The organism is Gilliamella sp. W8128, from assembly GCF_016100545.1.
GTDB classification, from domain to species: Bacteria; Pseudomonadota; Gammaproteobacteria; order Enterobacterales; family Orbaceae; genus Gilliamella; species Gilliamella apis.
This window is the reverse complement of record NZ_JACFSE010000008.1, coordinates 1-57,671: the sequence shown is the minus strand read 5'-3', so window position 1 is coordinate 57,671 and position 57,671 is coordinate 1. Positions and strand designations below refer to the sequence as shown.

General features: G+C 34.3%; 50 protein-coding genes, 1 pseudogene and 1 riboswitch (1 of these 52 running past the window's edge). Of the genes and pseudogenes, 16 read left to right on the top strand and 35 right to left on the bottom strand.

Annotated elements, in window-relative coordinates; genetic code table 11:
- The 6 genes and pseudogenes from ribB to eco all read right to left on the bottom strand — a co-directional run.
- Positions 1 to 488: the 5' portion of a 3,4-dihydroxy-2-butanone-4-phosphate synthase gene (gene ribB / locus H3U97_RS09380; RefSeq protein WP_065613188.1), read on the bottom strand. 151 nt of this gene lie to the left of the window's left edge; 488 of the gene's 639 nt are visible here — the first part of the coding sequence; its start codon is at positions 486 to 488; its stop codon lies beyond the left edge, outside the window.
- A gap of 146 nt (positions 489 to 634) precedes the next feature.
- Positions 635 to 773: riboswitch (FMN riboswitch) on the bottom strand.
- 106 nt (positions 774 to 879) lie between these two features.
- A complete protein-coding gene (locus H3U97_RS09375) occupies positions 880 to 1,638 on the bottom strand; it encodes an ABC transporter permease subunit (RefSeq protein WP_082205211.1) in 759 nt (252 codons plus the stop codon).
- A 243-nt stretch (positions 1,639 to 1,881) separates the two neighbouring features.
- A pseudogene (gene potH / locus H3U97_RS09370) lies at positions 1,882 to 2,754 on the bottom strand (putrescine ABC transporter permease PotH); the annotation flags it as partial.
- A 324-nt stretch (positions 2,755 to 3,078) separates the two neighbouring features.
- Positions 3,079 to 4,215, bottom strand: coding sequence for a putrescine ABC transporter ATP-binding subunit PotG (potG, locus tag H3U97_RS09365; RefSeq protein ID WP_217332017.1), 1,137 nt, complete (start codon positions 4,213 to 4,215; stop codon positions 3,079 to 3,081).
- Positions 4,216 to 4,316: 101 nt separating this feature from the next.
- On the bottom strand, positions 4,317 to 5,426 hold the full coding sequence (locus tag H3U97_RS09360; protein ID WP_034902512.1) for an extracellular solute-binding protein: 1,110 nt from the start codon (positions 5,424 to 5,426) through the stop codon (positions 4,317 to 4,319).
- Between the two features lie 312 nt (positions 5,427 to 5,738).
- On the bottom strand, positions 5,739 to 6,233 hold the full coding sequence (eco, locus tag H3U97_RS09355) for a serine protease inhibitor ecotin (protein ID WP_198198785.1): 495 nt from the start codon (positions 6,231 to 6,233) through the stop codon (positions 5,739 to 5,741).
- Positions 6,234 to 6,337: 104 nt separating this feature from the next.
- Here eco and ydiK point away from each other — a divergent pair, with 104 nt between their 5' ends.
- Positions 6,338 to 7,390 carry an AI-2E family transporter YdiK gene (gene ydiK / locus H3U97_RS09350; RefSeq protein ID WP_065579181.1) on the top strand — a complete coding sequence of 351 codons (1,053 nt, stop codon included), beginning with the start codon at positions 6,338 to 6,340 and terminating at the stop codon, positions 7,388 to 7,390.
- A gap of 136 nt (positions 7,391 to 7,526) precedes the next feature.
- Entirely contained in the window at positions 7,527 to 8,882 is a 1,356-nt protein-coding gene (pssA, locus tag H3U97_RS09345) for a CDP-diacylglycerol--serine O-phosphatidyltransferase (RefSeq protein ID WP_198198784.1), read from the top strand.
- Positions 8,883 to 8,946: 64 nt separating this feature from the next.
- Here the strand turns inward: pssA and H3U97_RS09340 are convergent, their stop codons facing one another.
- The 3 genes from H3U97_RS09340 to H3U97_RS09330 form a co-directional block, all read right to left on the bottom strand.
- A complete protein-coding gene (locus tag H3U97_RS09340; protein ID WP_086320520.1) occupies positions 8,947 to 9,918 on the bottom strand; it encodes a sugar-binding transcriptional regulator in 972 nt (323 codons plus the stop codon).
- Between the two features lie 281 nt (positions 9,919 to 10,199).
- The gene (locus tag H3U97_RS09335; RefSeq protein WP_198198783.1) at positions 10,200 to 10,550 is read right to left on the bottom strand and encodes a hypothetical protein; all 351 of its coding nucleotides are present in this window, start codon (positions 10,548 to 10,550) and stop codon (positions 10,200 to 10,202) included.
- Positions 10,551 to 10,699: 149 nt separating this feature from the next.
- Positions 10,700 to 12,673, bottom strand: coding sequence for a TonB-dependent receptor domain-containing protein (locus H3U97_RS09330; RefSeq protein WP_198198782.1), 1,974 nt, complete (start codon positions 12,671 to 12,673; stop codon positions 10,700 to 10,702).
- Between the two features lie 170 nt (positions 12,674 to 12,843).
- Here H3U97_RS09330 and H3U97_RS09325 point away from each other — a divergent pair, with 170 nt between their 5' ends.
- The 3 genes from H3U97_RS09325 to H3U97_RS09315 all read left to right on the top strand — a co-directional run bounded on the left by H3U97_RS09325 (position 12,844) and on the right by H3U97_RS09315 (position 17,174).
- Entirely contained in the window at positions 12,844 to 13,764 is a 921-nt protein-coding gene (locus H3U97_RS09325; protein WP_198198781.1) for an ABC transporter substrate-binding protein, read from the top strand.
- Between the two features lie 689 nt (positions 13,765 to 14,453).
- A complete protein-coding gene (gene rimO / locus H3U97_RS09320) occupies positions 14,454 to 15,776 on the top strand; it encodes a 30S ribosomal protein S12 methylthiotransferase RimO (protein ID WP_198195416.1) in 1,323 nt (440 codons plus the stop codon).
- A 9-nt stretch (positions 15,777 to 15,785) separates the two neighbouring features.
- Positions 15,786 to 17,174 carry an MATE family efflux transporter gene (locus H3U97_RS09315; protein WP_198198780.1) on the top strand — a complete coding sequence of 463 codons (1,389 nt, stop codon included), beginning with the start codon at positions 15,786 to 15,788 and terminating at the stop codon, positions 17,172 to 17,174.
- 57 nt (positions 17,175 to 17,231) lie between these two features.
- Here the strand turns inward: H3U97_RS09315 and tkt are convergent, their stop codons facing one another.
- The 6 genes from tkt to H3U97_RS09285 all read right to left on the bottom strand — a co-directional run bounded on the left by tkt (position 17,232) and on the right by H3U97_RS09285 (position 24,334).
- Positions 17,232 to 19,238 carry a transketolase gene (gene tkt, locus H3U97_RS09310; RefSeq protein ID WP_198198779.1) on the bottom strand — a complete coding sequence of 669 codons (2,007 nt, stop codon included), beginning with the start codon at positions 19,236 to 19,238 and terminating at the stop codon, positions 17,232 to 17,234.
- A 117-nt stretch (positions 19,239 to 19,355) separates the two neighbouring features.
- Positions 19,356 to 20,306, bottom strand: a complete 951-nt coding sequence (gene tal / locus H3U97_RS09305; RefSeq protein WP_065613207.1) for a transaldolase — start codon at positions 20,304 to 20,306, stop codon at positions 19,356 to 19,358.
- 611 nt (positions 20,307 to 20,917) lie between these two features.
- Positions 20,918 to 21,154, bottom strand: a complete 237-nt coding sequence (locus tag H3U97_RS09300; RefSeq protein ID WP_086362236.1) for a FeoC-like transcriptional regulator — start codon at positions 21,152 to 21,154, stop codon at positions 20,918 to 20,920.
- 38 nt (positions 21,155 to 21,192) lie between these two features.
- The gene (gene feoB / locus H3U97_RS09295; RefSeq protein ID WP_198198778.1) at positions 21,193 to 23,520 is read right to left on the bottom strand and encodes a Fe(2+) transporter permease subunit FeoB; all 2,328 of its coding nucleotides are present in this window, start codon (positions 23,518 to 23,520) and stop codon (positions 21,193 to 21,195) included.
- Entirely contained in the window at positions 23,517 to 23,756 is a 240-nt protein-coding gene (locus H3U97_RS09290) for a FeoA family protein (RefSeq protein WP_198195419.1), read from the bottom strand. Before H3U97_RS09290 ends, feoB begins: the two co-directional genes overlap by 4 nt.
- A 236-nt stretch (positions 23,757 to 23,992) precedes the next feature.
- Positions 23,993 to 24,334, bottom strand: a complete 342-nt coding sequence (locus tag H3U97_RS09285; protein ID WP_065651887.1) for a nitrous oxide-stimulated promoter family protein — start codon at positions 24,332 to 24,334, stop codon at positions 23,993 to 23,995.
- A gap of 72 nt (positions 24,335 to 24,406) precedes the next feature.
- Here H3U97_RS09285 and H3U97_RS09280 point away from each other — a divergent pair, with 72 nt between their 5' ends.
- Positions 24,407 to 25,237, top strand: coding sequence for a shikimate 5-dehydrogenase (locus H3U97_RS09280; RefSeq protein ID WP_198198777.1), 831 nt, complete (start codon positions 24,407 to 24,409; stop codon positions 25,235 to 25,237).
- Between the two features lie 300 nt (positions 25,238 to 25,537).
- Here H3U97_RS09280 and H3U97_RS09275 read toward each other — a convergent pair whose 3' ends face one another.
- Positions 25,538 to 26,494: a carbohydrate kinase family protein gene (locus H3U97_RS09275; protein WP_198198776.1), complete on the bottom strand. Its 957-nt coding sequence runs from the start codon at positions 26,492 to 26,494 to the stop codon at positions 25,538 to 25,540.
- Between the two features lie 360 nt (positions 26,495 to 26,854).
- On the bottom strand, positions 26,855 to 28,618 hold the full coding sequence (ycaO, locus tag H3U97_RS09270) for a 30S ribosomal protein S12 methylthiotransferase accessory factor YcaO (protein WP_198198775.1): 1,764 nt from the start codon (positions 28,616 to 28,618) through the stop codon (positions 26,855 to 26,857).
- A 124-nt stretch (positions 28,619 to 28,742) separates the two neighbouring features.
- Here ycaO and H3U97_RS09265 point away from each other — a divergent pair, with 124 nt between their 5' ends.
- Positions 28,743 to 29,069, top strand: coding sequence for a DUF4282 domain-containing protein (locus tag H3U97_RS09265; RefSeq protein WP_065613220.1), 327 nt, complete (start codon positions 28,743 to 28,745; stop codon positions 29,067 to 29,069).
- A gap of 83 nt (positions 29,070 to 29,152) precedes the next feature.
- Here H3U97_RS09265 and tsaD read toward each other — a convergent pair whose 3' ends face one another.
- The 4 genes from tsaD to coaE are packed head-to-tail and all read right to left on the bottom strand — an operon-like array spanning position 29,153 to position 31,768.
- The gene (gene tsaD, locus H3U97_RS09260; protein WP_086320531.1) at positions 29,153 to 30,181 is read right to left on the bottom strand and encodes a tRNA (adenosine(37)-N6)-threonylcarbamoyltransferase complex transferase subunit TsaD; all 1,029 of its coding nucleotides are present in this window, start codon (positions 30,179 to 30,181) and stop codon (positions 29,153 to 29,155) included.
- Complete coding sequence (gene yacG, locus H3U97_RS09255; protein WP_065579200.1) at positions 30,181 to 30,399, bottom strand: DNA gyrase inhibitor YacG; 219 nt, start codon at positions 30,397 to 30,399, stop codon at positions 30,181 to 30,183. The genes tsaD and yacG overlap by 1 nt, the downstream gene beginning before the upstream one ends.
- A 24-nt stretch (positions 30,400 to 30,423) precedes the next feature.
- Complete coding sequence (gene zapD, locus H3U97_RS09250; RefSeq protein ID WP_065651882.1) at positions 30,424 to 31,161, bottom strand: cell division protein ZapD; 738 nt, start codon at positions 31,159 to 31,161, stop codon at positions 30,424 to 30,426.
- A complete protein-coding gene (gene coaE, locus H3U97_RS09245; RefSeq protein WP_198198774.1) occupies positions 31,154 to 31,768 on the bottom strand; it encodes a dephospho-CoA kinase in 615 nt (204 codons plus the stop codon). The genes zapD and coaE overlap by 8 nt, the downstream gene beginning before the upstream one ends.
- 327 nt (positions 31,769 to 32,095) lie before the next feature.
- On the opposite strand from coaE, the gene lexA reads away from it, so the two are divergent.
- Together lexA and H3U97_RS09235 are read left to right on the top strand one after the other, a co-directional pair.
- Positions 32,096 to 32,722 (top strand): transcriptional repressor LexA, encoded by a 627-nt coding sequence (gene lexA, locus H3U97_RS09240; RefSeq protein WP_065579203.1) that lies wholly within the window; start codon positions 32,096 to 32,098, stop codon positions 32,720 to 32,722.
- Positions 32,723 to 32,772: 50 nt separating this feature from the next.
- Positions 32,773 to 33,147: a hypothetical protein gene (locus H3U97_RS09235; protein ID WP_065579204.1), complete on the top strand. Its 375-nt coding sequence runs from the start codon at positions 32,773 to 32,775 to the stop codon at positions 33,145 to 33,147.
- A 52-nt stretch (positions 33,148 to 33,199) separates the two neighbouring features.
- Here H3U97_RS09235 and hisM read toward each other — a convergent pair whose 3' ends face one another.
- From hisM to H3U97_RS09220, 3 genes are read right to left on the bottom strand one after another with little or no spacing between them, the layout of a single operon-like run.
- Positions 33,200 to 33,922, bottom strand: a complete 723-nt coding sequence (hisM, locus tag H3U97_RS09230; RefSeq protein WP_198198773.1) for a histidine ABC transporter permease HisM — start codon at positions 33,920 to 33,922, stop codon at positions 33,200 to 33,202.
- A 12-nt stretch (positions 33,923 to 33,934) separates the two neighbouring features.
- Positions 33,935 to 34,618 (bottom strand): ABC transporter permease, encoded by a 684-nt coding sequence (locus H3U97_RS09225; protein ID WP_198198772.1) that lies wholly within the window; start codon positions 34,616 to 34,618, stop codon positions 33,935 to 33,937.
- Positions 34,619 to 34,621: 3 nt separating this feature from the next.
- Positions 34,622 to 35,410, bottom strand: coding sequence for a lysine/arginine/ornithine ABC transporter substrate-binding protein (locus H3U97_RS09220; RefSeq protein ID WP_065579207.1), 789 nt, complete (start codon positions 35,408 to 35,410; stop codon positions 34,622 to 34,624).
- A 290-nt stretch (positions 35,411 to 35,700) separates the two neighbouring features.
- On the opposite strand from H3U97_RS09220, the gene yccS reads away from it, so the two are divergent.
- The gene (gene yccS / locus H3U97_RS09215; RefSeq protein WP_370545685.1) at positions 35,701 to 37,845 is read left to right on the top strand and encodes a YccS family putative transporter; all 2,145 of its coding nucleotides are present in this window, start codon (positions 35,701 to 35,703) and stop codon (positions 37,843 to 37,845) included.
- Between the two features lie 470 nt (positions 37,846 to 38,315).
- Here yccS and H3U97_RS09210 read toward each other — a convergent pair whose 3' ends face one another.
- The 3 genes from H3U97_RS09210 to yejK are packed head-to-tail and all read right to left on the bottom strand — an operon-like array spanning position 38,316 to position 41,110.
- A complete protein-coding gene (locus H3U97_RS09210; protein WP_198198770.1) occupies positions 38,316 to 39,242 on the bottom strand; it encodes a hypothetical protein in 927 nt (308 codons plus the stop codon).
- 4 nt (positions 39,243 to 39,246) lie between these two features.
- Positions 39,247 to 40,089, bottom strand: a complete 843-nt coding sequence (gene nfo, locus H3U97_RS09205; RefSeq protein ID WP_086362007.1) for a deoxyribonuclease IV — start codon at positions 40,087 to 40,089, stop codon at positions 39,247 to 39,249.
- Between the two features lie 13 nt (positions 40,090 to 40,102).
- A complete protein-coding gene (gene yejK / locus H3U97_RS09200; protein ID WP_065613239.1) occupies positions 40,103 to 41,110 on the bottom strand; it encodes a nucleoid-associated protein YejK in 1,008 nt (335 codons plus the stop codon).
- Positions 41,111 to 41,292: 182 nt separating this feature from the next.
- Between yejK and H3U97_RS09195 the strand changes: the two genes are divergently transcribed.
- Positions 41,293 to 42,672, top strand: coding sequence for an MATE family efflux transporter (locus tag H3U97_RS09195; RefSeq protein ID WP_198198769.1), 1,380 nt, complete (start codon positions 41,293 to 41,295; stop codon positions 42,670 to 42,672).
- Positions 42,673 to 42,818: 146 nt separating this feature from the next.
- Here the strand turns inward: H3U97_RS09195 and H3U97_RS09190 are convergent, their stop codons facing one another.
- Positions 42,819 to 43,505: a tetratricopeptide repeat protein gene (locus H3U97_RS09190; RefSeq protein WP_065651873.1), complete on the bottom strand. Its 687-nt coding sequence runs from the start codon at positions 43,503 to 43,505 to the stop codon at positions 42,819 to 42,821.
- A gap of 30 nt (positions 43,506 to 43,535) precedes the next feature.
- Here H3U97_RS09190 and H3U97_RS11440 point away from each other — a divergent pair, with 30 nt between their 5' ends.
- The gene (locus H3U97_RS11440; protein ID WP_232343791.1) at positions 43,536 to 43,691 is read left to right on the top strand and encodes a hypothetical protein; all 156 of its coding nucleotides are present in this window, start codon (positions 43,536 to 43,538) and stop codon (positions 43,689 to 43,691) included.
- Between the two features lie 28 nt (positions 43,692 to 43,719).
- Here the strand turns inward: H3U97_RS11440 and H3U97_RS09185 are convergent, their stop codons facing one another.
- From H3U97_RS09185 to H3U97_RS09175, 3 genes are all read right to left on the bottom strand, one after another.
- A complete protein-coding gene (locus H3U97_RS09185; RefSeq protein WP_198198768.1) occupies positions 43,720 to 44,625 on the bottom strand; it encodes a hypothetical protein in 906 nt (301 codons plus the stop codon).
- Positions 44,626 to 44,794: 169 nt separating this feature from the next.
- A complete protein-coding gene (locus H3U97_RS09180; RefSeq protein ID WP_198198767.1) occupies positions 44,795 to 45,688 on the bottom strand; it encodes a DMT family transporter in 894 nt (297 codons plus the stop codon).
- A gap of 11 nt (positions 45,689 to 45,699) precedes the next feature.
- The gene (locus H3U97_RS09175; protein ID WP_065579221.1) at positions 45,700 to 46,566 is read right to left on the bottom strand and encodes a YicC/YloC family endoribonuclease; all 867 of its coding nucleotides are present in this window, start codon (positions 46,564 to 46,566) and stop codon (positions 45,700 to 45,702) included.
- 163 nt (positions 46,567 to 46,729) lie between these two features.
- On the opposite strand from H3U97_RS09175, the gene rph reads away from it, so the two are divergent.
- Both rph and pyrE read left to right on the top strand, forming a co-directional pair.
- Positions 46,730 to 47,446: a ribonuclease PH gene (rph, locus tag H3U97_RS09170; protein WP_065579222.1), complete on the top strand. Its 717-nt coding sequence runs from the start codon at positions 46,730 to 46,732 to the stop codon at positions 47,444 to 47,446.
- 13 nt (positions 47,447 to 47,459) lie between these two features.
- Entirely contained in the window at positions 47,460 to 48,107 is a 648-nt protein-coding gene (pyrE, locus tag H3U97_RS09165) for an orotate phosphoribosyltransferase (RefSeq protein WP_065651870.1), read from the top strand.
- Positions 48,108 to 48,302: 195 nt separating this feature from the next.
- On the opposite strand, the gene H3U97_RS09160 is transcribed toward pyrE, so the two are convergent.
- Entirely contained in the window at positions 48,303 to 49,007 is a 705-nt protein-coding gene (locus tag H3U97_RS09160) for a GntR family transcriptional regulator (protein WP_065579224.1), read from the bottom strand.
- Between the two features lie 173 nt (positions 49,008 to 49,180).
- Here H3U97_RS09160 and H3U97_RS09155 point away from each other — a divergent pair, with 173 nt between their 5' ends.
- Both H3U97_RS09155 and H3U97_RS09150 read left to right on the top strand, forming a co-directional pair.
- The gene (locus H3U97_RS09155) at positions 49,181 to 51,052 is read left to right on the top strand and encodes a beta-glucoside-specific PTS transporter subunit IIABC (RefSeq protein WP_198198766.1); all 1,872 of its coding nucleotides are present in this window, start codon (positions 49,181 to 49,183) and stop codon (positions 51,050 to 51,052) included.
- Between the two features lie 13 nt (positions 51,053 to 51,065).
- Positions 51,066 to 52,502, top strand: a complete 1,437-nt coding sequence (locus H3U97_RS09150) for a 6-phospho-beta-glucosidase (RefSeq protein WP_198198765.1) — start codon at positions 51,066 to 51,068, stop codon at positions 52,500 to 52,502.
- Positions 52,503 to 52,631: 129 nt separating this feature from the next.
- Here H3U97_RS09150 and dinB read toward each other — a convergent pair whose 3' ends face one another.
- From dinB to H3U97_RS09135, 3 genes are all read right to left on the bottom strand, one after another.
- A complete protein-coding gene (gene dinB / locus H3U97_RS09145; RefSeq protein WP_065579227.1) occupies positions 52,632 to 53,687 on the bottom strand; it encodes a DNA polymerase IV in 1,056 nt (351 codons plus the stop codon).
- A gap of 79 nt (positions 53,688 to 53,766) precedes the next feature.
- Positions 53,767 to 55,473, bottom strand: coding sequence for a phosphoethanolamine transferase CptA (gene cptA / locus H3U97_RS09140; RefSeq protein ID WP_198198764.1), 1,707 nt, complete (start codon positions 55,471 to 55,473; stop codon positions 53,767 to 53,769).
- A 199-nt stretch (positions 55,474 to 55,672) separates the two neighbouring features.
- On the bottom strand, positions 55,673 to 57,118 hold the full coding sequence (locus H3U97_RS09135) for a hypothetical protein (protein ID WP_198198763.1): 1,446 nt from the start codon (positions 57,116 to 57,118) through the stop codon (positions 55,673 to 55,675).
- Between the last annotated feature and the right edge of the window lie 553 nt (positions 57,119 to 57,671).

Below are 57,671 nucleotides of genomic sequence, written 5' to 3'. Positions count from 1 at the left end.
AATGTTACTAAATCAACCGACGCCTCAGTGTGCCCTCGACGATTTAATACACCACCCTCTTTGGCAACTAGTGGGAAAACATGACCAGGATGATTTAAATCTGTTGGTTTTGCATCATCTGCTACCGCTGCTTTGATAGTCGTTACTCTATCAGCTGCTGATACTCCTGTCGTAACGCCTTTTGCCGCTTCGATAGAAATAGTAAAAGCAGTGTGATTTTTACTAGTATTATTTGCCACCATCATCGGCAATCCTAATTTATCACAATAAGATTGTGGCATACATAAACAAACTATACCGCTGCCATGACGAATAGTTAATGCCATTTGCTGAGTGGTAATAGTTTGCGCTGCCCAGATAATGTCACCTTCGTTTTCACGATCTTCATCATCCAAAACTAACACCCCAGATCCAGCTTTGATTGAAGCAATTGCTTTGTTTACTCGTTCGATTGATGTGCCAAATTCATTTAAATTAAACTGATTCATGGTAGATACCTATCCTGTTTTATTAAACTAATTATATTTATCCTTAATTATTATAAAGTTACTAAGTGATAAATATATTAAATACCAGAATCAGGGCAAGTGCTTGACCATAGTGATTTTGCTATAGCGCAAATATAGAAAAGATAAGCTACTCTCTTTCATCCAGACTTTAACTGTCGGCTTTGGAATCTCACCAAATCTGCTGTCCTTAATAAAATAGGATTTTACTAAGCGCTCGTGGGCTATACCACCGGTGGGGAATTGCGCCCCGCCCTGAGAATTTTGTCAGTAACCTGACTGCGCACACTATAATATAAAACGGCTAAAAAAACACGTATATTTTATAAGGATAAAAAAATTGCCGCAAAAGCGGCAATAATTAATAATCAGATTAACGCATGCGAATTTCTCTTAAATGTCGTTTTTCGGCGCGACGCATCCAAAGCCATGACATAAAACCGATAATACCAACAATTAGTAAAATAATTGTTGCTAAGGCATTAACTTGTGGATCGACACCTAAACGAACCTTAGAAAATACTAGTTTCGGTAATGTCATTGCACCCGGTCCGGTAACAAAATTAGCAATAACCACATCATCAAGTGATAGAGTAAATGCCAATAACCAACCAGAAACCAGCGCTGGTGCAATCATTGGTAAAGTAATTATGAAAAATACCTTCAATGGATTCGCACCAAGATCTAAAGCCGCTTCTTCGATTGACTTGTCTAACTCTCGCAATCTGGCACTGATAACAACTGTCACATATGCAGTACAGAATGTTGCATGCGCCATCCAAATAGTTAATGCACCGCGTTCTTTTGGCCAACCGAGCGCTTGTCCCATTCCGACAAATAGCAGTAATAAGGCTAAACCAGTAATGACATCAGGCATAACTAACGGTGCCGTAGTCATAAACGAGAACAGGTTAGAGCCACGGAATCGTCTAAACCGAATGAGAGTAAAAGCAGCTAAAGTACCCAGTACAATCGCTAATGAGGCTGCACCTGCCGCGATAGTCAAACTCAATCCTACTGCTTTGAGTAAAGTGTCATTATGTATTAACTCAACATACCATTTGGTTGAAAATTCTGCCCATACCGTTACCAGCCTTGAACTATTGAACGAATAAACAATTAAAATGACCATAGGGATATATAAAAAGGAAAAAACTACTAATAGAATTAATCCTTTTAAACATCTCACTAACAACGCAATTGTTACAATAGTTGTTAAGATAAGGCTAAATAGCAAGCATCCGACATACAAGCTAGCACTACCTAATAGCGCAAATCCTGATGCAGAGATCAAAACCGATAACACTATTGAACCGAATAATGCAGCAATAAAAACAATCAATGCTGAGCGCATGACTAATGGTAAATTATTCATTTATTTACCTCCCATTTCTCGGTTCTGGAACTTATTAAAGTAGTAGATAGGTACAATTAATATCAATAACATCACTGTTGCCACTGCTGATGCAGCTGGCCAATCGTGATTATTAAAGAATTCAGCCCATAATTGGGTACCAATCATTAGACCATCAGAAGGACCTAATAATTCAGGAATAACATATTCACCTACTGCAGGAATAAATACCAACATGCCTCCGGCGATAACGCCATTTTTGGTTAGCGGTACAATAATTTTGAAGAAGGTTTTAATTGGTTTACAACCAAGATCTAACGCCGCTTCAATCAGCGTTGTGTCTACTTTACTTAATGAGGTATAAATTGGTAATACCACAAATGGTAAATAAGAATAGACAATACCGATATAAACAGCTAAGTAAGTTTTCATTATGATTAATGGCTGATCTATAACCCCTAACCACATTAAGAAATTATTTAATAGACCATTTGGATTTAAAATCCCAATCCAAGCATAAACCCGAATTAGAAACGAAGTCCATGATGGCAATATGATTAATAGTAATAAAATATTTCTGGTTGATGGTTTACATTGCGAAATAGCCCATGCTAATGGGTAACCAATTAAAATACATAACAACGTTGAAATTGCTGCAACTTTTAATGATTGTAAATAAGAATCTAGGTAGATTGTATCTTCAAGTAGATTAAAATAATTACCCAAATTTAAAACAATATTAACTAAGCCATCTTCATAGCTAAACAGTTCAGTATAAGGTGGCACAGCTATCGCTACTTCGGAAAAACTGATTCGAAATACAATTAAAAACGGTAATAAAAATAGCAACAACATCCAACAATATGGAATAGCGATGACTAATAGACGGCCATAGAGTGTCATCAAATCAGAATCATCACGTTGTAGTCGCAACTTACGATAAGCATAATAGATCGCCACTAAACCTAATCCAGCAGGTATATATAAAATACTGCCGGCTATAATCAACCGATAAGCAAATTTAGATGGTTTATAATGTGCCAAATATGCGCCAACACATGATACTAATAAACTTAATACCATTGACGTAAATAACGCATCTAAAAACAGATTGTCAAATGCATTGATGGTTACAAAACGTACATAAACACCAAGTAACACTAAGGCATTTAACAACAAACCCCATAAAATGGATCGCATCAATTTGTCCTCTTGTGTTTATTCGGTCAGCACAACACAGCTATCAATTTCCCAACTTAAGTTGACAATATCCCCCCAAGTTGGCATTCCTTTACGATAACGATGTTCGTTTTGTAGTTGAGCAATAATAATTTGTCCACTTTGTAATTTAACGTGATAAATCGACAGATCGCCTAAATAGGCAATTTCAACTACTTCACCCGTGGCAACGTTGTAACCATCGGCTGGAATTTCATCACAAAGTTTAATTTTTTCCGGTCGTAATGCGACTTGAATTGGCACACCTTCAACCGCCGGTGAATCGTAATCGACTTTTAATGGGTGTTTAATCATCGGACAACTGATAATTAATCCATCTTCTAAGGTCTCTTGTAAAATACCGTCAAAAACATTTACAGAACCAATAAATTCTGCACTATAACGGCTATTTGGATGTTCATAGATTTCTTCAGGCTCACCTATTTGCACAAATTGGCCTTTGTTCATAATCGCAATACGCCCAGCCATAGTCATGGCTTCTTCTTGATCATGGGTAACCATTACGCAGGTTGCACCAACTTTTTCTAAGATGCTAACCACTTCAAGTTGCATTCGGTCACGAAGTTGCTTGTCCAATGCGCCCATTGGTTCATCTAATAATAGTAATTTTGGTCTTTTAGCTAAACTTCGAGCTAAAGCAACGCGTTGTCTTTGACCACCTGAAAGTTGATGAGGTTTACGTTTGCCAAACTGTTCCATATGCACAAGCGCCAACATCTCTTCAACACGATGTTTAATTTCATTTTTATCTAATTTATCTTGTTTTAATCCAAAGGCAATATTTTGCTCAACCGTCATGTGAGGAAAAAGAGCATACGATTGAAACATCATATTAATCGGACGATTATAAGGTGGTACTTGTGATAAATCTTTCCCATCTAAAATAATTTGTCCAGAAGTCGGTTGTTCAAAACCGGCAAGCATCCGCAATAATGTTGATTTACCACTACCAGAAGCTCCTAATAAGGCAAAAATCTCTCCGGTATAAATGGTTAAATTGACATCATCAACGGCATAATAATCATCATTAAAAACTTTGGTTAAATTTTTGATCTCCAATAATGGAGTTATCATCTTTTTTTTAGGCTGTACCTGATTTGTTGTTTTATCGTTCACACTTTTTTCCTCATAACAACAAGCCAAAAAAAACGAGACGGAAAGATTTTAAATCTCCCCGTCTAGAATGTATAAGTCAATTAATTGACATTTTCAAACGGCTATTTACCCGTTTTTAATTTTGTCCATGTGCGAGTGATCACACGTTCAAGTTTCGGTTCTTTTACCGTTAAAGTGAATAATTTTTCCATCACTTCTGGTTTTGGATAAACCGCTGGATCATTTTTCACTTCTGGCTTAACAAACTGATCATTTGCAACTTTATTAGCGCTAGCGAAATTAACATCATTAGTAACTTGAGCTGCAATTTCAGGTTTCATAACAAAGTTCAAAAACTCATGAGCCTCATCAGGATTTGCAGAATCTTTTGGAATAGCAAAAGTATCAAAGAATACTAATGCACCTTCTTTCGGAATTTGATATCCAACATGCACACCATTTTTAGCTTCGTTAGCTCTATCACGGGATTGTAAAATATCACCTGACCAACCTAAAATCACACAAATATCACCATTAGCTAAATCAGTAATATATTGAGATGAATGGAAATAACGGATATTTGGTCTTACTTTTTCCAACAATTCGTAAGCTGCGCCAGTATAATCTTTTGCATCAGTACTATTTGGATCTTTACCTAAATATTGAAGAGCACTTGCTAAGATTTCAGTTGGAGCATCTAAGAATGCCACACCACAATCTTTAAGTTTTTCCATATTTTCAGGTTTGAAAACTAAATCCCAACTGTCAACAGGAGCATCCTCTCCAAGACGTTCTTTAACTTTATCAATGTTATAACCAATACCAGTAGTCATCCATACATATGGGATTGCATACTTATTATCTGGATCATGGTTAGCCATTAATTTCATTAAATTAGGATCAAGATTTTTCCAATTAGGCAATTTACTTTTATCTAACGGTAGATAAATATCAGCTTTAATCTGTCTAGCTAAAAAACTATCTGAAGGTGAAACCACATCAAAACCAGAATGACCGGCCATTAATTTACCTTCAAGCGCTTCATTGGAATCATACACATCATAAACTAGTTTGATACCAGTTGATTTTTCAAAATCAGTGATTGTGCTATTACCAATTTGACCTGCCCAATTATAAAAATGCACGACACGGTCTTTTGCTATAGCAGATTGAGATAGTGCTAGTGATACACCAGCGATGATTGAAAGAATTGTTTTACGTTGAGTAAACATGCTCACCACTTCTCCTCTAGTTAGGGATATTACATGTTAGACACAAGCCCATTGTTAAATACAACGGACCCCCAAATTTTACCATTATTACTCATTAAATAATATGGTGAAACCGAGGTAATCAGGCAATCACAAATCATTAATATAATTAATGAACATGTAGAGCTAACCTTGCATTACGAGGGATAAAATACCTTTTTTTTTTCAGATGTCCACTTAAAAAGTCAAATATTCTAAGATTGTGGGCTGAGTGACTAGATTTTAATCAATCAACCCTTTATTAGCGAGCTATTAACAATTAATTTACTTTTTTTATTCGGCGCTAGCTTGCAAAATTTTTGCTTCTGGTTGCCATACACGATATTTAACTGTTAAATCGTTTGGAACATAGAATACTAATGGTAATCGGCTGTTATAATTTAATAAACCTAACTTATGGTTGATAGAAACAAATTTATTTTCGTTAGCGCCTTCAGGGCAAGCCATCATTGTAGAAATGCTACCTTTAGCTTCTTCAACAACATAGTAAGAATATCCCCAACCTTTAAGCTCTTGTTCTTTAACAACTCCACCTAAACTTTGAGTATTGCAATCAACATTCATCTCTTTACCAATTAATATTTCTACTTTAGCGTTAACTTCATCTTTTAAGTTTGGTAAATGAATAACATAACGAGTAGAACCGGCTTTTGCATCAGGATATGGAGCAATTTCATTTAGTTTTTGAACCTCTTGCGGGGCTTTTTGCGTATTTGCGCAAGCAGATAATGCCACACTCATCAATGCTAATAACACTAATTTTTTCATTATTATTTCTCCAATAAAATTGTCTAACTTAATACGTCAACGTATGCTTTTTAGAACATAATGCGTATAATAACATTATCTAGATTAATGAATATGAGATAAAAATGCCAGCAGAAAAAAAAACTGATGATTTATTAAAATTAATTCTTAATTTACTTTTGATAGGCTTACTAATTGTTTTAACTTATCGAGTAGTCGAAGTATTTTTATTTGGCTTTTTTTGGGCGGTAATGGTAGTTATTGCAACTTGGCCATTAATGATCAAAATCCAAAAAAAACTCTTTAATAAACGTTGGTTATCTTTATTAGTCATGGCGATAATTTTAGCCTTTGTCTGTGTTATTCCTTTTATCTTAATAATTAGTAGTGTTGCTCAAAATGGTCATTATCTGGTCGAATGGGTTAGAACGTTATCGCATAGAGAATTACCTACCCTCGATTGGTTGGTCAATATTCCTATGTTTGGCGAAGAAGTTCACCAAAAATGGCTTGAGCTTATCAAAACAGATGGTTCACAATTAATATCCGATATTCAACCTTATATTGGCATCATGATTGGTTGGCTTTTAGAGCAAGTAACCAATATTGGAGTTTTTATTTTCCATGCCGGTGTCATGATCATTTTTAGTTTATTACTGTTTCTTAAGGGAGAAAGTATCACTAAATATGTTTATGTTTTGGCGAATCGTTTATCTAAACAATATGGCACTACAACAGTTACCTTAGCGGGTCAATCAATACGAGCGGTAGCATTAGGTGTAGTTGTTACAGCCATCACACTGGCATTAATTGGCGGAATGAGTTTTATCTTTACCAAAATGCCATTTCCAGGCATTTTAACGTTAATATTATTTATCTGTTGCGTTGCTCAAATTGGACCTGTTATTGTCATGTTAGGTTGTATCATCTGGCAATTTTGGGATGGGCATATTATATCAGGCATAGTTTTAATTGTTGTGGCTATCATTTTGACCACCCTTGATAGTGTAATGCGAGCATATTTGATAAAGAAAGGCGCCGATCTCCCCTTCTTACTTATCTTATTTGGGGTAATTGGCGGAATTCTAGCCTTCGGAATTATGGGTTTATTCATCGGCCCAGTAGTCTTAGCCTTAAGCTATAAAATTATTCAACAATGGGTTAATGAACAAGCTTAGAACATATTTAGGTATATAATAGAGTTAGTTAACCGATCAATTAAATTATAGGTTACCCCTAAATAATAGGAGTATTATTTTCTGACATAAATTGTGGTATTCTACACTTTGTGTCAGTTTTAATGATATTTAGAACATGCGAATACCCTTTATAAAATATAATCATCAAAAACATTTAAACGAATTAGCCAAGCTTCAACAGAAAGCTGAACAATATCAAATTGTTTACGATCCTAAATCTTATAGAGTTGCGTTGCTTGAACAGATTAAAAAAGCTCAACAGCGTATCTATATTGTTGCCCTTTATTTAGAACAAGATGAAGCTGGTCGCGAGATTCTTGATGCGCTTTATCAAGCTAAAACCCACCAACCAAACTTAGACATCAAAATTTTTGTTGATTGGCATCGTGCTCAACGGGGTCGAATTGGTGAAGATAAAACCAAAACGAATGCGCGTTACTATTATGATTTGAAACAAAAACATCCATCTGTTGATATTCCGGTTTATGGTGTGCCAGTTAATCGTCGAGAAGTTTTAGGTGTATTACACTTAAAAGGATTCATAATTGATGACACTGTAATCTATAGTGGTGCTAGCATTAATAATGTTTATTTATATAAACTTGATAAATACCGTTATGATCGATATCACTTTATCACTAATAGAGTTTTAGCGGATACAATGGTGAATTATGTTAATGATAATTTTCTGCCACTTGATGGCGTTCAACGGTTAGATGTTAGTGAACATAAAACACGTAAACAAATTAAGTCAGAAATTAAACAATTACGCCAACATCTTATGGATGTTAATTATCAATATACGGGAAATAGTGATAACGAAACTTTATCCGTAGCACCAATTGTTGGTCTTGGCCGAAATAATCAACTGAATAAAATTATTCACCATCTAATAAACACGACTGAACAAAAAATCACATTTTGTACACCTTATTTTAACTTACCTAATATATTAGTGCGTGACATCATTCGTCTATTAAGAAAAGGTAAACAAGTTGAAATCATTATTGGTGATAAAGTAGCTAATGACTTTTATATTCCTGAAGACCAACCTTTTAATATCTCAGGTGGATTACCTTATTTGTATGAAATAAACTTAAGACGTTTTGTTGAACGGCTACAAAATTATATTGATAAGGAACAGTTAATCATTCGATTATGGAAAGATGCTGATCAAACCTATCACTTAAAAGGGATTTGGGTAGATGATGAGTGGATGATGATTACAGGTAATAATCTTAATCCAAGAGCTTGGCGTTTAGATCTGGAAAATGCCATACTTGTTCATGATCCTAAACATGAATTACAACAACAGATTAAACAAGAACTCACAACTATTCGTGAAAAAACAGCACTAGTCACCCATTTCCAACAAATTCAAGCTAGCCAATTCTATCCAAAACAGGTACATAAATTAATTAAACGTTTAAGCCGCATCAGAGTGGATAGAATTATTAAACGATTATTATAATTAAATTTGATCTAGATTAATCAAGGCTATTTGTAATGTGTTTACAAATAGCTTATTGGCTAAATTAGATTTTGTTTTGTTGTAAACTTAATATAGTTCTGGCATTTGAAGCACTTGTCGCAATGATATCAATTACGCCCGACCGTAGTGCACCTAAAATTGCGGTTGCTTTAGTATTTTCCGAAGCAATAGCAATAACACATGGAATATTACGTAATTCTTCAATACTTAAACCAATCACTCGATCATTCATGGTTGTATCGACCGGATTACCATTGATATCAAAAAAACCATATCCAGCAATATCACCAATCACACCTTGGTTTAAAGTTGCGTAAGTGACTTCTTGCGGAGTAAACCAGCCCAACTGCACCATATAACAGTTTTCATTCATATCACCAATGCCTACTAAAGCAATATCAGCTTTAGCCGCTCTTTCTAATGTATCTTTAATAACTCGATTTTGGATAAATGCACGTTTAAGTTCACTGTTTTCTACATAAGCTGGTGCGTATAAAGTCTCACTAGTTGCACTAAATTTTCTGGCTAAACTTCGACTAATATGGTCAGCATCAATAATTTCCCCGACACGCTGAGTACCACCGATACCACAAATAAATTTACACTGTTTTTCAGGAAACACACCAACATGGCTGGCAATAGCAGCGACATTACGCCCTTGTCCCACAGCAACAGTCATACCATTTTTTAAAGTACTAGACAGATAATTCGATACCAGAGCAGCAACTTGTCTACGTTGTTCTTCTTCGTCTTGATGATCTAAAGCAATTAAAGCTCGTTTGATACCAAAATGGTTAACAAATTGCTGTTCAATACGAGAACTAAATATCGGATGATATTTAACACTTATTTCAACGATTCCTTCTGCTCTAGCTTTTTTTAGCAAACGACCAACTTTAATGCGTGAAAGACCAAATCGCTGAGCGATTTCTTCTTGAGTTTGTTCATACTCATAGTATGCAACTGCAATTTCTGTAAGTAATTCCGACTCTTGTTTATCTTCAAATACAACCATCAAGTTTGCCTTTCAACACTGTAGTAACTTCTTGCGCTATGATAGATAATATATTACAAAATCGTCTAGCATGCCATGGATTAAGACCAATAAATAATTCAATAAGATAAAATATGATTTTTTATTAAGTTTGATAAGAATGGAATAAATATAAATGATTGGTTATTTATGATAATTATGAAGAAATTTCAATTTATATTAAGCTAAAAAACCCCTTTCCTCAAATTTTTAATCATGAAAAAAATTAGCTGAATAGATTAAATACCAATTAAGAAATGATATTATTTTTCTGGAGTTTTTTCTTCCGTAATTTTTTTCTTCCGGGATTTTTGTTTAGTTAATTGTTTTTTTAAGCGCATTCTTGCTCTTGACTCAGCAAATAATCGATCTCTTTCAGCTTTCTTTTGCAGCTTCTGTTGCTGTTCTTTTTTTTCCCATTGCTTAACCTTCCATGTTGACCATATTTTAAACACTTGCCATAAAACAAAAAGCGAAACTACTGCATGTATAGCTGCATACGGGTCGAAACCATCTTCATAGTTAATTCGAGAAAATACAATAACAGCATATACTGGCAAACTGGTTAGCAGAGATACAAGAACTAGTAGAATCGTATAGACATATTTCGGCATATGCTTATTTAAAATCCTTTTGTGAAGTAATTCTCAATCATAACTAATAAATTAAAATGTTAATATATAGTTTATTAATTAAATAAAAAAGTGGCTGTATTAACAACCACTCAATATTTATAATTACATTTTTTGATGATGAACACTAATTAGAAATTAATTTCAGTACCAACAAAATAGCGACGACCTTCTAAGGTTTTACCGAAGTCATCATTCGTCACTTCTTTGTCAAACAAGTTATAAACACCGCCATAAATCTTAGCATTTTGATTTATTTGGAAAGATGTACCCACATCCCAGAAGGTATAACTAGGATATTCAATTTTTTTACCACTACGATTCGTGGTCGATTCCACTCCGTAATAAGCAACTTTAGTCCATAAATCCAATTGTTGGGTTAAATTCCAATCAAGCTGGGTATTGAATTTTTGCTTAGGAGTACGATTTAAAGGTTTACCTTTATTTTTACCAGTTTTTTGTTCTGTTTTAGTCCAAGAATAGTTAGAACTTAGCAAGAAATCAGTAAACAATGGTGTTTTAAATGATAGTTCTAAACCTTTAAGATCTGCTTTATCAACATTTTCTAAACCCTGAATAAAATGAAATTTTTTACTAAAGTTTTTATAAGAACATGTTTTCTCTTTGATATTTTTATTATCACAAATAGAGTAAGATTGAATCTTATCTTTGTATTTAGTATAAAAAGCTGTTGCAGAAGCATCAATACCGTAATCATTGTTATATCCTAGACCAATTTCAAAATTATCTGATTTTTCAGGTTTTAAATCAGGATTACCAACAACTACACCGTCCCAATATCCCCCACCTGTTACTTGTCCCCAGTCTGAAACAACTTGACGCAATTTTGGCGTTGCATAACCGGTTGAGTAACCGCCTTTCAGGGTAAAATTATCATCAATATTCCAGACACTATAGACTCTTGGATTCCAGTTGCTACCATAGTTTTCATCTTTGTTATAACGTAAACCAGCTGTTATGCTCCAGTTATCGAAAATACTTATTTCATCTTCCGCAAACAATGCATAATTCCAGCGATCAATTTTAGTAATATCACTAGTAAGTTCATTACCTTTATCATGAAGCTCTTGGTAATTATATTTACCCCCTATCGTTAGCATATTAATACTAAAAGGAATCGTCACTCGAGAATCTACATCGGTATTACGAATTTTCATTTTTCTTTCTGGATTATTGTTTTCTTCATAAGCAATAAACGAAGTCGTCGATAGTTCATCAAATAAACCATTATGAGTTAGCGCAAAAGAATTTCTAGCATTATCACGCTTATAATCATTATCTCTTGATTTTTCTCTTGTTTTACCTCTGATTGAAGTACTATTTTGTAACGAACGACCAAAATCAAGATCAAATTTTTGGTTATCAGTAGCATTAAGTGATAATTTACCATTCAAGCTGCGTAATTTCTGTCCAGAATGACCATTTAAAAACTCATCTTCATGACGATTTGTGTATTGGCCATATAATTGAATACCGAGAATATCGTCAATAATTGGTCCAGTCGTTGAAAAACTACCTACATAGGTATTTTTCTCATCAGAGCGATAAGGCATAACTGATTCAACTCGTAAACCACTGTGCCATTTGTTGGACACTTTTTTAGTAATGATATTGACTACCCCACCCATAGCATCTGAACCATATAAAGAAGACATAGGTCCACGAACAACTTCAATACGTTCAATAGCAGTTAGCGGAGGTAACCAGCCTTGTTCGAAACCAGAATTATCACTATTTGGTCTAGTTTCACGCGTACTAACTTTTTTACCATCAATTAATAATAAGGTATATTTGGCATCCATACCACGAATACTAATATCGGTCGAATCGCCGCCACCAGTTATTGTGACACCAGGAATGTCTTTCAGAGCATCGGTGACATCACGATAAGGTTTTTTGCTAATTTCTTCCGGCGTGATCACCGAAATTGTTGCTGGAGCGTCCTTAATTTGTTGAGAAAATCCTGATGCTGTCACCACCATAGTATCAGTATTTTTATCATCAGCCGCCATCGCTAAACCTGATAATGATAATAAAATACTTGTATTTAAGACATGTGTAGCCAACTTAAACTTCGTATTCATTGTTATAACCCTATTAATTATATTGATATTTTGCAAAGCAACCCGCGAGTAACAATATACTATATGAGAATAATTATCAATATCCTTACGAAAAATTATTTATTACTAGACAATCATAATCCTTTAAACAATAATAGTTATCATTTGCATCATACACATAGGAACTAATTATGAATACTAAGAAAAAACTATTATTAAGTAGCTTAGCAGCGTTAATGTTAGGTTTGACTGGTTGTCAATCGTCAATTACAGTAAATCCAGATAATAAACAATCAGTTGTTGTGCCTAAATCACCAAATAAAGTTGTTGTGATGAATTATGGAGCCTTAGATACATTAGATGCTTTAGGTAAAGGATCAATTGTAACAGCAACACCGCTTTCTGTACTTCCGGCTTATCTTCAACAATATAAAAATACGACTATTACTGATACAGGTAATATGAAAGAACCAAATATTGATGCAATCAAACAAGCTAAACCTCAATTAATTATCATTGACGGCCGACAAGCAAGGCATACGGAAGAATTCACTAAAATCGCTCCAGTAATTAATTTAAGCGTTGATGCCAAAAACTACCTTGAATCGACCAAAAATCATATCAATGTATTAGCAAGTATTACTGGTACTGAAAAAACAGCTAACAATCTAATTCAATCATTAGATGCTAAAATAAGCAATGCTCAATTAGTTGCTCAAGCAAGTAATAAAAAAGCAATTGTTGCTATTCATAATGACGGTAAAATGATCCTTATCAATGCAAGCTCAAGTGCCGCATTAATTCACGATGTATTACATGTAAAACGTGCGGTACCATTAGCACCACAACCGACCAACGCTATTGGTAAACCAAAACCAACCTTTATTGATAATAGTTACATCAGTAAAGTTAAACCAGATATTATTTATGTTGTAGACCGTAGTAAAGCAATTGGCCAGTCTGCGATGAAAAATGATTTCTTCAATACAAAAGTATTAGCAAAAAGTAAAACTGAAGTTATTTATTTAACACCAGACCTTTGGTATTTATCTGGTGGCGGTGCTGAAAGTTTAGATCGTCAAATCGATGAAGTAATTAATGTATTAAAATAAATTGATTTTTTATAATAAATTAACTTCCTTTCACAAAAGCCCTTATCACTATAAGGGCTTTTTAATTAACAATTTTACCTTGTCCTTCCTCAGAATATTCCCCCCATCAAATGATTGATAAGTGTTTTTTATTGTTTACTATTACACGCCAATTGAATGTAAGGAGAATAAACATTAAGAAAAAAACTATTGTTAATTGCAGTATTATTTCCTTTTATGATTCACGCATGAACGTGATGCTCCGCTAGGTTTAACATGGGGTGCATCAATATCGGACATTGTTTCAAAATATAAAGCAAAAGAAATAATTGAAAAAAATGATTTGACCATATATGAATTACCTAACCCTCCTATAACATTACCTAATTTTACTTTATATAAATTATTAGCTCTGTTGAAAGGAAAAAAATAGATGCAAAGGGTATTAATATTAGTGATCCGTCGAATAAGGTTTATCGATATTACCTATTACAAATAATTAAAATATAAACTTCAAATTATTTGCAATAAATAGCATGTTACATACATGCCATAAGAAATTATATTTTTATAGATGATAACTACGCTAAAAATTTTTATTTGGTTCAAGTTAAATATGTTAAAATGCTCGCCTGTTGTCATAATCTAAATTGGCAAATTTTTAAATTCTCGATAAATACCTCAATAAATTTTAAATTACTATAAATATTATGAATACATCATCCCCTACTATCGGATTTGTGAGCCTTGGTTGTCCTAAAAATTTAGTTGACTCTGAGCGAATTTTAACTGAATTACGTACTCAGGGTTATCAAGTTGTACCTAGCTACGATAATGCAGATTTAGTTATTGTTAACACCTGTGGCTTTATTGATAGCGCGGTACAAGAATCATTAGAAGCCATTGGCGAAGCGCTAAATGAAAATGGAAAAGTCATTGTGACTGGTTGTCTTGGCGCTAAAGAAGATCAAATTCGTGATGTACATCCTAAAGTGCTTGAAATATCAGGACCACACAGTTATGAGGCTGTACTTGAGCATGTCAATAAATATGCACCTAAACCTACCTATAATCCATTTACTAGTTTAGTACCCGAACAAGGGGTAAAACTAACACCAAAACATTATGCTTATTTGAAAATCTCGGAAGGCTGCAACCATAGTTGTTCATTCTGTATTATTCCTTCATTACGTGGGGAAATGATCAGTCGACCAATCGGTAATGTGCTTGATGAAGCAAAACGTTTGGTTGATGGTGGGGTGAAAGAATTATTGGTTATTGCCCAAGATACATCAGCTTATGGTATTGATATAAAAAACCGGACCAATTTTTGGAATGGTATGCCGTTAAAGACCGATATTCATACCCTTTGTGAACAATTATCTAGTCTTGGTATTTGGGTACGACTACATTATATGTATCCTTACCCTAGTGTGGATAATTTAATTCCTTTAATGGCGGATGGCAAAATCTTACCTTATTTGGATGTACCATTACAACATGCTAGCCCTACTGTATTAAAATCAATGAAACGACCGGGAACCATTGAAAGAACACTTGAAAGAATTCATAAGTGGCGAGATATTTGTCCAGAAATCACTCTGCGTTCAACTTTTATTGTCGGTTATCCAGGCGAAACTGAACAAGATTTTGAATTACTACTCGATTTTCTATCTCAAGCACAATTAGATCGTGTCGGTTGTTTCCCTTATAGTCCAGTAGAAGGCGCTGCGGCTAATCAATTAGCCAATCAAATACCGGAGCATATAAAACAAGAACGATTCCATCGGTTTATGCAATTGCAACAAACAATTTCAACCCGTAAGCTACAAAACAAAATTGGTAAAACATTATCCGTGCTTATCGATGAAGTGGATGATGAAGGTGCAATTGGACGAAGTATGGCTGATGCACCGGAAATAGATGGTGTAGTCTATCTAAATGAAGAAAAAACGGTTAAAGTTGGCGATATTGTTAAGGTCAATATTGAACATTCAGATGAATACGATTTATGGGGAACTGTACAACAGTAAATATAATCAATGAACTTACATTATCGAAATGAAATTAAAAATTTAATTACCTTAGCTATCCCTGTCATGATTGCTCAAATATCACAAACAGCAATAACGTTTGTTGATACAATTATGGCTGGAAATTACAGTAAAACAGCCTTATCAGGTGTTGCTATAGCGGTATCAATTTGGTTACCCACAGTATTATTTGGTCAAGGTCTATTGACTGTATTAACTCCCATTATATCAAACTTAAATGGTGCAGCTAAACGTGAGCAAGTTGCCGATCATACACGGCAAGGTGTGGTGATTGCATTAATTTTATCTGTGTTCATAATGTTAATTTTATATCATTCAAATAAAATAATTAGCTTAAGAAGTTCTGCAGAGAATCCGATTGATCCAGACATGATTGAAGTTGCCGTTTCATTTTTACGTGCAATTATGTGGGGAGTACCAGCATTTCTACTATTTTTAGTTTACCGCAATCAATGTGAAGGTTTATCTAACACAAAACCCGCTATGGTAATAATATTCATTGCCTTACTTGCTAATATTCCAATTAACTATGTTTTAATTTATGGCAAATTAGGCTTACCTGCTTTTGGTGGTGTCGGTTGTGGCATTACTGCAGCAATAATTTTCTGGTTAATGTTTGGTTTAATCCGTATATATACCTTAACTACTGCTAGCCAACGTGATATTCGTAAAACGCCATTAACAAAGCTTGTTGATTTTTCCATCATTAAAAAGATAGTGGTATTAGGAACACCTTTAGCTCTTGCTTACTTTTTTGAAATGAGCTTGTTTGCTGTAGTTGCCTTACTTATTGCCCCTCTCGGACAAATAACTGTGGCGGCTCATCAAATTATCTTTACTATTAGTAGTTTAACATTTGCAATTCCATTATCTCTTGGCGTGGCGACCAGTATTCGTGTCGGTTACTTATTGGGTAAAAATAAACCAATTCTAGCCAAGCAAACTGCTTATATAAGTTTAGCGATATCCTTCATGATAGCGGTAATCGTCGCATTAATTCTGGTCATTTTTAGATCACCAATAATAACCATATTTACTCATGAGATCGATGTAATAACCATCTGTCTACAACTGATTATTTTACTTGCCATCTATCAAGCTTCAGATTATTTACAAGTAGTCGCAAGTAATGTATTACGTGGTTATAAAGATACTAAGAGCATCTTTTTTATTACTTTACTGTCTTATTGGGTTGTTGGTTTACCAGTTGGTTACATATTAGGCTTAACTGATCTAGTGATGGAACCAATTGGTGCCGCAGGATTTTGGATAGGGATTATATCAGGGCTTGCTGTTGCTGCTTTTCTGTTAATTGCCAGAATGGTTTATCTACAAAAACAACCAACAGAAATAATATTAAAACGAGCTTCTAGATAATTTGATTAGATCAAAAAAGCCACCATAAGGTGGCTTTTTACTATTAAAATAACTTTATTATTTTAATAAACTATTGGCTTGTTCTAGAACGTTCTCAACTGTGAAGCCGAATTTAGCAAATAATTGTTCTGCTGGACCTGACTCACCAAAGCTTGTCATACCAATAATCTTACCATTTAGACCAACATATTTATACCAATAGTCACTAATACCTGCCTCAATAGCGACTCGTGCAGTAACTGAAGATGGTAATACTGATTCTTTATAAGCTTGGTCTTGTTTATCAAATGCATCGGTTGATGGCATTGAAACAACACGTACTTTTTTACCAGCTTCGGTAAGTTTATGATAAGCCTCAACAGCTAGTTCGACTTCAGAACCAGTGGCAATTAAAATCAGTTCAGGAGTGCCACTACAATCATTTAAAATATAGCCACCACGATAAACATTAGCTAATTGTTGTTCGGTGCGTTCTTGTTGTTTAAGATTTTGTCTTGAGAAAATTAACGCAGTTGGACCATCTTTACGTTCAATCGCGTATTGCCAAGCAATAGCTGATTCAACTTGGTCACAAGGACGCCAAGTACTAACATTTGGAGTAACACGTAAGCTTGCCATCTGTTCAACGGGTTGGTGAGTTGGACCATCTTCACCTAAACCAATTGAGTCATGGGTGTAGACAAATAAAGAGCGAATTTTCATTAAAGCAGCCATACGGACTGCGTTACGCGCATACTCCATAAACATCAAGAAAGTTGCACCATAAGGAATAAAGCCGCCATGTAAAGCAATACCATTCATAATTGCAGACATACCAAACTCACGTACGCCATAATGAATGTAGTTACCATCTGGATTAGCTAAAATCTCTTTAGATCCTGACCACATAGTTAAATTACTTGGTGCTAAGTCAGCTGAACCACCTAAAAATTCAGTTAACACTGGCGCAAAAGCTTCAATGGCATTTTGTGAAGCTTTACGGGTAGCAATTGTTGCCGGATTTGCTTGTAGCTTATTAACAAAATCTTTAGCAACCTGTTGCCAATTACTTGGTAAATCACCATTCATACGACGTTTGAATTCTTTTGCCAATTCTGGGTAAGCTTTTGCATATGCATCAAAGCGAGCATTCCACTCATCTTCACGTTGTTTACCAGTAGCTTTTGCATCCCATGCCTCATAATAATCTTTTGGAATTTCAAATGCAGGATATGACCAACCTAAAGCTTTACGCGTTGCTTCAATTTCAGCATCACCAAGTGGTGCGCCATGACAATCATGACTTCCTGCTTTGTTTGGAGAACCAAAACCAATAACAGTTTTACACATTAATAATGATGGTTTATCAGTTACAGCCTGTGCTTGCTCAATAGCTTCAGCTAATGCCTTAGCATCATGGCCATCAATACCACGAATAACATGCCAACCATATGCTTCAAAACGTTTAGCGGTATCGTCGGTAAACCAACCTTCAATTTCACCATCAATTGAAATACCATTATCATCATAAAAAGCAATTAATTTGCCTAATTTAAGTGTACCCGCTAATGAACATACTTCATGAGAAACCCCTTCCATCATACAACCATCACCCATAAATACATAAGTATGATGATCAACTATGGTATGTGCAGGTTTGTTAAATTGAGCTGCTAATGTTCTTTCAGCAATAGCCATACCGACAGCATTGGCAATACCTTGCCCTAAAGGACCTGTTGTTGTTTCAATGCCCGGAAGATGACCAAATTCTGGATGACCTGCGGTTTTAGCATTTAATTGACGAAAGTTTTTTATGTCATCAAGGGTTACGTTATAACCAGTCAAATGTAATAAGCTATAAATTAACATTGATGCATGACCATTCGATAATACAAATCGATCCCGATCAGCCCAATTAGGATTGGTAGGATTGTGTTTCAAAAATCCTCGCCAAAGGACTTCAGCCATATCGGCCATCCCCATCGGCGCACCAGGATGGCCTGATTTTGCTTTTTGCACGCCATCCATGCTTAATGCTCTTATCGCATTGGCTAGTTCGCGGTGGGATAGTGTGGTTACATTCATGTTAATATTCTCCAAAAATATATTTTAAATATTCATTGATTGTCTACAAACAGCAGACAGATAAAACGCTTTCGTACCAAAACAAAAAAGGGGAATATATTTCCCCTATTCTTTTAATTAAAGTAGTGCTCCGATCATATCTTCTAGTTTACCCTGATCGACAGCAAATGCACGGATGCCTTCAGCCAATTTTTCAACAGCCATAGCATCACTGTTATGCTGCCATCTAAACTCAGCTTCAGTCATTAATGCTGGACGCTCAACTAAAGTTTGATTTGGATCTAATTTACGCACTACTGGGGCACTTGATTTTTGCATCTCAGACAATAAATTAGGGGAAATAGTTAAACGATCACAACCCGCCAATGCTAAAATTTGATCAACTTGTCTAAAACTAGCCCCCATGACAATAGTCTTATAACCATGTTGTTTATAATAGTTATAGATATTACGTACTGAAACTACACCAGGATCTTGGTCAGCAATATAAGGATCTATAGGTTTTTTGGCTTGATACCAATCATAAATACGACCAACAAATGGTGAAATTAAAAAGGCATTAATTTCAGCACAAGCTCGCGCTTGAGCGAAGGAAAACAATAAAGTTAAATTACAGTTAATCCCTTCTTTTTCTAAAACCTCAGCAGCTTTAATACCTTCCCACGTAGAAGCGATTTTAATCAGAATTTTTGATTTATCAATGCCTTTTTGTTTATAAAGCTCAACAATTCGACGAGCTTTTTCAATACAGGCTTGGGTATCAAATGATAATCTTGCATCAACTTCAGTCGAAATTCGTCCAGGGATAGATTTTAAAATTTCAGCGCCAATATTTACCGCTACTTGGTCACAAGCATTAACCAATTGCTCGGCTTTGCTACCACCTAGTTTTTTAGCTGTTTCAATAGCAGAATCAATTAAATAACGATATTGAGGAAGTTGAGCAGCTTTTAAAACAAGCGATGGATTAGTTGTTGCATCTTCAGGAGAAAACTGTTTGATTGAATCGATATCGCCAGTATCAGCAACCACAACAGTTAATTTTTTGAATTCATCTAATTGACTCATACTTGTATTTCCTCTACTACATGTTTTTTAAACATAATTATAATAACATTTATTAAGTAATAAAACGACAAGGTTTCATCGTTTCGGTTAAGGTCTTTTTGGCTAAAAATCAACAAGACTGATAAAACTACAATTTGATCTAAATAAGCTATCGATAAAAACGAAAAACATTGATATTTCATAGCCATTAACTAACTTTTTAGTACATAAAAATTAACAGGTAAATAATGTAACAAATTGACTCTTCATATTTATGTAATCATCTAAACCAGTAGTTAGCAATTTGTTGATCGAATTTAAATCAAGGATATCTTTTTATCACTTGTTATCGGTTTTATAGTTTTTACTTATTTACACCAAAATGAACATAAGTTCATATTAATATCATTTGTAATTTTGAGATACTAATAAATTTAATTTTGTGACATAAGTCGCAAAAAAAATAGTAAATAAAAGATAATTTAATTTTTAATAGCCGATAAAGAAGTGGATTCAATTCTAAAAAAAGCAAAAAGTTAAAATAATTTGGCAAGAATTTATCAAAGGTTAGATATTAATACTTTTGATACAATCAAATTAACTTTAACCATTAATTGATTGTATTCGATATTTTACTCAATCCATACATAGCTTGCATAAGCGTCTAAATTACAACTTATACACGTTGAACACTGTTTACCTGCACAAGTTAATAAATCACGTTTAATTAATTTTATTAACCCTTTTTTAACCCAAAAATTCAGCATAGGTTCAACTGCGCTACTAGATAAGCGAAAGTGACGAGCCACATCTTGCAGATTAGCTCGTCCTTGTAACTGAATATAATCACGAATTGCAGTAATTAACATATTATTCAATATTTAAATTTATCATTAACCAATAATTTTTATTCACAACAAGCTGATTGATTGTTGTGAGATCGTGGTTTTGGTAAGTAATATTGATTAAAGCAAGGTAAACGCCCCATTTTACGCATAACGATAAAAAAGAAAGTAATAAATCCTCCAATAGCTATCAACCAATAAGGCGCACATGAAGATTGGCCTAATAAACTAAATTGGTAATAAATTGTTGCTGACAACCAACCTATAACAAATGTCCAAATAGCGACAAATATCATCCACCTTAGCCCTGTTTCACGATAGATTGTGCCTAATGCTGCCGCACAAGGTGTATAAAGCAACACAAAAATAAGATAAGCAATAGCTGAAGATGATGTAACAAATGAACTACTTATTTTCGATACCGTAGTCGAGTCGACAGACAATTCATTTTGTAAACTGTTTTCATCTTGATTAATACTAGATAGACCTAGCGGATCAGCGATTGAGTTAGTTAAATCAATAAAACGATCTGGAATGGTTTCTAACGCTGACTTGATGCCATCATAAAAAGAAAAAGGTTCTGGTTGTTCAGTTTGATGATCCATTGAATAAAGTGAATTTAAAGTTGCCACAACTGACTCTTTAGCAAAGATTCCGGTAAAAATACCTACTGTTGCAGGCCAATTTTGCTTATCAATTCCCATTGGTGTAAATACAGGAGTAACTTTTTGCCCCATAACTGATAACACAGAGTGATTTGAATTTTCATTCCCAAATGAACCATCAGTTCCTAAGGAATTAAAGAAGCTAAGTACGGTTACCATAACGACAATGGCTTTTCCTGCTCGTAAAACAAAGCTTTTCAAACGTTGAAAAGTTATTCTCAACATACTCCGTAATGTCGGAATACGATAAACAGGCATTTCCATAATAAATGGCGTTAATTCACCTTGTAACAGAGTATTTTTTAATATAAATCCCGTTAGCATAGCTACTAAAATACCCAGCAAATACAGCATAAACACAATAATCGATGCATGATTAGGAAAAAATATCACAGCAAACAAAGCGTAAATGGGTAATCGAGCACTGCAAGACATAAACGGAATTAAACAAATTGATAAAATACGATCACGAGGGCTATCAAGTGTCCTTGTTGCCATAATTGCGGGTACGCCACAACCAAACCCCATTAGCATGGGGACAAACGCTTTACCGGGTAAACCAATGCATCGCATAAAACGATCAACAATCATTGCGGCTCGCGCTAAATAACCTGAATCTTCCAAAAAAGATAGCACAAAAAACATCGCCGCAATAACCGGTATAAAGGTCGATACCGTGGTAATGCCATTGCCGACCCCATCAGCTAAAATAACTGTTAACCAAGTTGGTGTATGTAGCATATTTAAGAGATAAGCAAAGCCATTAACAAAAATGGTACTAAATACTCCTTCAAAAAAATCAACAAAAACTGAACCAAAATTAATCGCAATAAAAAACATGCTATACATTGCGAGTAAAAAAAATGGAATACCAGTAAAACGCCCTAAAGCTAATTTATCCAATTTTTCAGCAAGATTAATATTGGCTTCTCTAGGCTTATCAATCACCATCTTGCAAAGCGTATCAATCGTATCATAACGTGCACTTGCAAGTGCTACGTCAATCTGATTATCGAAATTGATAGACAATAAACAACGACAAGCAGCTAACTTTTCGTTTTCTAAAAAATCCAAAGATTGATTTGCCCCATTAAGCAAGGCTTCAATTAACTGCCAACGATTAAATTGTTGTATCCGACTGGTTGCAGGCAATTCAGCTAAATATCGATTAAATACAGCTTGTGCATCACTACTTAACGTATCAATGGTTGGCATCGCAGTCTTTAAATTCGATGAGCTAACTTCAATTTGCTGATAAAATTTTGATAATCCAGTTTTTCGCGTAGACGAAATCGCAATAACCGGACAACCTAAAGCTTTGGTTAATTTATCGATATTTAATCTTTCTCCCATAGCTTTAAGTGCATCAACCATATTAAGCACAATTATCATAGGTACTTGCATATCAATTAACTGAAATGTTAAATATAAACTGCGTTGTAAATTTGTTGCATCAATAACATTAACTATCAAGCTATTGTTATCAGTTAATAGAAACTGCCGAGTAATAAATTCATCTTGAGCAATACCGATTGGATCTGGCTCAACAGAGTAAGTTCCCGGTAAATCAACAATATCATAGTGCTTATTTTGGTAAGCAAACGAACCAGATTTGTGCTCAACGGTTACCCCTGGCCAATTACCTACACGCTGTTTTGAACCAGTTAACAAATTAAATAATGTAGTTTTGCCACAATTAGGATTACCAACTAATGCAATTTTCATGCGACTACCTCAACTTCAATTGCCGCTGCTTCACGACGGCGTAAACACAGTAGAAAACCACGCAAATTAATTTCAATTGGATCACCTAATGGAGCGATTTGCATCACAGTCAACTTACATCCGGGCGTCATTCCCATAGCTAAAAGCTTTTGACGAAAAGGTAAAGAGTCAGGTAACAGACGTTTAATAACAGCTCCACGTCCTTGAGAAAGGCGATCAAGCGTAAATGCAGACATCATACTTCCTATCAAATAAGGTTGTATTTAAAAAATGACAATATTTTAAAAGATAATCATTCGCATTTTTAGCATTAAACTGCGAGCAAATTGCAAAAAACATCTAAAATAAGTGAAAATCATTGCACTGATAGAAAAAAACGAATACAACATTGATGAAATCAAAAAAATAAGTGATAAAAATAAGCCAAAAACCCCTCTCCTCAACTTTTTTAATTGTCAAAAAAATGCTTTCGTTAAAATACCTTCAAAATAGTTTTCAAATTTTTATACAAATGCTTAACCGCCATAATTGGATGATGGATCATCATTCTTGGGCCGGCATAGCGCATAACTTCTTTGATTTTTAGTTTGTAATCTTTGCGATAGCAATGTTTTGGACAGAGTTCACAGGTGGTTTTCTGTTCGCCAAATCGACACATAGTTAAACGTTGCATGGCATATTGCAACAGATCATTACACTCGTCACAAAGCTGATTTTTCGGGGTATGGTGTTTCTGGCGGCAATAAAGGGCTATCATCACCCTCACCGTGGCTTTTTCTTGAGTAATTTTCGGGCCAGTATTGTTTGCAACCATAATCAAATATACGTTAGTTAAAAAGATGATAGAATAAAGAATTAGTTAATATGATCACAAGGATTTTGGTTAATGGCAAGAATTATCAACAAAGATACTATTGTTTGTATGTCACTTTCAGCAAGACCAAGTAATTTTGGTACTCGTTTTCACAATTTTTTATATGAAAAATTAGATTTAAATTATCTATATAAAGCTTTTACAACCAATAACTTAAAAGATGCTATTTATGGAATTAAAGCATTATCAATTCGTGGTTGTGCTATCTCAATGCCTTATAAACAAGCATGTATCGAATTTATTGATGAATTAGATGTTTCGGTACAATCAATTCAAGCGGTTAACACTATTGTTAATACCGATCACTATTTGAAGGCCTACAACACTGATTATATAGCTGTGGAAAAACTAATTAAGGCTAATAATATCAGTAATAACACACCATTTGTTTTAAAAGGTAGTGGTGGTATGGCTAATGCTGTAATTGGGGCATTTTACGATGCCGGTTTTAAACATGGCATAGTTTGTGCCAGAAATCAGCAAAAAGGGGAAGCTTTAGCTAAGCGTTATCATTACCAATGGCAAAAAGATGAATCTACCATTACACCAGAACAAGCTAAATTAATTATCAATGTTACGCCAATTGGCATGCAAGGTGGCATTGAGGCAGACCAATTATCGTTTAGTGAAGCAATGATTAACCAAGCAGATATTATATTTGATGTTGTCGCCCTACCCGTTGAGACACCACTTATAAAATTTGCCAAAAAATTAAATAAAACGATTATTTCAGGAGCTGATGTCGCCGTATTACAAGCGGTTGAGCAATTTATTTTATATACCGGTGTTACCCCTAGTGAAGCGTTGATCCAGCAAGCAGGTGAATTCGCCAGACAAGGTTAAGAACATTACAAAAAAATAATAATAAAGACAGGTTAACATGTTAAACATGGACGTTTAACAAAATTGTAGTTTGTTTTAAAAAATATATCAAAACAATAACAGTGATTAATAAAATGGTCTTATAAGAAAACGCTTTGCTTAAAGCTTATAAAAGTAATTGAATGAGCATAATTGATTATAAAATCCTATTAGAAAGCAGAAAATTTGTGATACTTAAAAATATTTAGAAAAGTAATTTTTAGAGATTCAAGAAATCACTCAAATAAAACAATTTTGATGATCAATCATTTTAGTAATAGATCAAAAAAAGTATTTAAAATCCTTAATAAGATCTTTACCTGCTTGATTAATATCAACCAAGTTAGGCATTGCACTACGCCCTCTTTTCTGTTTGTTGGCTGCTACTATGGCTAGATTGGCAAACAAAATCGTTTTCTCTAATGGCCAACCATAACTAATACCGTAAGCAAAAGCCCCCTGAAAAATATCATTTTCAGTAATGTCATCAACAGCTTGTTTGTTAAAGCCAGAAATTGTCACTACTTGTTGATGATCAAGATATACGCAATCTTTTTTATTCATACGAATAATAATTTTACCGTTAGTTAAATTGCGTAATTTTTTCAATGCACTTTTAATCTCATCACTACCATGGAAAGCTTTTAATTTGACAAAAGCACTAGCAAATTGTTCTGTTACAATTAGATAATCAGCTTGTTGAGCTAAGTACAAACTATTAGCCGACAGGTTATCTACATTCATAATCATTTTGACTTTGGGTAAATGCTCAATTAGGTACTCACTCAATTCTGCTTCATAGCCATCAGCTAACATAACTATATCATTTTTGTTTTCGCTTACAGTTTGTACAAAGTGAGCTAATTTATTTTTTTCTGCTATTGTCAATTTAGGTGGCTGTAGCAAGCGATGTGATATAATTGTATAGCTATTATTTTGCTCATCAACAGTGATAGCTTCTAATGGTGTGACCATTTTCTCTGAAAAGATAAATTGCCGCGTATTAACGCCAATATTAGCAAGCTCTGTCTCAATTTGATTACCATGATTATCATTGTTGAGATGGCCAATATGATATATATCTTCACCCCATAGTGCTAATAAATATGCTGTATTAGCACATGATCCTCCGCCAGAATAAATAACATTATCGGAAGTAATTGAACCATTCAGTTCCAAACCAGATGAGGTAAAACACAATAGATCTAAACAAGCAAAACCAACGGTAAGTATTGTCATCATTTATCCTTAATAAATTATGTAATTTAAAAAAAACAAATATTGAAAATAATTTAACTAAACGATTTTGAACGTAATTGTGCTATTGATTACCACTAATTAAGAGAGAAAAAAGCAATAAGGGAAGTAATCTTACTGCTTTCATATAATACAACAATGCCAACAAAAATCTTTTGGATATGTAAATCTAACTTTTGATAACTTAATCAAATAACAGATCTAATTAAGAATCGATAATATAATATTCTATTTAGCCCCATTTGATAAGTATTAATTAAAATTTATTTTATAAAAACTATTGCAACCATCAGTAATAACTATTAATAGTTAGTTTTTTCTGATGATTAATAAAAATTTTTGTTACATAATTTGATGTAATTTGTGATATACCTCTAAAAGCTTTTTGTGCATGGTAAATAGATCCATTAAACTATCACTATCTGAAATAGAGTGATCTAAATCCGTTAGTCCAAAAAATTGTTTTTTTGCTGTTGCATAAAGCCACATTTCAGCTACACAGGAACTACCATACATTTTATTAAAAGCAGGTTGATAATCATCAAATTGGTTTGCGCCACGCTCAATAATGAAATTAACTAAAGTTTGCAAACAACGATAGGCGTGATTGCGTTCTACACTAAAGATAGACTCATTCATTTCAATCGTCCAATCTATCCATAATTTAGCTTGCGGTAAATCCTGTGCTGCTAACGCTAGCATAGCTTTTAATTCGCCAATTCTCAATGTTAGCCATGCATTATCTTTACCTGTTGCAATACCAAGTAATTCACGAACTCGAGCAAAATCATCTATACCTTCTTCATCAAACAGTTCAATAATGTCGAGTAGTTGCTTGCCAGATCGTTTTTGATGTGGAAGAGACAAAATCAAATCACGAAGATGAATCACCATATTGTTATTAGCAATTAACAGATCCTCTGGTGGATAGATTTCTGACATGCCAACGGCTAAAATTCGACAAGCATAAACCCCAAGATGCTGATAATCCATTATTAACACTTCTATTTGATGACGCTCAAAAATCGCCATCAAGTTGGCAAATTCCTGCTCGGTTGTACCAGAAAAATCCCAATCAACAAACTCATAATCCGATTTTTGATTAAAAAGATCCCAAGAAATTAAGCCACTTGAATCAATAAAATGCGTTTCTAAATTACTAAGATCTGCTACATCATCATTATCAAAACTTGGCGGTGAAAACACATCAAGATCTTTAAGACTTCGACCTTGTAGTAATTCAGTCACTGTTCGTTCAAGCGCTACACCAAAATTAGGATGAGCACCGAATGAAGCATAACATGTACCATTTTGAGGATTAAATAGCACAACACAAATCACTGGAAATTCGCCAGCTAATGATGCATCAAAACAATAAATAGGGAAACCTTCCTTTTCAAGCGTTTCGATTGCTGCTAATACAGCAGGATAACGATTAATTACTGTTTCGGGAATAGTTGGCAGACTAATTGCTTCAGCAATAATTTTATTTTTGGTATAACGTTCAAATATTTCGGATAAAGCTTGTACTCGCGCTTCATTTTGTGTGTTGCCTGCTGACATTCCATTTGATGCATATAAGTTAGCAATTAAGTTCACTGGTACATAAATGGTTTTGCCATCTGATTGTTGTACAAATGGCAGAGCACAAATACCCCTTTCACTATTACTAGACTGTAAATCAATTAGATCTGTTGCCGTTAATTCGTGTTCAGGATCATAAAAATTAAGTAACTTTTGCGATAATAAACCTTTGGGTAAACTATTATCATCAGGAATTGCAAACCATTTTTCCGATGGATAATGAACAAATTCACCATTAGCGACTTTATCACCTAAATAAAAATCAGAAAAAAAGTAGTTAGTTGAAAGTCTCTCAAAATATTCACCTAAAGCAGAAGCTAGCGCCGCTTTTTTACTCGAGCCTTTGCCATTAGCAAAACATAAAGGACATTTTATATTTTGAATATGTACCGACCAAACATTGGGCACGGGGTTAAGCCAAGAGGCTTCATTAACAGCTAAATCATATTTATCTAATTGTTGTTGAAAATAGTTAATGGAATCTTCAAGTGCTGCATCTTTACCCGGAATAAATGTTTTCATATTAAAATTTTAAAAACCTTTTTAAAAATAACGTTGCTTTATTGATTTATTTGGTATTAAATGTATCGTTTTTTTGACCAAAGTCAAAGCAATAAAATAAATAAAACTTAATTAAGGAAATAAAATGAAAAAAATAATAGATACCAGTGGACTTTCTTTTAAAGACTTTTTCTTTTTTGACAAAATGTTCACGCCTAAAATTATTACTGTAATTTATTGGATAAGTTTAATTCTTATCGCATTTTCAGGTCTAGTTATCATCTTCTCAAGTTTTCTAATTATTCGTTATAGTTTTGGCTCAGCACTACTAGGTATAATAACCGGCATTATAACCATCGTTGGTGGTGCTTTATTTACCCGCATCGGATACGAAATAATTTGTGTTCTATTCAACATTAACCGAAATATCGAAAAACTAGCTTTAAATAAATCAACTGACGATAATCAATAAGTCTTATATTAAGAAAAAAGTGGGGAATTTACCCCACTATAAAAATCTGGTAATGCTCCATTGATAAATAATTAAATAGGACATTATTCTTTCGCGTTTAATTCACTTAATGGCCATCTTGGTTTAACCTCAATAGCTAGATCGGCAAATTGTGAGGCTTTAAGATGAATCATACCTGCATAGGCTATCATCGCACCATTATCAGTACAAAATTCTAATCGAGGATAATAAACTTGCCCTTTGCGTTGGGCCATAAGTGCAGCAAGTTGGCGACGTAAAGTTTTATTGGCACTCACTCCTCCGGCAATAACCAATCGATTAAAACCAGTTTGATCTAAAGCTCGACGTGACTTTATTAATAAAGTATCAACTAAAGCATCCTCAAAGGCCTTAGCTATATCTGCTCTGGTTTGTTCGTCAAGATCCTGAGCTTGGCTCTGTTGATAAATAGTATTTGCTGCAGCAGTTTTAAGCCCTGAAAAGCTAAAATCTAAACCAGGTCTATCAGTCATAGGGCGAGGAAAACGAAACCGTGTGGCATCACCAAGTTCAGCTAATTTCGATAATTTCGCACCACCAGGATAGTCAAGTCCTAACAATTTAGCTGTTTTATCAAATGCTTCCCCTGCTGCATCATCAATTGATTCACCCAGTAATTGATATTTACCAACACCAGTTACTTTAATTAACTGAGTATGTCCTCCTGATACTAACAAAGCCACAAATGGAAACTCAGGTGGATTATCTTCTAGCATAGGGGCTAACAAGTGACCTTCCATATGATGAACCGCAACGGCTGGTACGTCCCATGCATATGCAAGTGAGCGTCCAATAGAGGCGCCAACCATTAAAGCCCCAATCAAACCTGGGCCTGCGGTATAAGCCACACCATCAATATCAGTTGCACACAAATTAGCCTCTTTTAGTGCAGCTTGTATCAATGGCACTGTTTTACGAATATGATCACGAGAGGCCAATTCTGGCACAACGCCACCATAATCGGCATGTAATTTTATTTGTGAATAGAGTTGATTAGCGATAAGTCCTTGCTTGTCATCATAAATGGCAATACCTGTTTCATCACACGATGTTTCAATACCTAAAATCTTCATTAATGTTTACTCACTAAATTGGAAAGATCATCTTCACTCCAAAGATCTTGTTCACTTAGTTCTTTATCAGCAATGCGATGTTCTTCAGTTGCCCAATCACCTAAGTCAATTAATTGACAACGTTTACTACAAAAAGGTCGGTATAAACTTTTTTCAGACCATTCAACATCTTTTTGACAGGTAGGACACTTTACAATAGTAACAGTATTTTTATTCATTTAAACACTCTTAAAGTAATAGGGCTAACAACATGCAAGTTCAAATTCAATTGCATCAATATTACTATTATCGCCAGCATAAAGGGGTAAAAAACGAATACTATAACGAGACATGTGACCGGAAACTTGAGGGTAAACATTTTTCTCGAAAGCAACACGAATTCGAATCAAATTCACATCACCATTAGTCTCTTGAAAAAAATTATTAGTACAAGTAAAAGTTTTAAATTCACCTAGTTGCCTAATAAATTGTAAACATGCTTTTAACGTTTCATCAAGTATTGCAATATGCTGCAGCCATTTATCAACTTGCATATTACGTTTTTCTTGCGGTTGATTTAACCACAAATGGAAGGATGGTAAATCAAAACTACAACATCCACCTGGAATCATCAAACGCTGACGAATTGCCATGATAAATCGATCATCTTTTAACGGTTGTCCCAAACGTAAACTTGAGTTAAATTTAGTTAAAAACAGTTCATACTTGTTAATCATTTCGCCAAGCAATTCTTTATCAACACCGTCAATATCAATCCAAGAAAGTAATTTTTGCTTTTGAGCTTCAATCTCTTTAATCAAATCCCCTTTGACATCATTTCGTTCAATAATTTCGAGTAATTCAGATAAAGCATGAAAAAACAATAAAGCATTATTTTTCTCGAAATGATGGTGTGTATTTAATTGATTAAGTAAAAATTCAAGCCGTAACCAAGTACGCATTTTTTCATTTAATGGATGTTCAAAAACAATGTTATTCATAGCTATTCTTAACTTTAGAGTTATGCAAATATTTTTTATTTAAATCATATATTTGCATTGTTAATGACACCAAATTACCGTCATTAATAATAATATCATCTGCAAATGCCAAACGATCGCTTAATGAAACTTGTGAATCAATCATTCTCTTGGCTAAGGACTCACTTATTTTATCACGATCAATTAAGCGCTCTAGTTGTAACGCCTCTGGAGTATCAATTATTAACACCCGATCAGCTAGTTGGTGTAGATTATTTTCAATTAATAATGGTACCACCCAAATTATATAAGGAGCTGTTTGTTTTGCAATCTGTTGTTGAGTTTCTTGTGCAATAATCGGGTGCAATAAGTTGTTTAACCATAACCGTTCATGTTCATTATTAAAAATAATTTCTCTTAATTGACTTCGATCTAACTCACCATTTTCTAACAAGATCTCTTGACTAAAATGTTTTACAATTTGCGTCAATGCAGATGATCCTACAGCAACAACTTGCCGAGCAATTACATCAGCATCAATAATTGGTACACCTAATTGCGCAAATAGATCAGCAATGGTACTTTTACCACTGGCAATGCCACCACTAAGTGCAACAATATAAGACATACATTAGTTCCAATAAATAATCATTTCGAAAATAATTATATCATACAACTATTAAACAGAATACATGCCAATAAATTACTAAACTAGCCATTAAATTTACGCTAAGTATTACTTTGTTAGTTAGCCAGATAGATTGTTTGTAGCATAAAATTGTTTTTTTAAATAGTTTTATGAAAATTTTCAATACTATTATGTGATTTAGATCGAAAATCTAACTTTATTTACCATTTTTATCCATTATTCATAAAAAAAATAGATAAAACAGTTGTTTTGTTTTTTTAGCTGTATATAATCACATATATCTGTATATAAAAACAGGAATTCGCCATGAGACCATTAACCGAACGCCAACAACAAATTTATGATTTAATTAAAGAAAATATTCAAACCACCGGGATGCCACCAACGCGAGCAGAAATTGCCCAAAAATTAGGCTTTCGTTCAGCTAACGCAGCAGAAGAACATCTTAAAGCCTTAGCTAAAAAAGGTGCTATTGAAATGATTGCCGGTTCATCACGTGGAATTCGTTTATTATTAGAACAACCTGATGACACTAATGAACTTGAAGGTCTACCACTCATTGGTAAGGTCGCAGCTGGATCACCAATTCTAGCGCAAGAACATATCGAAAGTCATTATCAAGTATCACCAAGTTTATTTAAACCTCAAGCCGATTTTTTATTAAGAGTTGAAGGGATGTCAATGAAAGATATTGGTATTTTAGATGGTGATTTGCTTGCTGTTCATAAAACTCAAAATGTTAAAAATGGTCAAGTTGTTGTTGCGCGAATCGATGACGAAGTAACAGTTAAAAGATTATCGCAAAAAGGTCGTCACGTAAAATTATTAGCTGAAAATCCTGAGTTTTCTCCAATTGATGTCGACTTAGAACAACAAAGTTTTGCTATTGAAGGAATTGCTGTTGGTATTATTCGTAATGGTTCATGGATGTAAATTCAAAGATAGTATAAAATACTAAGTACTGTTGCTTAGGAGTTAACCATATGTGGCTATTTTGGTTGTACGAATCATTGGGATTTGTTGGCGTAATACTATTAATTTTTGCTTATTGCCATTTCAGTAAAAAAGGTTTTTGGTCTTTCTTATGGCGTAATTTGAAATGGGTAGCATGGGCGGTTGTGGGCGTTTGGTTGTTAATTGCTATACTTTGCCGAGGCGATTTATATAATGCAGCACGTTGTTATTTCCGTGGCGAAAGTATGCATGCAAATACCAAATACTCAATCTTTTGGAGTGAATGTCAAATCGAAACAACAAATGGCAGTTATTTACCTATTGATCGTACTCGTGCATTACCAGGTTCAAAAGATCATGACAGCAATGATAATGGAATTCCTGCTGATAATTTAATTAATTAATTAATTTTATTCATATATCTTCAGGCAATATTGAATATTGCCTGTTACTATTTTAACAAGTCTTTGAACCACCAACATGTATATAAAACAAGTAATGTTTTTCAAGTTGTCTAAAACCAAAAATTAAAACAAAACTCACACATAAATAGATCACCGCCGCAAGACCAAAAGCATGAAAAGGTTGATAAGTTTCAGCATAGATATCACGCGTAATTTTCATCACATCTTGGACCGTCACAGTAAAAGCTAAAGCTGTCGAATGCAACATAAAAATGACTTCATTACTATAAGCAGGTAATGCAATTCGAAAGGCTCTAGGTAAAATAATGTATCGATATAATTGGCAACGATTAAAACCAAGTGCCGTAGCTGCTTCAATTTCACCATTAGGAACGTTGCGAATAGCACCCGCAAAAACTTCTGTAGTATAAGCACAAGTATTTAAAGCAAAAGCTAAAATAGTACAATTTAACCCACTTTGAAAAAAATCATTTAAAGATTGATGTTGATTAACAAAACTTAATGTATATATACCCGTGTAGATAATTAATAACTGTACATACAATGGCGTACCACGAAAAACATAAGTAAATAGCCAAATAGGCCATTTTATAAAAAAATGTTTTGAATTACGGCCAACCGCTAACACTAATGCAAATAATCCACCTAAAGATACAGATAAAATCAAGATCCACAAGGTCATTGCTAATCCAGTAATATGATAGCCATCTGACCATAATAATGCTTTCCAATAATCTTGAAGGATTTCTAACATAACATTGCTCGTTTATAATTTAGCTTTAGTGATACCGGTGGAATAATGCTTTTCAAGCCACCATAGAATAATATTTGAAATAGAGGTGAAAAATAGATAAAAAGAGCCAGCTATGAGTGCAAAAAATAGCGGTTGATATGTTGCTTCACCAGCTGTTTTAGTGGCTTTCACAAGGTCAAACAATCCCAATAACGATACTAATGCTGTGGCTTTTAAAATCACTAACCAATTATTAGCAATGCCAGGTAAAGCAAAACGCATCATTAATGGGAACCTGACATATATAAAGGTGTGGCATTTATTCATACCTAATGCAGTTGCAGCTTCAATTAATGTTTTGGGAACAGCTTGGAATGCACCGCGAAATGTCTCAGTAAAATAGGCACCATAAATAAAACCTAACGTAATAATGCCTGCCACAAATGGATCAATTTCCAGCATATCTACATCAAAAAAATCGGTAATGTTATTTAATAAAAATTGAAGACCAAAGAAGATCAACATCATTAAAACCAAATCAGGCACACCGCGAATCAATGATGTATAAGCCTGACAAGCTAGTCGTAATACTGACCTTTTTGATAATTTACCGAGTGCACAAATAATGCCAATAATAATGGCAAGAATTAGCGAAAAAATCGCTAATTCAATAGTGATCAAGGCACCTTGTAATATTAGAGAACGATAACCTTGCATGAACTATTTTTTATTACTATAAACGTTAAAGTCAAAATATTTGTCATTTATTTTTTGATAGGTACCGTCATTTAAAATTTCAACTAGTGCTTTATTGAAAGCTTCACGCAGTTCATCATCTTTTTTACGGAATCCTAAACCGACACCAACATCAAAATAGCCTTTATCGTTTAGAACTTCCCCGGCAAAAGCAAAATCTTTACCTTGTGGTTGTTTTAAAAACGCATAACTTCCCGTCACTTCATCTTGTAATGCCGCATCTAAACGACCAGCAACTAAATCTGAAAACACCTGCAATTGATTTTGATATGGTACAATGATTACTCCATTGGGACGCCATTTATCATTAACAAAATGTTCCTGCGAAGTACCTTGTTCTACCCCTACTCTTTTACCTTTTAAAGATTCAACTGTCGGTAATAAATCAGCACCTTGTTTAGTAATTAATCGCGAATTAGTAAGAAAAATTTCATCTGAAAAAGCAATCTGTTTTTTACGTTTCTCAGTCATCATTAATGACGATGAAATCATATCAATTTTACGCGACAATAAAGATGGAATTAAGGCATCAAAATCAGTCGATTGAAATTCACATTTAATATTAGCTTTTTCGCAAAGTGCTTTGGTAATTTCAATATTAAAACCAGTAATTTCACCATTTTTATCTATAAAATCAAATGGAGCATAAGATGTATCCGAACCAATTTTGATTGATTCTGGTAATTTAGCATCACTTAGACAAGCACAACTTAACAATGCTAACGCCGATACCACTTTAAATAAGTTCTTCATGTTTTCATCCTGTAATGATTTTTAAAGGCATAATATAACGTTTTCTTAAATTTATTTATAATAAAAAAAAATTATTAGCCTATCTGATTTGCTTATGCCGTGATTATAATTACAGCCACTTAAATTAACAGATAATATAAAATTACTTCTATTTTAAATAAGATAGATAGCTAAAACAGTAAACCACTAATTTAAATTAGCATCATCATTATGCTTATTTGCTTTCGCTAAAGATAACAATATAGTATCCTTACTATTATTATGACAACTCAACTCAAACACTAAACAACGTGCATTCATTTATCCTATCCTTACGCAAAGTTTTTTATAGCAGTAATTTACTGTTTAGTATTCGTATGCTGGTTAGTTTGACTGGATCTACTCTAGTACCATGGTACTTTGATTCTGTACCATTAGTGATCCCTCTCACATTGGGCGTAGTCGCAGCAGGTTTGACTGAGATAGATACTCGCTTATTAAGTCGTTGTATTAATATACTATTAACACTAATTTGTTTTGCAATTGCGACATTTTCGGTCGAATTTCTGTTCCATGCTCCATTATTGTTTATTATTGGCTTAGTTAGCTCAACGTTTCTATTTATTATGCTTGGTTCGTTAGGTCAACGGTATGGTGTTATTGCCTTTGGCTCATTACTAATTGCAGCTTATACCATGCTCGGGCATAATTTATTTGCTGATAATTACACTCTACCTTGTTATTTATTATTAGGAGCACTTTGGTATAACCTTGTTTCACTAATTGAATCAATTGTGCAACCTATTCGCACTACACAACAAACTTTAGCTCATTGTTTTCTGAAATTAAGTTTTTATCTTGATGCAAAAGCCGCAATGTTCGATCCTGATGAAACCGATGGTTTTAAGCGACAAACTCTTGAGCTAACGACCTGTAATACTCAGGTTATTAATGTATTTAATGATGCGAAACGATCATTATTTAATCGACTAAAAGGTTTTCGTGGACAAGGCTATATTAGAAAGATGCTTAGTTACTATTTTGTCGCTCAAGATATTCATGAACGAGCCAGTTCATCACATGGCGATTATAAAGCGTTAAGCCAACATTTTAAACATAGTGATCTTTTATTTCGCTTTGCCAGAATCTTAAATTTACAAGCTAAAGCCTGTGCTAAATTGGCTCTGTCAATTAAGTTAAATCAAACGTACCAACATGATCCATTATTTGCTCGCTACTTTACCTATCTTGAAGAAGCAATAGGTGAATATCAACAACAAACTAACGCTAATTTATTACTCATTAAATCGTTACAAAATTTATATGAAAATTTGCTCGCTATTGATTTATTATTAGCCCACATCGATACAGAGCAACATTTATCGAAAAGCCAAGAAGATAACCAGTTAATTGATGAAGAACTTACCCGTTTTCATGATATTTTTACCAAAATTAAGCAAAACTTAACCATCAAATCGCCACTATTTCGCCATGCTATTCGTATGAGTATTGTTTTGTTTGTTGGGTATATGGTGATATATTTTTCTAACCTTTCACATGGTTATTGGATTATTTTAACCAGCTTATTTGTTTGCCAACCAAACTATTCAACTACAAAATATCGCTTAAAATTGCGCGTTTTTGGTACTATTTTAGGGATAATTGCCGGTATTCCTTTAACTTACTTGTTTCCAAGTATCGAAGCGCAACTAGTATTGATCATTATAACTGGTTGGTTATTTTTCCTATTCAAAAACTCACAATATGCTTATGCCACTGCCTTTATTACCTTATTAGTATTTTTCAGTTTTAGCTTAATCGGTGAAAGCAGTATCTCTGTTGCTATTTCACGCATTATAGCTACCTTAATTGGCTGTTTTATTGCTTGGTTTGCGGTAAGTTTTATCTGGCCAGATTGGAAGTTTAGGAATTTACTTAAATTACTAGATCGAGTCTGTCACGAAGATAGCCACTATTTAGCAGTAATAGGTAGTCAGTATGTCTCAGGTAAAACTAATGATCCCAAATACCGTGTCGCACGACGCGCAGCTCATGATAGTAATGCAGATTTATCCTCCTTAATCAGCTTAATGACTAAAGAGCCACACGTTAAACAAGATGTGATTGACCAAGGTTTTAGATTATTGACCCTTAATCACACCTTAATTAGTTATCTATCCACTTTGGGAGCACATCGCGATAAAAGTATTTCAGCGCATACTTTGGAAATTTTTGATGATGTATCGGTTTATATAATTACTATGCTAAGTGACCAAAAAATCGATTCTGAATATCAACCATTGAAAAAAGTGGTTGCTGATTATATTGAATCACTATCAATTAACGATGACCAAAGCAATAATGATCTGCTGGTTATGCAGCAATTAGCCTTAATCTTAGATATTTTGCCAGAAATAATTTCTCTTATTTGTGAATTGAATAATAAGACTGCCTAATAGGATTGTTTTAAACAGTTATTATCTTTTGCAATGAAATAAACAACCTTATATTAATGCAATTTCTTCAATATAACTATTAAATCCGACAACTTGTAAAAAATATTGAGGAGTCTATACCATCATTAAATTATTTTTAAATGATTTTAAATAGTTACCTTTATAAGTCTCAACGTTATTGAGACTTATTATTAACTTTTACCCATGTTGCTGGCGGTAACTTTTACTCTAAACCAAATTCATTACGCGTTTTTACTTGTTGATAACGCCTCACAATCTATTGTTTAAAATCTCAAGTATGGGCTCATCTTTTTCGCCGTTTTATTTTGTTCGTTTTTTCCATTTTTAAGAATAATTTATCTTATTTCTTAAAAAAGTTGTTCTTAATTAATATCATTTACAACTATAAAAACGAGAATCGCAGCGTAGCTTTATGTCACATTTAGAAAAAGATGAATCAATAAAGTCTATCACTGGGCAACCCAGTTGTTTTTATTTATGCAGTGTAGCTTTATGTCAAATTTAGAAAAAGGTGAATCAATGAAGTCTATCACTGGGCAACCCATTATTGAGAAACACCCAAACACGACTAATGGTTTATTTTTAAATAATTTTCCCGTCCATTGTTTTTTGTATTCATGATCTTTATCTTTGCCATTTAAAGGTAGAAGGCTGTATTGCTGAGTTAAAACTTCATCAAGTAAGATTTTATTCTTATCATTCTTAACCACTAAACCCGCACATTCAGGGTAATGATCTGGGTACCAAGGAGATTTCCCTAATGTCCATAAATTGTAATGTAATCCATGAGCTTGTGCTAAATAATTATCCTCTTTATCACTAATTTTTTGCCAGTTTAATAAAGTTAGTTGCTCTTGAGCAAAAGGACTTTCCTTTCCAATATAAACAAACGTTGTATCATTAGGATCGTAATCTTGAGGTAGTTGATTCAATGCTAATGCAAATCCAAATAGATAATATTTTTCATCAGTAGGTAAACAATCGCCTCCTATTGCAAATACCTCCAATTTACTAATGGGAAAACTATATAATTTATTATATTCATAATTATATACGAATAAGTTATCCGTTTCGGATATGCCACTGGCAGTCAAAAAACTTTGTCGATATTTTTGAGGTAATTGATGTTTATCATTTTTACAATCATCCTCTATATTAGGAAATATAGGTTTAATAGATTGTTTTTTATTGCCATCTTTGTCATAAATAACAATATGACTACCTCGGAGTACCGATACAAAATAGAATTTTGGCGCGTTATTATCAATAAGATTAAGTTCAAATATCTCTAATTGCTCTCGTGTATTACCAGTTGCATAAAAGCTACAACTTAATAAGAACAATATACATATCGATATTATTTTCTTTATTTGCATTTGATTATTTTTCCTGTTCTTTTAACCAAGCAATCTCCTGTGCCCAAATATCTGGGTTAATAGTTTCAAGAATAAGTGGAATTTCATCAATTCGTGAGTCTTGCATAATAAATTTAAATGCAGCTTCACCAATGGTGCCTTTGCCTAAACTATCATGACGGTCAACATGGCTGGCAAGTTCGCTTTTGGCATCGTTTAAATGCATACCTCGTAAATATTTAAAACCGACAATTTTTTCAAACTCATCAAAGGTCTCTTTGCAGGCTTTTTCGCTGCGTAAGTCATAACCAGCAGCAAAGGCATGACAGGTATCAATACAGACACCTACACGGCTTTTGTCTTCTACTTTATCGATAATTTGCGCAAGATGTTCAAATTTATAACCTAGGTTAGATCCTTGTCCTGCTGTGTTTTCTATCACAGCGACGACACTTTTGGTTTTATCTAGCGTGATATTTATCGATTCGGCAATACGCGCTAAACAGTCATCAACCGATATTTTTTGTAGATGACTACCTGGATGAAAGTTTAGCAAGGTTAAGCCTAACTGTTCACAACGTTGCATTTCGTCCAGAAACGCGGTGCGTGATTTTTCAAGTTGTTCACTATCAGGGCTACCTAAGTTAATAAGATAACTATCATGAGGTAGAATTTGTTTATTGGTGAATCCATAGCGTTCACAACGTTTTTTGAAACTATCAATCACTGCAGTTTCAAGCGGTTTTGCATGCCATTGTCGTTGATTTTTAGTAAATAGAGCGAAGGCTGTTGCGCCAATTTGATAAGCATTTATTGGCGCATTATCCACACCACCAGCTGCACTCACATGTGCACCAATGTATTTCATATTTTTCCCCTAATTATTCGTTTGAGCCACTATTGCGTTGAAGTTGATCACGTAAATTAGGTGGGACGCCCTTAATAACGAGTGAATCAGTTTGTGGGTCCCATTTTATACGCTCACCTAATAGATCGGAGTTAAAACTTAGGGTTAATCCACCACCACTACCGGAGAATTTTTTCAATTGACGTAAGGCACTACGATCAGCAGGGAATGTATCTTCTAAATCATATTCGCTATTTTTTACAAATTCCATAAAGTTATTTTCGTCACTTGTTGGTAATTCATTAGCAAGATTTTTCAGCTCTATCTCTTCCCCTGCTTGTAATTGAGCTTGACAATAGTTATAGACATTTTCACGAGCATTGGTTTTATCTTGTTTGTCAAATTGCATCTCTTGACAGTAATCATCTACCGCTTTAACAAGAGTTTTATTTTGCGCTTTTGCATCTAATCCTTCACTAGCACCTAAGTAATCCATGAAAAAATCAGATACTTTTCGCCCTACTCGGCCTTTTAAGAAAGTTAAATAACGTTTTGATTCTGGTGCGGTTTGCCATTCAGTAATATCAATACGGGCAATAATATCCGCATGATCGATATCTAAATACTGAGTTTCAGAGATATTAAGCTCCTCATTAACTAACATGCTTAAGCAACTATTTAATACAGCAATAATTAGATATTCAACGGCAAGGTATCGATAGTGGCAAAAAATAACAGTGCCACCTTCTGCAAATGGATATTTGGCTAATTCATTACGCAACTGTTTGGTTGATTCTTGACTAAAATTAAGAAAATTTTGATTACCTAAACGTAACTCTTTAAGTGATTGTTCAAAAAGACTTTCACTATTAAATAAACCATATGCTTTACTTTTATTGTTGTAAATTCTATTAATATCTTCAATCAAGTTAGCAACAGCTTGTTCATTACCGAGGAGTGAATCACGAAGTTGTAGTTCAATTTCAGTATCACTTTTTCTAATTAATTTATGTAGAACTATATTCTCAATTTGTACGCTCATGGAGATTCCTATTTGGATCGACAATTTAATAGTGTCTATTTTAACAAAGCACTAAAAAAGTGCTATCATCAATTTATAACTCTGCTAAACTAAGCAACATTCTTATTGTCAATTTTATACTTTACGTATCCTTGTTCTAAAACTTCTTTATAACTTTTAACCTTTTATCAATGTGAATCAAAATGACAAAATCACACGATATTTATGATGATTTTAAACATAAAAAAATCAGCTTATTGTTTTGGCAATATGCGCTTCCATCTATTATCGGCACAACAGTGAATACGCTGTATAACATTATTGATGGAATTTTTATTGGCCATTGGATTGGTCGTGAAGCACTGAGTGGCGCAGGTATTATTTTACCGGTAATGAATCTTGCTGCGGGCATTGGCATGCTGGTAGGTATTGGTTCAGCTAGCCGAATATCTATCTTTTTAGGCCGAGGTGAAATTGATAAAGCAGAAAAAGTAGCAGGAACTTCTTTCATGTTAACTGCCGTACTTAGTGGCATCACTTTAGCCTTACTACTCTATTTTATCGATCCTGTTTTACACTTTATTGGTTCAAGCCCAACCAACCATATTTATGCTCGTGAGTTTTTAGAGGTGTTTTTACCGGGCAGTATATTTATCACATTAACATTTAATTACAACAATATGATGCGCGCCAGTGGCTATCCGTTTAAAGCCATGGTGACTATGTTTATTAGTGTGATTGCGAATATTATTCTTGCACCAATTTTTATTATAGGTTTAGGTTGGGGAATGAGAGGAGCAGCTTTTGCTACCACTCTTGCAATGTTCATAAGCTTTTTATTTGTGATGCAGCACTTTATTAGCAAAAACAGTAATATAAAGCTATATCGTCGTAACTTTAGGCTCGATTTTACTTACATTAAGTCGATTTTGTCGATTGGCATGTCACCATTTGCTATGCAAGTTGCCGCCTCAGTGGTAGTTGTTTTTATAAACTGGCAGTTAACCCGTTATGCCCCCATTTCACATGTTTCAAGTGATGATGCGATCGCCGGTTATTCTAATGCTAACCGATTAATTACACTGATTATCATGATTGTCATTGGTGTAAATCAAGGTATGCAACCGATTATTGGTTATAATTACGGCTCTAAAAATTATGTCCGAGTGAAAGAAACCTTTATCTATGCAGTTAAAATTGCCACAGTTATCACCAGTGTAGGCTTTATATTTGGTTGCTTTATGCCTGACGTGCTGGTTAAAGCGTTTAGTTCTGATGTCGATTTAGTGGCAATATCCGCGATTGCACTACGTTATACTACGTTTTCATTTGCGTTTGTCGGCTTTCAAATGGTAACAACTAGTTTTTTCCAATGTATCGGAATGGCAAAGATTTCTATTTTGTTAAGCCTTTCAAGACAACTTTTAATTTTATTACCAACGCTTTATATTCTTCCATTATTCTTCGATTTAGATGGCGTTTGGGCTGCATCACCAACGGCAGACCTTTTATCAACCGGTATCGCTTATGCCGCGTTATATTGGTATTTCAAATCGATAAAAAGAAGACATCGTTTAGCTTAAGCTCGTTTATATTAAGCAGTTAGTTAATGAAGATTGATTTTATAACTCTAAAAAATGAAAAAGGCGGACTAAGCCCGCCTTTTAAATTTCAATTTAGCTGTCGTTTAATTAATTCTCACTAAAACTAAATTTTAATTAATCAAAAATTATTGACAAATTGGATGCTCCACACCGCCTTCACAAGCTTTTTCAAATAAATCCATCGCTTTATCGTGATCTTTTTTTAGGTCAGCCACGCCATTTTCATACATGACAGCTAAATTAAACTGGGCTTCAGGTATACCTTGTTCAGCTGCTTTTTCATACCAGTATCGAGCTTTAATTACATCTTTTTTAATACCTTGACCAAAAAAATACATATCTCCTAAAAAAGATTGAGCATAAGACAAACCTTGTTCTGCCGATTTTTCAAGTAGTTCTTTTGCTTTTAATGGATCTTTTTCAACACCTCGTCCTTCTTTATACATGCCACCTAAATTTAATTGCGCATACTTATCATTTTTTGCAACACCTTTTTCATACCACTCTTTCGCTTTAGCATAGTCTTGTTCAACGCCATCACCTTTATCATACATAGTACCTACATTGGATTCGGCTGTTCCACTGCCTTGTGCAATAGCTTTATCAAACCATTCTCTCGCTTTTACGGTATCTTTTTCAACACCTTCTACCCCATTGAGGTATCTATAGCCTAACTCATTTAGTGCAACTGGATCATTTTGCTCGGTGGCAATTTTTAGTACTTCATCATATGGTACATTATCATATTTAGCTGCATTAACCGAACATGCAAAAAATAAAATTAATAAACCACTTGTAAGCATTTTTTTCATATTAATTATTCCTTCTCATCCATTAAAATTTTGTTACCAACGCTTTATATTCTTCCATTATTCTTCGATTTAGATGGCGTTTGGGCATCATTACCGACTGTTAACCGTTTATCAGCCAGTATCACTTATGCTACGTTATATTGGTATCATAGATCAATTAAAAGTCGACATTATCCGAAACATTAAAAAGGGGCACCTTGCCCCCGTAAAATCATTATAATTGATCACAAGCTTGTTTTAATAATTCATTAGTTTCATTATCGATATAGACATTTTCAACTAAAATTCCTTTTTTAACATCTCTTAGATCAAACTCTTTTTTATTTTTCCTCATTAATTTCTTTTTCTCTATGCTAAAAATACTATTCTGCTTGCATTGGGGGCATTGACAATATTGGTATTCTAAAACATCGATAGTTTTTGTTGACTTGTCGACTTCGCTTGCAAGTAATTTTTCATTAACATAGAGTGTTGATTGCAATAAGACATCAGCATAATTATTAGTGACATGGCTAGTAATATTAGATTCTAAATTTTCATTACTATACGAGAAAAATCGGAATTTTCTATACCAAACTCGACAATCTTCACAAAAATATTCTTTAAATTTAAATGCAGCAACTAATGGATAGAAAAAGGCAAGAAATTCGATTAAATATATGATTTTCAACATGGGACCAGAAATATAACCTGTACTTGCACCTTTACTAATGATTATTTTGTGGATTGGAAGAATACCATTAAACATGAGGTCACATACCGTGAACGGTTTGAAAAACAGCTTAAAATAACTCTTTGGACCCAGCGACATAAGGTTAATTTCAAATGTGCATATGCTTGAATAATAGGCAAATAGACAGATAAAAAAAGCCATACACAAGTGAACAATGGTATTTCTTACTTTTGCTAACTTTGCAAGGTTATTTGTAATATAAGCTAATGTAAACCCCATCCCACCAACTAAAGCAATATTAATTACTACAATTGGTGAAATATAAGAGATAAATGAATAGATGATACCCAAAACTATTGCGGCCAAAATACCTGCTAAGGTATAGCCAATAGTTAATAGTGGATCATATTTTTTTGAAGACTGATAATAACTAACAGTAAGACTCATTGTTTTATTCCTTTAACAATAAATGACAAATAAAAAATTAATTTATAGCTAACCTAAAATGTTAATTGTCAATTTTTGTAGTTTTCCTCAAAATAGGAACTATATGATTAATTTGAAAGAAGTATTTTAAAGATGCTTGCGAAAAAGTAAAGATAATTAATGTATTGAATTAGATAGATTTTTTATTTAGGCTTGACGAGATAACCATTACCAGACAAATAAAAATCAACAATATCCCCCCCAAACCGATTAATGATAAATCCTCACCAACAATTAATATCGCCAGAATTGTGGCTACCGCGGGTTCCAATAGGCTAATGGTAGTTGCTAAACTGGCAGATATTTTTGATAATCCATACCCATAACATAGATAACCCAAAAACATCGGAATTAATGCCATATAACAGCCAACTGCAATATTATTCCATGCTGCAAAAAACGTAGTTCCCGTTATTAGCATTACCGGAATCAGTAATAAACCGCCACAACCAAAAGTAGCCCCCATGGCCGCTTTGCTATCAATACCTTTTAACATTAATTGTCGTGCTGACCATGAGTAAAGTGCATAAGTAAAACCAGCAATAAGTCCTAATAAAATTCCCAAACCAACATAATTATATTCAATTGTGGTCGAGGCATTTTCAGAAAATGCTAACATAGTCATGCCGATAATACCCAATAAAGCGCCAATAACCCATTGTTTAGTTACTTGAAAATCACGACTAATATATTCAATCATAGCTGATAAGATTGGCGCTGATCCTATTGAAACAACCGTACCGATAGTAACGCCTGATAAGCGCATAGAAGAATAAAAAGCCAAAGGATAAACGGCAACTGCTAATGCCCCTAAAATTAAATAGCGATAATGCGATCTTATTGATGTTAGTTCTTGGTTGATGTTAGGTATAGCAAATCCACACTGCAATATTCCGCCAATACCCATGGCGAATGAACCAATAAATAGAGGAGATAAACTAGGGGCAAAAGTGGCTGCTGTCCCAGTTGTGCCCCATAATAGCGAAGCCAAAATAACGGCAAAAATACCGAGATACTGATTCATCAACAAGTAAATTATTCGATATTTTGTACTTGCTCACGGATTTGTTCAATCAACACCTTAAGTTCGATAGCGCTAGCGGTTACATCAGCATTAATTGATTTTGAAGCAATGGTATTTGATTCACGGTTGAACTCTTGCATCATAAAATCGAGTCGACGACCTACGGCCTCATTTTTCTTTAAGATCGAATATGTTTCGTTAACATGCGTCATTAACCGATCTAGTTCTTCAGCGACATCAATTTTTTGGGCAACCATAACAATTTCTTGCTCTAGACGTGAGCTATCCAGATCAATATTAGCTTCTTCAAGCTTACTTTTTAATCGTTCTTTTTGCCATTCTAATATCTGCGGCATCCAAGTACGAATTTTATCAACTTCTTCGGTTATTGCTTGTAAGCGCTGAGTAATTAATTCACAAAGCGCTTTACCTTCACGCTCCCGAACGGCGATAAATTCATCAATTGCGCTTTCAAGTAAAGCCAAAATTTCTTGCGAAATGGTATCTAAATTTTGTTCTTTGCTTGACATAACACCTGGCCAACGTAAAACATCAAGCGGATTTATTTGTCCCGTTTGATACTCACGTTTTATCCAGTCACCAGCTGTTAATATTTGTTTAGCCAGTTCAATGTTTAATGACAGTTCTTGATGTTGTGCCGCTGGATCTAATTCGAAACGTAAATTACATTCGACTTTTCCGCGCGTTAATCGTGCCCGAAGTCGTTCACGAATAATCGGTTCAAGAGAGCGAAACTGTTCGGGTAAACGAATATAGGTTTCTAGGTAGCGTTGATTGACCGAACGTAGCTCCCAAGAAGCACTACCCCATGATTGGTTCAACTCTTTTCGTGCATATGCGGTCATACTAGAAATCATAATAGGTCCTAAATTTATGAAAAACTTGCTGGGCATTGTATCACAAATTCTGTATAATGTGCTCTTAGCTTAGGCTAAACATCAACGCTTTCTTGTTGATGTCCTCCTAAATGATTTAATAAGTTCAAAGATAAATTTTAAAATAAAACTGCTGGAGAATTGCATGCGCCCGTCTGGTCGATCCGCGGAACAAGTCCGCCCAATCAAAATAACCCGTCATTACACTAAGCATGCAGAAGGTTCTGTATTAGTCGAGTTTGGTGAAACAAAAGTACTTTGTAATGCAACAATTGAAGAATCTGTACCTCGCTTTTTAAAAGGTCAAAATCAAGGATGGGTAACTGCTGAATATGGTATGTTACCTCGAGCTACCAATTCAAGAACCCAACGTGAAGCGGCAAAAGGAAAACAAACAGGCCGTACGATGGAAATCCAACGCCTTATTGCCCGTTCATTACGCGCAATGATTGATCTAAAATTATTAGGGGAATATACCATTACATTAGATTGTGATGTTATCCAAGCTGATGGAGGTACTAGAACAGCATCAATAACTGGTGCTAGTGTGGCATTAGTTGACGCAATAAACATGATGTTAGCAAGTGGTAAAATCAAGCAAAACCCAATTAAATCTTTAGTGGCTGCCGTATCGGTAGGCATTGTTAATGGTGAAGCGGTATGCGACTTAGAATATATTGAAGATTCTAATGCCGAAACCGATATGAATGTGGTAATGACTGATGATGGTCGCATCATTGAAGTTCAAGGTACTGCCGAAGGTGAACCATTCAGTCATGAAGAATTATTAACTTTATTAGAACTGGCAAAAAATGGCATTACAACCATTATAGAAGCACAAAAACAAGCTTTAAAAGATTAATTGGAGAGGATCGATGAAATCATATAAGAGTGAATTTATAGAATTTGCTTTAAATAGGCAAGCATTAAAATTTGGTGAGTTTACCTTAAAATCAGGGCGGAAAAGTCCCTATTTTTTTAATGCAGGACTATTTAATACCGGAAAGGATTTGGCGTTATTAGGTCGTTTTTATGCCGCTGCATTAATGGATGCAAATTTACAATATGATGTCATCTTTGGTCCTGCCTACAAAGGTATTCCAATTGTCTCATCTACAGTTGTGGCTTTATCCGAGCACCACAATGTTGATGTACCTTATTGCTTTAACCGCAAAGAAGCTAAAGATCATGGTGAAGGTGGTAATTTAGTTGGTAGTTCTATTTATCAACAACGCGTCATGTTAGTTGATGATGTAATTACCGCTGGTACTGCAATTCGTGAATCAATGCGAATCTTAGAAGATAATCAATCTAAGCTTGCTGGTGTATTAATCTGTCTTGATCGTCAAGAAAAAGGTCGAGGTGAATTATCCGCTATTCAAGAAATCAAACAAACTTATAATTGTGACGTAATTTCGATTATCACTTTAGATGATTTGATCCAATATCTTTATCGTGATCCATCACGTAAAGACCAAGTAATCCAAGTCGAAGCTTATCGTTCTGAATATGGCATTAAATAACCAAGCGTCGTAAGACGCTTTTTTTATATTTGCAAACTTTTACAATTATTTGACAACTATTCAATTAAAGTAATTACCATTTTTTCTTATCTTTCGACATTAATTTACTTAAGCCCATTTCGCTAGCCTGAATTAAGAAAATAACCATTATCAAGCGTCTTTTAATATTGGATTAACTAAATGAAATCTTGCTGACTATTTTGAATGACTTTGAACAAAGAATTTCGCATTATCGTAATGATAGATAATTCGTGAAAAATCGAAAGGTTCACCAGAAGAAGTATAAAAGATCTCTTCAACACATAAAGCGGGATCGCCGGCCTTTAAACCCAAATAAGGAGCGATATCTTCATCCAATTTTATGGCTTTAAAATATTTATCTGAAAAACCGATATTGACCTTACAAATATCTTTTACATAACTAAAGATTGAGTTTTCGGCAATTTCTTTATTTAAATAAGAAATTATATTTTTTCGATAATAAGATTGTTCAAAACCGTATACTTTATCTTCAACCAAACGTAATCGCTTTATATAATAGACATATTCATCATCTTCACACTGAAGGTTTTCTTTAACTTTAGCATTAGGTTGAATAACATCAACATTAAATACTTGCGATGAGCCAGGTAAATCATTGAGATCGACACTAAAACCATGACTTTCCAGAAAATTTAGATAACCTTGTTTTTTCGGTTGTCGAACAAAAATACCACTACCTTGGATTTGATAAATTACGCCATGTCTTTCAAGACGATTTAGAGCCTTAATAATAGTAGTTCGGCTAACTTGATATTGCTGAATTAAACCTTCAATATTTGGTAATTGCGTATCTTTAGGCAAATCTTGCTGATAAATTGCTTGCTGGATTTTTTTCGCTATATCTTGATATTTTAACATTTGTTATTCTTTATTATTGTTATAAATAGTTTTTATTCTATACCTGTAAATTAATTATTAAATCAAAATTAAGAGAAAACGGGATCTAGATCACAAACAATAAAATTGGTCATTAACAATTTTTAATTTAAGGTTACTATAAGCTCTCTTACCTGTTGAAAGGAGCATAATTAATGTCATCTAAAATTAGAGATTATAATAAATTGGCAGTTGATATATTAAATGAGTTAGGCGGTGAAGAAAATATTGTTACCGTAGCTCGTTGTGCCACTCGCTTGCGTTTAGTCACGCAACAAACGCCTGAACACGCTAAAGAAAATATTGCAAAATTCCCAGGCGTTATCACTGTGGTTGAAAAAGGTGGTCAAATTCAGGTTGTTATCGGTACTAATGTAGATAAAGTCTATAATGCCTTTACCCAATTAATGAAAGGTGGTAATAAAGTTGATGTAAATAGTAAAAGTAGCATTTTAAACCGTGTTATTGCCACTATGTCAGCCGTTTTTGCCCCATTTGTTTATGTATTAGCTGGTGCAGGGATATTACAAGGTATCTTGATTTTAATTAAGCTAGCTTTCCCAGAATTTGAAGCAACAGGTACTTGCCAAGTATTTAACTTTATTTCTTGGGCTCCATTCGCATTTTTACCAATTTTTATTGCCATTACCGCATCGCAACATTTCCGTTGCAACATCTATATTGCGGTGGCTTGCTGTGCAGCCCTACTTTCACCAACATGGGCCGAATTGGCAGCTATGATTAAATCAGGACAAGAGATTAATCTTTTTGGATTAGCACTGTCTGAAACTACTTATAGCTCAACCGTATTGCCACCGCTATTTTTAGTTTGGTTGCTATCTTATCTAGAGCGTTTCTTAGAGCCTAGATTACATAGCATTATTAAACCGCTATTAATGCCATTAATCAGTCTAGTGATTATGGTGCCATTGACCTTAGTTGCGATTGGTCCACTTACTGCTGGTGCTGCACATTATATTGCTAGTGGTTATAACTGGATTGTTAATCTTGCTCCATGGGTTGCCGGTGGCATTATTGGCGCATTTTGGCAAGTACTTGTTATTTTCGGCGTCCATTGGGGTATTACACCTGTGATTATCGAAAATATTAGCCAATACGGTAAAGACTCTTTCCAAGCTTACCAAACTATTGCCGTAATCGGTCAAGTTGGTGCTGCACTAGGCTTCTATATCAAAACGCGTTCTAAAGAAATGAAAGGTGTCTCTTTATCAGCATTTATCACTGGTCTATTTGGTATCACTGAACCGGCTATTTACGGGGTTAACTTACGTTTCAAAACGCCATTTATCTATGGTTGTGTCTGTGGTGCTCTTGGTGGTATTGCTGCTGGCTTCTTTACACCTTACTACTATACTTATGCGGCATTACCTGGACCATTAACCATCGTTAATGCAATTAATCCAGAACATTATGGTTCGTTCATCGGTGTTGCACTTGGTTCAGCCATTGCGTTATTTGGCCCAGTCCTACTTCTACAAATTTTTGGGACTAATGAAACAAAAGCAAATAATGTACCTGTTGAAGACGATACACCAAAAATCGTTATCGACGAAATCGATGTAACAAGTCCAATGATTGGTAAAGTATATCCACTAAGTGAAGTTCCAGATCCCGCATTTGCTCAAAAATTAATGGGTGAAGGTATTGCGATAGAACCAACTGAGAACCATGTCTATGCACCTTATAATGGTAAAGTGACCGCCGTTTTTGAAAGTTCAAAACATGCTATCGGTTTAACTTTAGATAATGGCGTAGAATTATTAATTCACGTTGGTATTGATACTGTTAATCTGACTAACAATGAATTTAGTTACCATGTAAGTATGGGACAACAAGTTAAAACGGGTGATTTACTAATTAGCTTTGATCCGCAAGCAATAAAACAAGCTGGTTACCCATTAATTACACCGATTATTATTGTTAATACTGATCAGTTCCAAACGATCACACTAACTGATAAAACTGAAGTAAATCTTGACGATATCTTATTTGAAATTAAGCAATAACAAGGAACCAAAAATGACTAAAAAACCATTTTTATGGGGTGGTGCATTAGCTGCCCACCAATTTGAAGGCGGCTGGAATGAAGGGGGCAAAGGACCAAGCGTGGTTGATGTCATGACCGCTGGTGCTCATGGCGTTGCAAGACAAATCACTCAAGATATCGAAGCTGGTAAATTTTATCCAAATCACACTGCAATTGATTTTTATCATCATTATAAAGAGGATATTAAATTATTTGCTGAATTAGGTTTAAAATGTTTACGTACTTCAATTGCTTGGACACGAATCTTTCCTAATGGTGATGAGTTAGAACCAAATGAAGCTGGCCTACAGTTTTATGATGATGTGTTTGATGAACTTATTGCTAATGGAATTGAACCAGTTATCACCCTTTCACACTTTGAAATTCCATTACATATTGCTCGTCATTATGGTGGATTTAGAAATCGTAAAACGGTTGAGTTCTTCGAACGTTTCGCAATTAGTTGTTTTGAGCGCTATAAAAATAAAGTCAAATATTGGATGACGTTCAACGAAATCAATAATCAAATGGATACTAGTAATCCAATCTTCTTTTGGACTAATTCAGGTGTACAAATTAAACCGGGTGAAAATCCACAAGAAGTACTTTATCAAGTGGCCCACTATGAATTATTAGCAAGTGCTAAAGCAGTTATTGCTGGTAAGAAAATTAATCCTGATTTTGAAATTGGTTGTATGATTTCGCATGTGCCAATCTATCCATATTCTTGTAATCCTGAAGATATGATGGCATCAGAAATTGCTATGCATCAACGTTTCTTCTTCCCTGATGTACATGTACGTGGTTATTACCCTGCTTATGCATTAAAAGAGTTTGAACGAGAAGGTTACAAACTTGACATCACTGAAGATGATTTAGCCTGTTTAAAACAAGGAACAGTTGACTACATTGGCTTTAGTTATTACATGTCAACAGTGGTAAAAGCTGATGCTAAAAATGACCATCGTGACAATATAGTTAATGGTGCGCTTCCAAATGCGGTTGAAAATCCATATATTAAAAGCAGTGACTGGGGATGGCCAATCGATCCAGAAGGATTACGTTATACTCTTAACCGTTTATATGATCGTTATCAATTACCACTATTCATTGTTGAAAATGGTTTTGGTGCGATAGATGAACTAGAACACGATAACCAAATTCATGATAAACCACGTATTGAATACCTTGGCGCTCATATCAAAGCGATGCAAAAAGCGATGGATTACGATGGTGTTGATGTAATTGGTTATACTGCATGGGGAATTATCGACGTAGTATCTTTCACTACTGGTGAAATGAAAAAACGTTATGGCGTAATTTATGTTGATCGTGACAATGAAGGTAACGGCAGCATGAAACGCTATAAAAAAGAATCATTTGAATGGTATAAAAATGTGATTAAGACTAATGGTCAAAATTTAAAATAATCATTTAGCTATCTATTCAACATAACAATCAAGGATCTGATTTATCAAAATTAAATCAGATCCTTTATCATTAACAAATCTCACCATGATCTAATAGTAAAAAATAACTATTTGATCGTCAGTTAGCAATCAAAATTGAAAAATTAGCTGTTTTTCAACTTGAGGATCAATCAAAGTGACATGAAAACCAATTAATCTTATACCTCGATTATTTCGTCTTTCTGTCCACACTTTATAAGCCTGCTCAATCAGATCATCCTTATCCAATTTTGACCAAACATGCTCTTGGGTTGTCAGTTGAAAATCATCAAATTTAAATTTGACCCCTTGCCTTGCAATCGATAAATCAGCACGAACTTTGCTTAATCTTTTTTCGAGTTCATCAAATAACGGATCAAATTGAGCTAAACACTCATCCCAACTATGAATATCATCAACTAAAGTACGCTCTACGCCTACGGATTTACGTTGTCTATCATTACAAACTTCACGTTCATCTATACCTTGACAACGTTCATATAAAATTCGACCAAATTTACCAAACTGATTCAGCAATTTGGTTAGGTCATAATTAACCACATCCTTACAAGTATATAATCCCAATTCAGTTAGCTTTTTCTCAGTTACTTTACCCACACCAGGAATTTTTTTTAGCGGTAACTGCTCAATAAAACTCCCTACTTGTTCAGGTGTAATTACATACTGCCCGTTAGGCTTATTCATATCAGAGGCTATTTTAGCTAAGAACTTAAGTGGTGCAACACCAGCCGAAGCAGTGAGTTCGAGTTCTTTATATATCGCTTGACGGATATCTTGAGCAATTAAAGTGGCTGAGCCGTGAAAAAGCTTACAATCAGTCACATCTAGATAAGCTTCATCAAGGGAGAGTGTTTCAATAGCTTGAGTATATCGTTTAAAGATTTGCTGAATTTGAGTAGAAACTTCTTTATAAACAGCATGCCGACCGGGGATAACTTTAAGATTAGGACATAGCTTAACTGCCTGTGCCATTGACATAGCGCTATGAACACCAAATTGCCGAGCTAAGTAATTTGCAGTTGATACCACACCTCGCTTACGCGGATCACCCCCTACCGCAATAGGTATATTGCGATAACGGGGATTGTCTCTCATTTCGACGGCGGCATAAAAACAATCCATATCGACATGAATAATTTTTCGCATAATAGGTGTAATAGCATTTAAAAATAACTGTATAAATATACAATACCATACCTTAACTTTATCTGCAAATTACTCACTATTATTTAGTTAACTTATCAAAATCAGTTAAGCCTTTTTTATCATGAGGATCGCCAATCCAACGAATCGGTTGCTCAAATTTCGCATTTACTATACTTTTTTCTGGAACATAGGAATTATAACTAAGCCCAGCTAAATCAGACCAAGTATGAATCAAGTCTTGAGTACTGAATTTTCTATTCACATAGGACTGATAGTTATTGGGATGACTAGCTAGCCATTTGGGTGACTGCCATAGCATAAATGGTACGGTATACATCACCTTAGTCGGCGCTTTTTCATTACGCCCTAAAACATCATGCGGAGGGGTCTGATAAACATCTTCACCATGATCAGAAAAATACAACATAAAACCATTTGCTTGACTATCTTTAAATAAATTAAATAGCTTAGTTATTACAAAATCATTATAGATGATCGCATTATCATAACTGTTATAAACCTTTAACTTATCATCATCCAGTTTAAACGCTAAATCCGATCTATCATTAAAACGCTGATACTCATCACCTTCAGGATAGCGCAATTCATATTTCATATGCGTACCCAGTAAGTGAATGACGATAAATTTCTTTTCAGCAGGATCATGTAATACTTTTTTAAATGGTTCAAATACCGATGAGTCATATTGGCGTGAACTTTGATTACGATCATTATTCATGTAAAACTGTTCATCAGCTTGTTGAGAAAACATGGTCAGCATCGTATTACGTTTTGTCATCGTCTGTTGATTAGTGATCCAAAACGTTTTATAACCAGCCTGCTTCATAAGGTGAATAAGCGAGGGTTTGCTAAGATATAAATCTGGATTTTGTTCATCTGCCAAAGTTAGGGCTTGTTGCAATATTTCAATAGTATAAGGTCTTGATGAAACCACATCATTAAACACAACAAAATCAGGATTATCTTGCTTAAATTGTTCAATCAACGGCGTAGTATTGCGTTCATAGCCATAAATACCCATCCGAGTACGTGTGGTCGATTCACCAATCACTAACACTAATGTTCTTGGCGTATCACCATTAGCATCCGTTAAATTTTCAAACTTAGGCAATGTTTGCAGATGATTTAAAATATTCTCCATATTTGAAAGTTGCGAACGATAAGCTAAATAACTATTGATTAATTGCCACGGAACCGTGGTTTCCATACGCGTTAGCAAATGCTGAGTTGCTTGTTGAAACGACATTTTTTTTATTACAACACCAATACACAGCGGCATTAATGCATAAATAACAATGATTATCGACACTAACCATTTAGTCATATTTTTAACATAAATAGGTTTAACTTTAAGCCATAGAAAAAATCCAAGCAAAATATAAATCAACAAAACTATAACTAACTTAATGCTTAAATATTGAGAGATAAACTCATGTGATTCATTATAATTTGACTCGGCCATTACAAAAAAGACACTCTGTGAAAACTCTTGCCGATATATGGTAAAATAACCAATAGAAATTAATGATAATCCCCCAATTATAATGCCATAAACAGTAGCAATTTTTTTGGTATAACGAGGAAAAAATAATACCGGTACTAGCCAAATCATGCTGTAAATAATTGAATCACGTAAGCCAATAAAATTAGCATGTCCAGACAACGCAATATAGAGTTGCAAACTACAAGAAAAGTAACAAAAAAATAAAATTACATAAAGCAATGAACGCCAATTAAAACTCACAGAATTATCTAACTTTTGCATAGCTACTATTATTCACAATTAATAATGGTAACTAAACTAACAAAAGCAGATTAACAAAACCTTAAGAGACTACTATAAGATTATTTATTGATTATTAATGTTTAAGTTAGATGATTGGAACATCTATGCTTTTTAATAAAAATAGTTCTCCTTATTCTAAAAAAAAGTTACACGAATAAGGGGAAACTATAGAAATGAGCTAACGGCTAGATCTAGGATGAGAGACGCAAAGAGTATGGTCTCTATCAATGCTTGGTTTATACCATCTAAAAATAGATCCATGGGGAGAATCGATCACGAAGTTGTTGATACTATCTGCCTCGTCTTGCGTCCAATAAGAACCTGAAAAATTAGCAGCTGAATCTGACATAGAGCTATTAGAACCATAAAATTCAACGTTGCCCCATTCGGCCAGAAATCCTGCATCAATGACACGCTGATAATAATTATTAGGTGATGGATGAGTAGTTACGGCAGCGCCCACAGCTCCTATACAATGGCTACCTGAACTTGCGCCATTACAAGTTGCATTAGTTAAATCTTTTACCTGCACTAAGTGGTAATTAATTTTGCCACACCATAATGCAGAAGAATTAACATCAGAATATACGTTACCACGGTTCAAGAACCATTGCTTTATAGTAAATCCATACTTAACCACAACATTACCAGTATCATCTTTGCCAACTAACTCAAATGTTTGAGGTAATTCAGGTCTAGATATTTGTTTTATTTCATCAGGTTTATTAGAAACCCATTGTTCTTCTGTGGCAACAGGACCGGTTAATAATACTTTAACACTTGAACCTGAAGAATTTGGCTCCATTGAAGCTGTGATACCACTAAGAGTAACAGGAGCCCAATTCAAACGCCCACTTCCACCTATAATTAAATAAAAATATAAATGATCAGCACCTGTAGTAGGAAAATTTAAACCATAGCTAGATGAATTAGTAGACTGAGGAATAAACCCCTTATATTCATTCCACATTGAAACAGGGCCACGAAAATCTATGTATCCATATTTCAAAGAACCATATTCTTTATTAGGCTGAGCATAACAAACCTTTGGAGAAACATTACCCGGATTAATGTAATAGATTACACTTCCACGATTGAACTCTGTAGTTTTAGGAAAACCATACATCGTACTTAAGGAGCCCGGAACATTGGTTAATGTCAATTTATAAGGCGCTTTACATATATCCAAACTCGCACTACGCGCGACATCTTGGTCATCATTATCAACGATGGATAAAGTTAAATGACCATCAGCCCAAATACCGTCAGTACCCTGACCATCGCCATCATCATCGCCCCAATAATTGTATGGTGCCCTAATAAGCAAATTTAAATCAATTGAATCAACATTAGTTGGCACAAACATGCCAATATCAGCAAAATTATCACCGTAGGGTAATTCGATAGGATTAGTAGCACTTGAAATATTGGTTGCCGGAGTGAATCTACTGCCGTTTGATAAAGTTATTCCAAGTAGACCGTCAGTATTTGTCACACGTGTACGACCACCGTCGAAGGTTAAATATGGGGCTGAGCCATGAATAATATTGGTCGTTTTAATGGTTAATGCATAATTAGAAAAAGAGATAGACTGTAAAACAATCACGGTTAATACCAAAACCATCGGCCGAGATAAAAAGGCTAAATTAAGAAATTTTGAAAAATTTTGCCGAATTTGCTGGAAAAATAAATTGTAGTGAGATAATAGACCGTGCGTGCTTAACTTTACTAACGTTAAATTATAGGTTGGGCAGGTTTGGTGTTTGGTGTTTGGTGTTGTAAATTATACCCCATATCCGACACTCCTGTCAATTAAATTAATGATTTATTTACAATTTTATACCTGGTGGCATAAAATTTGTCCATTCGTATAAATATGCTATAAAAGTATAGTGACTGGAAAAAACCATGCAACTTTTTTTGGCGGTTTAATTGTTAATTTTTGTAAAGTTTAATGAAAAATTATACTTCAAAAACAAGACATTAATAATAAAAGCACCAACATACCAAAACCTTACCTTCTATTTTTAGTCCTATTTTGAGTTCAAAAACCCCTCTCCTCAAAATTTTTTAGTTCTTTATTTTTTAGTTGTTTGAGTTTCGGACGTTTGTTGTTTTGTGGTTGTTTCTATACGGTGATTACGTCCGAGTTAAGAGGGTTGCCGCCAACCCTCTTT

Coding starts and splice junctions, on each gene's coding strand:
- H3U97_RS09190 (WP_065651873.1), bottom strand. CDS start 43,505: ATGAAAAAAATGCTTACAAGTGGTTTATTAATTTTATTTTTTGCATGT.
- H3U97_RS09135 (WP_198198763.1), bottom strand. CDS start 57,118: ATGGTTTTGGTATTAACCGTGATTGTTTTACAGTCTATCTCTTTTTCT.
- yacG (WP_065579200.1), bottom strand. CDS start 30,399: ATGAATAAAAATACTGTTACTATTGTAAAGTGTCCTACCTGTCAAAAA.
- tal (WP_065613207.1), bottom strand. CDS start 20,306: ATGAGTCAATTAGATGAATTCAAAAAATTAACTGTTGTGGTTGCTGAT.
- H3U97_RS09155 (WP_198198766.1), top strand. CDS start 49,181: ATGTCATCTAAAATTAGAGATTATAATAAATTGGCAGTTGATATATTA.
- H3U97_RS09275 (WP_198198776.1), bottom strand. CDS start 26,494: ATGACAATACTTACCGTTGGTTTTGCTTGTTTAGATCTATTGTGTTTT.
- H3U97_RS09325 (WP_198198781.1), top strand. CDS start 12,844: ATGAATACTAAGAAAAAACTATTATTAAGTAGCTTAGCAGCGTTAATG.
- ycaO (WP_198198775.1), bottom strand. CDS start 28,618: ATGAAAACATTTATTCCGGGTAAAGATGCAGCACTTGAAGATTCCATT.
- hisM (WP_198198773.1), bottom strand. CDS start 33,922: ATGTTAGAAATCCTTCAAGATTATTGGAAAGCATTATTATGGTCAGAT.
- H3U97_RS09150 (WP_198198765.1), top strand. CDS start 51,066: ATGACTAAAAAACCATTTTTATGGGGTGGTGCATTAGCTGCCCACCAA.
- eco (WP_198198785.1), bottom strand. CDS start 6,233: ATGAAAAAATTAGTGTTATTAGCATTGATGAGTGTGGCATTATCTGCT.
- coaE (WP_198198774.1), bottom strand. CDS start 31,768: ATGTCTTATATTGTTGCACTTAGTGGTGGCATTGCCAGTGGTAAAAGT.
- yejK (WP_065613239.1), bottom strand. CDS start 41,110: ATGAGCGTACAAATTGAGAATATAGTTCTACATAAATTAATTAGAAAA.
- H3U97_RS09180 (WP_198198767.1), bottom strand. CDS start 45,688: ATGAATCAGTATCTCGGTATTTTTGCCGTTATTTTGGCTTCGCTATTA.
- cptA (WP_198198764.1), bottom strand. CDS start 55,473: ATGCAAAAGTTAGATAATTCTGTGAGTTTTAATTGGCGTTCATTGCTT.
- H3U97_RS09175 (WP_065579221.1), bottom strand. CDS start 46,566: ATGATTTCTAGTATGACCGCATATGCACGAAAAGAGTTGAACCAATCA.
- H3U97_RS09285 (WP_065651887.1), bottom strand. CDS start 24,334: ATGGTTGCAAACAATACTGGCCCGAAAATTACTCAAGAAAAAGCCACG.
- nfo (WP_086362007.1), bottom strand. CDS start 40,089: ATGAAATACATTGGTGCACATGTGAGTGCAGCTGGTGGTGTGGATAAT.
- H3U97_RS09300 (WP_086362236.1), bottom strand. CDS start 21,154: ATGTTAATTACTGCAATTCGTGATTATATTCAGTTACAAGGACGAGCT.
- H3U97_RS09280 (WP_198198777.1), top strand. CDS start 24,407: ATGGCAAGAATTATCAACAAAGATACTATTGTTTGTATGTCACTTTCA.
- pssA (WP_198198784.1), top strand. CDS start 7,527: ATGCGAATACCCTTTATAAAATATAATCATCAAAAACATTTAAACGAA.
- H3U97_RS09265 (WP_065613220.1), top strand. CDS start 28,743: ATGAAAAAAATAATAGATACCAGTGGACTTTCTTTTAAAGACTTTTTC.
- H3U97_RS09335 (WP_198198783.1), bottom strand. CDS start 10,550: ATGCCGAAATATGTCTATACGATTCTACTAGTTCTTGTATCTCTGCTA.
- H3U97_RS09220 (WP_065579207.1), bottom strand. CDS start 35,410: ATGAAGAACTTATTTAAAGTGGTATCGGCGTTAGCATTGTTAAGTTGT.
- lexA (WP_065579203.1), top strand. CDS start 32,096: ATGAGACCATTAACCGAACGCCAACAACAAATTTATGATTTAATTAAA.
- feoB (WP_198198778.1), bottom strand. CDS start 23,520: ATGAAAATTGCATTAGTTGGTAATCCTAATTGTGGCAAAACTACATTA.
- rph (WP_065579222.1), top strand. CDS start 46,730: ATGCGCCCGTCTGGTCGATCCGCGGAACAAGTCCGCCCAATCAAAATA.
- H3U97_RS09195 (WP_198198769.1), top strand. CDS start 41,293: ATGACAAAATCACACGATATTTATGATGATTTTAAACATAAAAAAATC.
- tsaD (WP_086320531.1), bottom strand. CDS start 30,181: ATGAAGATTTTAGGTATTGAAACATCGTGTGATGAAACAGGTATTGCC.
- H3U97_RS09185 (WP_198198768.1), bottom strand. CDS start 44,625: ATGAGTCTTACTGTTAGTTATTATCAGTCTTCAAAAAAATATGATCCA.
- zapD (WP_065651882.1), bottom strand. CDS start 31,161: ATGAATAACATTGTTTTTGAACATCCATTAAATGAAAAAATGCGTACT.
- H3U97_RS09210 (WP_198198770.1), bottom strand. CDS start 39,242: ATGCAAATAAAGAAAATAATATCGATATGTATATTGTTCTTATTAAGT.
- H3U97_RS09225 (WP_198198772.1), bottom strand. CDS start 34,618: ATGCAAGGTTATCGTTCTCTAATATTACAAGGTGCCTTGATCACTATT.
- H3U97_RS09330 (WP_198198782.1), bottom strand. CDS start 12,673: ATGAATACGAAGTTTAAGTTGGCTACACATGTCTTAAATACAAGTATT.
- ydiK (WP_065579181.1), top strand. CDS start 6,338: ATGCCAGCAGAAAAAAAAACTGATGATTTATTAAAATTAATTCTTAAT.
- rimO (WP_198195416.1), top strand. CDS start 14,454: ATGAATACATCATCCCCTACTATCGGATTTGTGAGCCTTGGTTGTCCT.
- H3U97_RS09375 (WP_082205211.1), bottom strand. CDS start 1,638: ATGGTCATTTTAATTGTTTATTCGTTCAATAGTTCAAGGCTGGTAACG.
- H3U97_RS09340 (WP_086320520.1), bottom strand. CDS start 9,918: ATGGTTGTATTTGAAGATAAACAAGAGTCGGAATTACTTACAGAAATT.
- H3U97_RS09290 (WP_198195419.1), bottom strand. CDS start 23,756: ATGTCTGCATTTACGCTTGATCGCCTTTCTCAAGGACGTGGAGCTGTT.
- H3U97_RS09160 (WP_065579224.1), bottom strand. CDS start 49,007: ATGTTAAAATATCAAGATATAGCGAAAAAAATCCAGCAAGCAATTTAT.
- H3U97_RS09315 (WP_198198780.1), top strand. CDS start 15,786: ATGAACTTACATTATCGAAATGAAATTAAAAATTTAATTACCTTAGCT.
- dinB (WP_065579227.1), bottom strand. CDS start 53,687: ATGCGAAAAATTATTCATGTCGATATGGATTGTTTTTATGCCGCCGTC.
- pyrE (WP_065651870.1), top strand. CDS start 47,460: ATGAAATCATATAAGAGTGAATTTATAGAATTTGCTTTAAATAGGCAA.
- H3U97_RS09360 (WP_034902512.1), bottom strand. CDS start 5,426: ATGTTTACTCAACGTAAAACAATTCTTTCAATCATCGCTGGTGTATCA.
- tkt (WP_198198779.1), bottom strand. CDS start 19,238: ATGAATGTAACCACACTATCCCACCGCGAACTAGCCAATGCGATAAGA.
- H3U97_RS09235 (WP_065579204.1), top strand. CDS start 32,773: ATGTGGCTATTTTGGTTGTACGAATCATTGGGATTTGTTGGCGTAATA.